General features: G+C 57.6%; 63 protein-coding genes, 2 tRNA genes and 1 pseudogene (1 of these 66 cut by a window edge). 38 read left to right on the top strand and 28 right to left on the bottom strand.

Annotated elements, in window-relative coordinates; genetic code table 11:
* Positions 1-251, bottom strand: partial view of a DUF2306 domain-containing protein gene (locus tag ACJ5NV_RS16025; RefSeq protein WP_411645312.1) — the beginning only. Its footprint begins 370 nt before the window's first position; only the first 251 of its 621 coding nucleotides appear in the window; the start codon lies at positions 249-251; the stop codon falls past the left edge of the window.
* A gap of 96 nt (positions 252-347) precedes the next feature.
* Between ACJ5NV_RS16025 and ACJ5NV_RS16020 the strand changes: the two genes are divergently transcribed.
* The 3 genes from ACJ5NV_RS16020 (at position 348) to ACJ5NV_RS16010 (ending at position 2304) form a co-directional block, all read left to right on the top strand.
* Positions 348-947, top strand: a complete 600-nt coding sequence (locus tag ACJ5NV_RS16020) for a TetR/AcrR family transcriptional regulator (protein WP_411645310.1) — start codon at positions 348-350, stop codon at positions 945-947.
* A 63-nt stretch (positions 948-1010) separates the two neighbouring features.
* A complete protein-coding gene (gene hisH / locus ACJ5NV_RS16015; protein WP_411645308.1) occupies positions 1011-1649 on the top strand; it encodes an imidazole glycerol phosphate synthase subunit HisH in 639 nt (212 codons plus the stop codon).
* A gap of 187 nt (positions 1650-1836) precedes the next feature.
* Entirely contained in the window at positions 1837-2304 is a 468-nt protein-coding gene (locus tag ACJ5NV_RS16010; RefSeq protein WP_411645306.1) for a transglycosylase SLT domain-containing protein, read from the top strand.
* A 424-nt stretch (positions 2305-2728) separates the two neighbouring features.
* Here ACJ5NV_RS16010 and ACJ5NV_RS16005 read toward each other — a convergent pair whose 3' ends face one another.
* Positions 2729-3787, bottom strand: a complete 1059-nt coding sequence (locus tag ACJ5NV_RS16005) for an alpha/beta hydrolase family protein (protein WP_411645304.1) — start codon at positions 3785-3787, stop codon at positions 2729-2731.
* A gap of 144 nt (positions 3788-3931) precedes the next feature.
* Here ACJ5NV_RS16005 and ACJ5NV_RS16000 point away from each other — a divergent pair, with 144 nt between their 5' ends.
* Positions 3932-4936 carry a helix-turn-helix domain-containing protein gene (locus ACJ5NV_RS16000; RefSeq protein ID WP_411645303.1) on the top strand — a complete coding sequence of 335 codons (1005 nt, stop codon included), beginning with the start codon at positions 3932-3934 and terminating at the stop codon, positions 4934-4936.
* 148 nt (positions 4937-5084) lie between these two features.
* Here ACJ5NV_RS16000 and ACJ5NV_RS15995 read toward each other — a convergent pair whose 3' ends face one another.
* On the bottom strand, positions 5085-5834 hold the full coding sequence (locus ACJ5NV_RS15995) for an SDR family oxidoreductase (protein WP_411645301.1): 750 nt from the start codon (positions 5832-5834) through the stop codon (positions 5085-5087).
* Positions 5835-6004: 170 nt separating this feature from the next.
* Here ACJ5NV_RS15995 and ACJ5NV_RS15990 point away from each other — a divergent pair, with 170 nt between their 5' ends.
* The 4 genes from ACJ5NV_RS15990 to ACJ5NV_RS15975 all read left to right on the top strand — a co-directional run bounded on the left by ACJ5NV_RS15990 (position 6005) and on the right by ACJ5NV_RS15975 (position 10565).
* On the top strand, positions 6005-9448 hold the full coding sequence (locus ACJ5NV_RS15990; protein ID WP_411645299.1) for a pyruvate carboxylase: 3444 nt from the start codon (positions 6005-6007) through the stop codon (positions 9446-9448).
* Positions 9417-9932: a hypothetical protein gene (locus ACJ5NV_RS15985; RefSeq protein ID WP_411645298.1), complete on the top strand. Its 516-nt coding sequence runs from the start codon at positions 9417-9419 to the stop codon at positions 9930-9932. The genes ACJ5NV_RS15990 and ACJ5NV_RS15985 overlap by 32 nt, the downstream gene beginning before the upstream one ends.
* Before the next feature lie 73 nt (positions 9933-10005).
* Positions 10006-10392 (top strand): MAPEG family protein, encoded by a 387-nt coding sequence (locus tag ACJ5NV_RS15980; protein ID WP_411645296.1) that lies wholly within the window; start codon positions 10006-10008, stop codon positions 10390-10392.
* A gap of 98 nt (positions 10393-10490) precedes the next feature.
* Positions 10491-10565, top strand: a tRNA-Gly gene (locus ACJ5NV_RS15975).
* A gap of 315 nt (positions 10566-10880) precedes the next feature.
* Here ACJ5NV_RS15975 and ACJ5NV_RS15970 read toward each other — a convergent pair.
* Both ACJ5NV_RS15970 and ACJ5NV_RS15965 read right to left on the bottom strand, forming a co-directional pair.
* Positions 10881-11165, bottom strand: coding sequence for an SH3 domain-containing protein (locus ACJ5NV_RS15970; RefSeq protein WP_411645294.1), 285 nt, complete (start codon positions 11163-11165; stop codon positions 10881-10883).
* Positions 11166-11281: 116 nt separating this feature from the next.
* A complete protein-coding gene (locus ACJ5NV_RS15965; RefSeq protein ID WP_411645374.1) occupies positions 11282-12151 on the bottom strand; it encodes a LysR family transcriptional regulator in 870 nt (289 codons plus the stop codon).
* A 183-nt stretch (positions 12152-12334) separates the two neighbouring features.
* On the opposite strand from ACJ5NV_RS15965, the gene bla reads away from it, so the two are divergent.
* Positions 12335-13240 carry a class A beta-lactamase gene (gene bla / locus ACJ5NV_RS15960; RefSeq protein ID WP_411645293.1) on the top strand — a complete coding sequence of 302 codons (906 nt, stop codon included), beginning with the start codon at positions 12335-12337 and terminating at the stop codon, positions 13238-13240.
* Between the two features lie 28 nt (positions 13241-13268).
* Here the strand turns inward: bla and ACJ5NV_RS15955 are convergent, their stop codons facing one another.
* The 3 genes from ACJ5NV_RS15955 to ACJ5NV_RS15945 all read right to left on the bottom strand — a co-directional run bounded on the left by ACJ5NV_RS15955 (position 13269) and on the right by ACJ5NV_RS15945 (position 15727).
* Positions 13269-14222, bottom strand: a complete 954-nt coding sequence (locus tag ACJ5NV_RS15955) for a DNA topoisomerase IB (protein WP_411645291.1) — start codon at positions 14220-14222, stop codon at positions 13269-13271.
* Between the two features lie 3 nt (positions 14223-14225).
* Positions 14226-14438 (bottom strand): hypervirulence associated TUDOR domain-containing protein, encoded by a 213-nt coding sequence (locus ACJ5NV_RS15950; RefSeq protein ID WP_411645289.1) that lies wholly within the window; start codon positions 14436-14438, stop codon positions 14226-14228.
* A gap of 62 nt (positions 14439-14500) precedes the next feature.
* Complete coding sequence (locus ACJ5NV_RS15945) at positions 14501-15727, bottom strand: DUF2254 domain-containing protein (protein WP_411645288.1); 1227 nt, start codon at positions 15725-15727, stop codon at positions 14501-14503.
* A gap of 142 nt (positions 15728-15869) precedes the next feature.
* Here ACJ5NV_RS15945 and ACJ5NV_RS15940 point away from each other — a divergent pair, with 142 nt between their 5' ends.
* Both ACJ5NV_RS15940 and ACJ5NV_RS15935 read left to right on the top strand, forming a co-directional pair.
* A complete protein-coding gene (locus ACJ5NV_RS15940; RefSeq protein ID WP_411645287.1) occupies positions 15870-16676 on the top strand; it encodes a formate/nitrite transporter family protein in 807 nt (268 codons plus the stop codon).
* 70 nt (positions 16677-16746) lie between these two features.
* The gene (locus ACJ5NV_RS15935) at positions 16747-16935 is read left to right on the top strand and encodes a PLDc N-terminal domain-containing protein (protein WP_411645286.1); all 189 of its coding nucleotides are present in this window, start codon (positions 16747-16749) and stop codon (positions 16933-16935) included.
* A gap of 270 nt (positions 16936-17205) precedes the next feature.
* Here ACJ5NV_RS15935 and ACJ5NV_RS15930 read toward each other — a convergent pair whose 3' ends face one another.
* Together ACJ5NV_RS15930 and map are read right to left on the bottom strand one after the other, a co-directional pair.
* Positions 17206-17757 (bottom strand): GNAT family N-acetyltransferase, encoded by a 552-nt coding sequence (locus ACJ5NV_RS15930; protein ID WP_411645284.1) that lies wholly within the window; start codon positions 17755-17757, stop codon positions 17206-17208.
* Positions 17758-18023: 266 nt separating this feature from the next.
* A complete protein-coding gene (gene map, locus ACJ5NV_RS15925; RefSeq protein ID WP_411645282.1) occupies positions 18024-18878 on the bottom strand; it encodes a type I methionyl aminopeptidase in 855 nt (284 codons plus the stop codon).
* Between the two features lie 118 nt (positions 18879-18996).
* Between map and ACJ5NV_RS15920 the strand changes: the two genes are divergently transcribed.
* A complete protein-coding gene (locus ACJ5NV_RS15920) occupies positions 18997-19203 on the top strand; it encodes a ParD-like family protein (RefSeq protein ID WP_411645280.1) in 207 nt (68 codons plus the stop codon).
* Positions 19204-19306: 103 nt separating this feature from the next.
* Here the strand turns inward: ACJ5NV_RS15920 and ACJ5NV_RS15915 are convergent, their stop codons facing one another.
* Positions 19307-19495 carry a hypothetical protein gene (locus ACJ5NV_RS15915; RefSeq protein ID WP_411645278.1) on the bottom strand — a complete coding sequence of 63 codons (189 nt, stop codon included), beginning with the start codon at positions 19493-19495 and terminating at the stop codon, positions 19307-19309.
* 109 nt (positions 19496-19604) lie between these two features.
* Here ACJ5NV_RS15915 and ACJ5NV_RS15910 point away from each other — a divergent pair, with 109 nt between their 5' ends.
* Positions 19605-20675 carry an AI-2E family transporter gene (locus tag ACJ5NV_RS15910; RefSeq protein ID WP_411645276.1) on the top strand — a complete coding sequence of 357 codons (1071 nt, stop codon included), beginning with the start codon at positions 19605-19607 and terminating at the stop codon, positions 20673-20675.
* Here the strand turns inward: ACJ5NV_RS15910 and ACJ5NV_RS15905 are convergent.
* From ACJ5NV_RS15905 to ACJ5NV_RS15890, 4 genes are read right to left on the bottom strand one after another with little or no spacing between them, the layout of a single operon-like run.
* Positions 20609-22147: a phospholipase D-like domain-containing protein gene (locus tag ACJ5NV_RS15905; protein ID WP_411645274.1), complete on the bottom strand. Its 1539-nt coding sequence runs from the start codon at positions 22145-22147 to the stop codon at positions 20609-20611. The genes ACJ5NV_RS15910 and ACJ5NV_RS15905 overlap by 67 nt on opposite strands.
* Positions 22147-23847, bottom strand: a complete 1701-nt coding sequence (locus tag ACJ5NV_RS15900; protein ID WP_411645272.1) for a sensor histidine kinase — start codon at positions 23845-23847, stop codon at positions 22147-22149. Before ACJ5NV_RS15900 ends, ACJ5NV_RS15905 begins: the two co-directional genes overlap by 1 nt.
* On the bottom strand, positions 23847-24401 hold the full coding sequence (locus ACJ5NV_RS15895; protein WP_411645271.1) for an RNA polymerase sigma factor: 555 nt from the start codon (positions 24399-24401) through the stop codon (positions 23847-23849). Before ACJ5NV_RS15895 ends, ACJ5NV_RS15900 begins: the two co-directional genes overlap by 1 nt.
* Positions 24398-24562 carry a NepR family anti-sigma factor gene (locus ACJ5NV_RS15890; RefSeq protein WP_411645270.1) on the bottom strand — a complete coding sequence of 55 codons (165 nt, stop codon included), beginning with the start codon at positions 24560-24562 and terminating at the stop codon, positions 24398-24400. Before ACJ5NV_RS15890 ends, ACJ5NV_RS15895 begins: the two co-directional genes overlap by 4 nt.
* 106 nt (positions 24563-24668) lie before the next feature.
* On the opposite strand from ACJ5NV_RS15890, the gene ACJ5NV_RS15885 reads away from it, so the two are divergent.
* Positions 24669-25478: a response regulator gene (locus ACJ5NV_RS15885; protein WP_411645268.1), complete on the top strand. Its 810-nt coding sequence runs from the start codon at positions 24669-24671 to the stop codon at positions 25476-25478.
* 125 nt (positions 25479-25603) lie between these two features.
* Here ACJ5NV_RS15885 and ACJ5NV_RS15880 read toward each other — a convergent pair whose 3' ends face one another.
* Entirely contained in the window at positions 25604-25804 is a 201-nt protein-coding gene (locus ACJ5NV_RS15880; RefSeq protein ID WP_411645267.1) for a DUF1328 domain-containing protein, read from the bottom strand.
* A gap of 182 nt (positions 25805-25986) precedes the next feature.
* Here ACJ5NV_RS15880 and ACJ5NV_RS15875 point away from each other — a divergent pair, with 182 nt between their 5' ends.
* From ACJ5NV_RS15875 to ACJ5NV_RS15855, 5 genes are all read left to right on the top strand, one after another.
* Positions 25987-26355, top strand: coding sequence for an ElaB/YgaM/YqjD family protein (locus ACJ5NV_RS15875; protein ID WP_411645265.1), 369 nt, complete (start codon positions 25987-25989; stop codon positions 26353-26355).
* A gap of 3 nt (positions 26356-26358) precedes the next feature.
* Positions 26359-26697 (top strand): hypothetical protein, encoded by a 339-nt coding sequence (locus ACJ5NV_RS15870; protein WP_411645263.1) that lies wholly within the window; start codon positions 26359-26361, stop codon positions 26695-26697.
* A gap of 406 nt (positions 26698-27103) precedes the next feature.
* A complete protein-coding gene (locus ACJ5NV_RS15865) occupies positions 27104-27832 on the top strand; it encodes a Crp/Fnr family transcriptional regulator (protein WP_411645262.1) in 729 nt (242 codons plus the stop codon).
* A gap of 64 nt (positions 27833-27896) precedes the next feature.
* Positions 27897-28682, top strand: coding sequence for an HAD-IIB family hydrolase (locus ACJ5NV_RS15860; RefSeq protein ID WP_411645260.1), 786 nt, complete (start codon positions 27897-27899; stop codon positions 28680-28682).
* Between the two features lie 12 nt (positions 28683-28694).
* Positions 28695-29915, top strand: coding sequence for a glycosyltransferase family protein (locus tag ACJ5NV_RS15855; protein WP_411645258.1), 1221 nt, complete (start codon positions 28695-28697; stop codon positions 29913-29915).
* 24 nt (positions 29916-29939) lie between these two features.
* Here ACJ5NV_RS15855 and ACJ5NV_RS15850 read toward each other — a convergent pair whose 3' ends face one another.
* On the bottom strand, positions 29940-30836 hold the full coding sequence (locus ACJ5NV_RS15850) for a DUF6492 family protein (protein WP_411645257.1): 897 nt from the start codon (positions 30834-30836) through the stop codon (positions 29940-29942).
* 297 nt (positions 30837-31133) lie between these two features.
* Between ACJ5NV_RS15850 and ACJ5NV_RS15845 the strand changes: the two genes are divergently transcribed.
* The 5 genes and pseudogenes from ACJ5NV_RS15845 (at position 31134) to ACJ5NV_RS15825 (ending at position 34897) form a co-directional block, all read left to right on the top strand.
* Positions 31134-31526, top strand: a complete 393-nt coding sequence (locus tag ACJ5NV_RS15845; RefSeq protein WP_411645255.1) for a YbaN family protein — start codon at positions 31134-31136, stop codon at positions 31524-31526.
* Positions 31527-31565: 39 nt separating this feature from the next.
* Positions 31566-32963 carry a 30S ribosomal protein S12 methylthiotransferase RimO gene (gene rimO, locus ACJ5NV_RS15840; RefSeq protein ID WP_411645254.1) on the top strand — a complete coding sequence of 466 codons (1398 nt, stop codon included), beginning with the start codon at positions 31566-31568 and terminating at the stop codon, positions 32961-32963.
* A complete protein-coding gene (locus ACJ5NV_RS15835) occupies positions 32956-34092 on the top strand; it encodes a hypothetical protein (RefSeq protein WP_411645253.1) in 1137 nt (378 codons plus the stop codon). The genes rimO and ACJ5NV_RS15835 overlap by 8 nt, the downstream gene beginning before the upstream one ends.
* A 23-nt stretch (positions 34093-34115) precedes the next feature.
* Positions 34116-34271: pseudogene (locus ACJ5NV_RS15830) on the top strand (hypothetical protein); the annotation flags it as partial.
* A gap of 74 nt (positions 34272-34345) precedes the next feature.
* Positions 34346-34897 (top strand): Panacea domain-containing protein, encoded by a 552-nt coding sequence (locus ACJ5NV_RS15825; protein ID WP_411645252.1) that lies wholly within the window; start codon positions 34346-34348, stop codon positions 34895-34897.
* 836 nt (positions 34898-35733) lie between these two features.
* Here the strand turns inward: ACJ5NV_RS15825 and ACJ5NV_RS15820 are convergent.
* The 3 genes from ACJ5NV_RS15820 to ACJ5NV_RS15810 all read right to left on the bottom strand — a co-directional run bounded on the left by ACJ5NV_RS15820 (position 35734) and on the right by ACJ5NV_RS15810 (position 37170).
* Positions 35734-36081, bottom strand: coding sequence for a YigZ family protein (locus ACJ5NV_RS15820; protein WP_411645251.1), 348 nt, complete (start codon positions 36079-36081; stop codon positions 35734-35736).
* Positions 36082-36190: 109 nt separating this feature from the next.
* Positions 36191-36721 carry a tetratricopeptide repeat protein gene (locus ACJ5NV_RS15815; RefSeq protein WP_411645249.1) on the bottom strand — a complete coding sequence of 177 codons (531 nt, stop codon included), beginning with the start codon at positions 36719-36721 and terminating at the stop codon, positions 36191-36193.
* A gap of 89 nt (positions 36722-36810) precedes the next feature.
* Positions 36811-37170 (bottom strand): diacylglycerol kinase, encoded by a 360-nt coding sequence (locus ACJ5NV_RS15810; protein WP_411645247.1) that lies wholly within the window; start codon positions 37168-37170, stop codon positions 36811-36813.
* A gap of 142 nt (positions 37171-37312) precedes the next feature.
* On the opposite strand from ACJ5NV_RS15810, the gene trhA reads away from it, so the two are divergent.
* Positions 37313-37951 (top strand): PAQR family membrane homeostasis protein TrhA, encoded by a 639-nt coding sequence (gene trhA / locus ACJ5NV_RS15805; RefSeq protein ID WP_411645245.1) that lies wholly within the window; start codon positions 37313-37315, stop codon positions 37949-37951.
* 66 nt (positions 37952-38017) lie between these two features.
* Here the strand turns inward: trhA and ACJ5NV_RS15800 are convergent, their stop codons facing one another.
* The 3 genes from ACJ5NV_RS15800 to ACJ5NV_RS15790 form a co-directional block, all read right to left on the bottom strand.
* Positions 38018-38761: an alpha/beta fold hydrolase gene (locus ACJ5NV_RS15800; RefSeq protein WP_411645243.1), complete on the bottom strand. Its 744-nt coding sequence runs from the start codon at positions 38759-38761 to the stop codon at positions 38018-38020.
* Positions 38754-40028 (bottom strand): MFS transporter, encoded by a 1275-nt coding sequence (locus ACJ5NV_RS15795; RefSeq protein WP_411645241.1) that lies wholly within the window; start codon positions 40026-40028, stop codon positions 38754-38756. The genes ACJ5NV_RS15800 and ACJ5NV_RS15795 overlap by 8 nt, the downstream gene beginning before the upstream one ends.
* 160 nt (positions 40029-40188) lie before the next feature.
* Positions 40189-40434, bottom strand: coding sequence for a hypothetical protein (locus tag ACJ5NV_RS15790; protein ID WP_411645240.1), 246 nt, complete (start codon positions 40432-40434; stop codon positions 40189-40191).
* Positions 40435-40637: 203 nt separating this feature from the next.
* On the opposite strand from ACJ5NV_RS15790, the gene thrS reads away from it, so the two are divergent.
* From thrS to ACJ5NV_RS15765, 5 genes are all read left to right on the top strand, one after another.
* Complete coding sequence (gene thrS, locus ACJ5NV_RS15785) at positions 40638-42584, top strand: threonine--tRNA ligase (protein ID WP_411645239.1); 1947 nt, start codon at positions 40638-40640, stop codon at positions 42582-42584.
* 235 nt (positions 42585-42819) lie between these two features.
* Positions 42820-43122 carry a BufA1 family periplasmic bufferin-type metallophore gene (locus ACJ5NV_RS15780; RefSeq protein ID WP_411645237.1) on the top strand — a complete coding sequence of 101 codons (303 nt, stop codon included), beginning with the start codon at positions 42820-42822 and terminating at the stop codon, positions 43120-43122.
* Positions 43123-43181: 59 nt separating this feature from the next.
* A complete protein-coding gene (gene bufB / locus ACJ5NV_RS15775) occupies positions 43182-44036 on the top strand; it encodes an MNIO family bufferin maturase (protein ID WP_411645235.1) in 855 nt (284 codons plus the stop codon).
* On the top strand, positions 44027-44779 hold the full coding sequence (locus tag ACJ5NV_RS15770; protein ID WP_411645234.1) for an HvfC/BufC N-terminal domain-containing protein: 753 nt from the start codon (positions 44027-44029) through the stop codon (positions 44777-44779). Before bufB ends, ACJ5NV_RS15770 begins: the two co-directional genes overlap by 10 nt.
* Positions 44776-45330, top strand: a complete 555-nt coding sequence (locus ACJ5NV_RS15765) for a DoxX family protein (RefSeq protein WP_411645233.1) — start codon at positions 44776-44778, stop codon at positions 45328-45330. The genes ACJ5NV_RS15770 and ACJ5NV_RS15765 overlap by 4 nt, the downstream gene beginning before the upstream one ends.
* Here the strand turns inward: ACJ5NV_RS15765 and ACJ5NV_RS15760 are convergent.
* Positions 45314-45682, bottom strand: coding sequence for a hypothetical protein (locus ACJ5NV_RS15760; protein WP_411645232.1), 369 nt, complete (start codon positions 45680-45682; stop codon positions 45314-45316). The genes ACJ5NV_RS15765 and ACJ5NV_RS15760 overlap by 17 nt on opposite strands.
* 45 nt (positions 45683-45727) lie before the next feature.
* The gene (locus ACJ5NV_RS15755; RefSeq protein WP_411645231.1) at positions 45728-46057 is read right to left on the bottom strand and encodes an arsenate reductase family protein; all 330 of its coding nucleotides are present in this window, start codon (positions 46055-46057) and stop codon (positions 45728-45730) included.
* Between the two features lie 172 nt (positions 46058-46229).
* Here ACJ5NV_RS15755 and ACJ5NV_RS15750 point away from each other — a divergent pair, with 172 nt between their 5' ends.
* Positions 46230-46439, top strand: coding sequence for a cold-shock protein (locus ACJ5NV_RS15750; protein WP_411645229.1), 210 nt, complete (start codon positions 46230-46232; stop codon positions 46437-46439).
* Positions 46440-46602: 163 nt separating this feature from the next.
* Here the strand turns inward: ACJ5NV_RS15750 and ACJ5NV_RS15745 are convergent, their stop codons facing one another.
* Positions 46603-46776, bottom strand: coding sequence for a hypothetical protein (locus tag ACJ5NV_RS15745; RefSeq protein WP_411645227.1), 174 nt, complete (start codon positions 46774-46776; stop codon positions 46603-46605).
* A gap of 435 nt (positions 46777-47211) precedes the next feature.
* Positions 47212-47286, bottom strand: a tRNA-Thr gene (locus ACJ5NV_RS15740).
* A gap of 87 nt (positions 47287-47373) precedes the next feature.
* Here ACJ5NV_RS15740 and ACJ5NV_RS15735 point away from each other — a divergent pair.
* The 7 genes from ACJ5NV_RS15735 to ACJ5NV_RS15705 all read left to right on the top strand — a co-directional run bounded on the left by ACJ5NV_RS15735 (position 47374) and on the right by ACJ5NV_RS15705 (position 51835).
* Positions 47374-47520 (top strand): hypothetical protein, encoded by a 147-nt coding sequence (locus ACJ5NV_RS15735; RefSeq protein ID WP_411645226.1) that lies wholly within the window; start codon positions 47374-47376, stop codon positions 47518-47520.
* Positions 47521-47526: 6 nt separating this feature from the next.
* Entirely contained in the window at positions 47527-48792 is a 1266-nt protein-coding gene (gene murA / locus ACJ5NV_RS15730) for a UDP-N-acetylglucosamine 1-carboxyvinyltransferase (protein WP_411645225.1), read from the top strand.
* Positions 48789-49268, top strand: coding sequence for a DUF2948 family protein (locus ACJ5NV_RS15725; protein ID WP_411645224.1), 480 nt, complete (start codon positions 48789-48791; stop codon positions 49266-49268). The genes murA and ACJ5NV_RS15725 overlap by 4 nt, the downstream gene beginning before the upstream one ends.
* Positions 49269-49325: 57 nt before the next feature.
* Positions 49326-50636, top strand: coding sequence for a histidinol dehydrogenase (gene hisD / locus ACJ5NV_RS15720; protein ID WP_411645222.1), 1311 nt, complete (start codon positions 49326-49328; stop codon positions 50634-50636).
* A complete protein-coding gene (locus ACJ5NV_RS15715; protein WP_411645221.1) occupies positions 50633-51112 on the top strand; it encodes a UPF0262 family protein in 480 nt (159 codons plus the stop codon). The genes hisD and ACJ5NV_RS15715 overlap by 4 nt, the downstream gene beginning before the upstream one ends.
* 1 nt (position 51113) lies before the next feature.
* Positions 51114-51593 carry an arsenate-mycothiol transferase ArsC gene (locus ACJ5NV_RS15710; RefSeq protein WP_411645220.1) on the top strand — a complete coding sequence of 160 codons (480 nt, stop codon included), beginning with the start codon at positions 51114-51116 and terminating at the stop codon, positions 51591-51593.
* Between the two features lie 98 nt (positions 51594-51691).
* The gene (locus tag ACJ5NV_RS15705; RefSeq protein WP_411645218.1) at positions 51692-51835 is read left to right on the top strand and encodes an entericidin A/B family lipoprotein; all 144 of its coding nucleotides are present in this window, start codon (positions 51692-51694) and stop codon (positions 51833-51835) included.
* Positions 51836-52102: 267 nt separating this feature from the next.
* On the opposite strand, the gene ACJ5NV_RS15700 is transcribed toward ACJ5NV_RS15705, so the two are convergent.
* Positions 52103-52516, bottom strand: coding sequence for a hypothetical protein (locus ACJ5NV_RS15700; protein ID WP_411645216.1), 414 nt, complete (start codon positions 52514-52516; stop codon positions 52103-52105).
* Positions 52517-52741: the final 225 nt, after the last annotated feature.

The raw sequence follows: 52741 nt of genomic DNA, 5'->3' as shown, positions 1-52741 counted from the left end.
ATCAGCCGGTGCAGGCCGGGGCGTGCTGCCCGCAGCCGCGTGCTGAACTGGAACGGCATCACCGCCAGCGCGATCACAGCAAAGGCGATATGGCCGTAAAGGGCAAGGAAACGCGCCTCGTAATGATAGTGCAGGTGGCCAGCTGTCCGTGCCAATTCCGGGATCAGCAGCCGCGCCGACATCGCCGCAATCAACAGGCAGAGCAACGCGAATAGGGCAAAACGCAAGCGTGCGAAAGTGAGAGACATCATCTTATTCCTTCGTCAGATATGAATCGCAAAATATGAACTTTACACTGTCAGGATGGTTAACTTGACAACGTCAAAATGCAAGGTTTATTTTGCGCCATGTCTGATCTTCCCCCCGCAACGAAACCGCATCACCATGGTAATCTGCGCGCAGCGCTGGTGCAGGCGGGGCTGTCGATCCTTGCCTCTGAAGGGTTGCAGGCATTGACCCTGCGCCGATGCGCCCAGCGCGCGGGCGTGTCCCATGCCGCTCCGGCCCATCACTTTGACGGGCTGGTCGGGCTGAAAGGGGCGATTGCCCAACAGGGGCTTGTCCAGCTACGCAATACAATGCTGGCAGCGTCCGGCGATGCGGGGGGTGATCTGGCGCGGTTACGCGCGATCTGTCGGGGCTATCTGGATTTCGCCACCGCCCACCCGGCCCTGTTTCGGCTGATGTTCGGGTTCGAAGCGCACGAGCGCCAGCACATGTTGTCCGATGGGAACGCCGCCGCCTATGACGTCCTGCGCACCGCGTGTCGCCCTTTCGTCACGCCGGACCGCCCTGCCTCTGTGCTGGAAACGCAGGTCTGGTCACTGATCCACGGGTACAGCACGCTGTATCTTGCGGGCAATCTGATCGCTGAAATACAGGCGGTGCCTGATGGCGGCCCGTTTGCTGATGTGATGGCCGCGCTGGATCGGATCGTGGGCGGCTGACGCTTGGCAAGCAGGGCAAAAGCCCCTAGTCACGCAGGATGTGAGAACGACAAAGGACGGGACATGCTGACGGCTCTGGTCGATTACGACAGTGGCAACCTGCATTCGGCGCAGAAAGCCTTTGAAAAGATGGCGTCAGAGACGGACGCGGGTCAGGTCGTCGTAACGGCTGACCCCGACACTGTGGCCCGTGCCGACCGGATCGTGCTGCCGGGCGACGGTGCCTTTCCCCATTGCCGGGGAGAGCTGTTCAGCCGCAGCTCGCTGGCTGAGGCGATCATCGAAGCGGTCACGGTCAAGGCCCGCCCGTTCTTTGGCATCTGTGTGGGAATGCAGATGCTGGCGACGACCGGCCATGAATATGAAAAGACCGCGGGCTTTGGCTGGATCGCGGGGGATATACGTCGGATTGCGCCTGCGGACCCGGCGCTGAAGGTACCGCATATGGGCTGGAATGATCTGGTGATCGACCATCCGCATCCGGTGTTGGAAGGCATCAGCACGGGCGCACATGCTTATTTCGTGCACTCCTACGCGATGGATGTCGCCAACACTGTTGAGCGGTTGGCCCATGTGGATTACGGCGGCGATGTCACCGCAATTGTCGGCCGAGACAATGTCATCGGCGCGCAGTTTCACCCTGAGAAAAGCCAGGCCGCTGGATTGCGGATGATCGCGAATTTTTTACGTTGGGCACCCTGACCGCTGCAAGGTATTGTTATTGAATAACAAATCCCGATTTCCGATTGTCGGAAAGGGATCGGACTTGCGTCGGACTTCTATCGGACCCTGATGCGCGGACGTGCAAGGCTTTGTTAAGGCTTATTCTGCGCATAGAAACGTTAACAAAATGCGGCCTCTTCGGTCGCATCATCAGGAGCAGTGCCCCATGATCACCCGCCGCCATCTTATGCTGTGCAGCGCCGCAGCGCTTGCCGGGTGCGGTCGCAGAGAAAGCCGCCAACCGGCCGCCCGCGCGATCCCGTTACACCCGAATGAGACGCCGCAGCTGCGCCGTCTGATCAACAAATATGCGGATGTGCATGATATTCCGGTCACACTGCTGCACCGTGTCATCATCCGCGAAAGCACACATAACCCTGCCGCGCGCAATGGTCCTTATTACGGGCTGATGCAGATCCTGCCCCAGACAGCCCGCACGATGGGCTATCGCGGCGCGCCAGAGGGGCTGTTGGATGCGGAAACCAATCTGATTTACGCCGGACGCTATCTGCGCGGGGCATGGCTGCTGTCTGATGGTGACGAGGCGACGGCGGTCAGCTGGTATGCGCGCGGTTATTATTACGAAGCAAAGCGGCGCGGGATGTTAGTGGAAACGGGGCTGCGGCCCGGCTGAGCAATGGACCACCTGCCAACGCATGACGGATTACCGACAATAAAAACACCATGCTGGACGGCGGCGCGGCCAACTGCTGCGATGCCAGAACATGCCAAACAAAGGCGTTTCCAGCGTGGCAAAGAAAGCGACACGTATTTCGTTGTTTGTGGCGGCGGTAGAAGATTAGCCTGTTGTTGTCGGGCTTGATGTTCTCAGGAACGCCTACTCAGTTGCGCTGTTTTTGAAAGAAGACGGATTGGCAGTGAGCTAAACCTGTCCGGCCGGTGAAGAAGCAGTGGCACACCAACGAGCTAAGTTGGGCGTCAAGATTGCGCATAGCCTGGAACGCGACAGAGACCTGCGCCGACGCGCCGATAAATAATATTGTGGTTGCGGGGATAAACCAGCCATCGGAGATCTTTTATCCAATGGCAGATTGGAGCTAAGTCTCGCGTTGCAAGTAGCCAATGATTAAACTGACTAAAGTGGCATGAATTTCAGCACGCGATTGCGCGCCTGCGTCGTCACATAGGGGGTCCAGCTCGCCCTCGTTTTCCAATATCCGTGCTCCAGCAGGTTTGCATTGTGCCAAAAAACTGAAGTGGCTGGTATCAGGAACCCGCGTGTAATGCGCCCGCGGGATCAGACTTGCGGCATCAGCAGCGTCTACACCTGCCGGTATCGTACCCTCGTCACCCAGATTGATCACCTGCATGGGTATGGCAATCTTTGCCAGACTTTCAGCGGTCAGCGTGCTGACAATGCCGGGATCAACAATGACCGCATCGGTGATCCGGGGATCACGCAAATCCTGGCCTGCCGGCGACAAATCAAAGCTGTGCAGATCAACGTCAAAATGCGCCAGGAAAGAACAATCCGACATCCCGTGATCCGTATCATCGCAAAACCGTTGCAAACGCTCAGGATCAACCCGCGCGCCTGTCAGTGCCAAGGCCGTGTAGCCGCCCGCCGAAAACCCAAGAACTGATATATGGTCAGGGTCGATATAGGGATAGGCTTTGGCGTTGTCTGTCAGCTCGTCCAACACTGCGGTCACATCGGCCGGTCGTTCCCATACTCGCACTGCTGCCTCAGCCGAGGCGTTTCCAGTTGTGGTGCCGGGATGGTTGGGCAGAACAACAACAAAGCCCTGTTGGGCCAGTTGCGCCGCGATCCACCCAAATTGCCCGGCGTTGCCACCCGCCCCATGCGAGATGATGACAACCGGAAAGCGGCCTGCCTGATGTGGCGCGCCGCGACCAGCGGGCGTGCCGTAGAACACACCATTGCCGCCCACGGTTACGGCCCTGCCGCCGGGGCTGGCCGGATACCAAATGGTGAAATCAACGTCGCTGCCGCGAATAGGCGCATAGGCCGTGCCATAGGTGATACCGGCATTGCCGTCATAGGGCGGGCGGGTCAGTTCATATGCCGCCCAGACAGAGAGACCCAAAACGCCACCGAAAGCAGCGATTTTTGTGAATGATTTGAATTTTGACATCGGTTTTTCCGTTTGCTGGATAGTAGATGTCAGTGGATATGCCCCAGCCTTGGAAGCCAGGCGTCCTAAAACACGTTTAAGGTCGTCCCATATCGCGATCGAGGTTATCGTCGGCGTGGTTCACCCTGAAAGAATGCTCTAAATATGCTGTTTGTCCCGCTTCCCTTGTTTGCAACGCTGTTTCTGGGTCTGCTGTTCATTCGCTTTGTCCTGACCCGCGACATGCGGTTACGCGCGCACCAATTATTCGCATTGCTGGTGGCGCTTTATGCAGTGCAATCATTGCTGTCGTCCTTGCGGTGGGGTTACGAAATTGAGGGGGCAGCGCTTTTTGCAATACTGATGGCGCCCATTTTGCCTGCGGTCGCCTATCTTGCCTACAAAACACTCTCGGGTCCGCAATTGCTTTGGCCTTTGCCTGTTGTCTTGGTCAATTGGCTGGTCTTTGCTGTTGCACCTGATGCGTCTGATGCAATGATCCTGATGACCTATATCGGCTTTGGCATTTTACTGTTGAGGCAGGCGCGTCGTGGCGTGGACCATCTGTCGCTGTCACCGATCAATGATACCCGCGAAATACTGATCGCAATGTATTTGACCGGAACAGCCCTGATCGCTTCGGGCCTGACGGATGTATATTTGATTTACGATTTCGTACGAAATGAAGGGCAGAATGCGGGGCTGGTATTAACGTTTGTTCAAACGGTGTTTGCGCTCGCAATTGGGGTGTCAGGGGTGTTCGGCAAGGCCGCACCACAAACGACCGAAATGACCAGACCGTCAACCCCTGCCAGCCCGGGCACGCAGGTTGACGATGATATCATTGCAAAGCTTGAGGATCTTTTCACAAACCAGAAACTGCATCGCAACGAAGATCTTAGCCTGCGCAGTCTGTCCCGTCGTCTTGGGCTGCCGGATCGTCAGGTCTCCAACGCGATCAATCGGCAGCGCCAGATGAGCGTTTCACAATTTGTGAACACGTTTCGCATTCAGGATGCGTGCCAGATGCTAAAGAGTACTGATCGTTCTGTTCTTGACGTTTCCTTGGCCGCTGGCTTTGCGACAAAATCCAATTTCAACCGTGAATTCCTGCGCATCACCGGTCAAAGCCCATCGCAATGGCGCAGCAATTTCCGTCGGCCAGAATGAGCGATCCCGTTGGCGCGCCAACAAAAACCGACGTTTGATAAAAGTGCAGTATTCGTCACTTGGGGTTCGCAGCATTGCTGGTTGCGCCTCACAGGCTTCCACACAAGTAAGACCGGGCACATAAAAAAGTGCCCGGTCTTTGTGTCGCTTAGCGCAGCGTCATACCGCCGTCGCACATATATTCAGAGCCAGTCACATAGGCGGCGTCATCCGAGAGCAGGAAGGTTGTGACGGCGGCGACCTCTTCGGGTTTACCCATCCGTCCGAGCGGCACGTTGTCTGAGATCTGTTTTTTCATCTGCGCGGCTTTGTCGCCGCCTTCGCCCAGATCCTCAAAGAAGTTGGTTTCGATCGGGCCGGGGGCCACGGCGTTCACGCGGATGTTGCGCGGGGCAAGGTCACGTGCCCAGCTGCGCGCCATGGCCAGACAGGCGGCCTTGGTTGCGGCATAGATCGCACCTTTTGGCCCGCCCAGATAGGGCGCGACGGATGAGGTGACCAGCACCGCGCCGCCATCTTTCATCAGCGGTTTCAGGGCGGCCATCTGCAAGGCGACGCCCCGCACGTTGACGTCCATCATGGCGTCAAAGCCTGTCGCGTCCACGTCCTCGGTGGCCATATTCTTGCCAAAGCCCGCGTTCAGATAGGCCGCGTCGAGTTGGCCGACGCGCTCTTTCACCTCTTGCGCCAATTGCTGTGCGGCCGCTGGATCAGAGGCGTCGTTTTTGAGCACATGGCTGTTGGTGGGCAGCTGGTTGGCTGCGTCCTGCAAATGTTCTTCTGTGGTGCCTGTGACGATGATTTCGCCGCCCTCTGCCGCGATCCGTTTTGCGGTCGCAAGGCCGATCCCGCTGGTGCCGCCGGTGATCAGGACAGTTCTGCCGATAAATCTGGTCATGATGTTTCCTCTTTTTTCATTCTCATCCCTAACAGTCGCTCTATTGTTTCGTTCCGAATTGCGCAGCGTCATGCGACACAATGTACGGTTAGCGCTAACGGGATTTTACGAGAGGGCTGGACATCTGCCCTGCGCGCGCCAACAATGCTGCAAGTGCGAAAGGGAGCGATATGGCCGAGTTCAACAAGATTCTGATTGCCAACCGTGGCGAAATTGCGATCCGTATCATGCGGGCCGCCAATGAGATGGGTAAGAAAACCGTCGCTGTCTTTGCCGAAGAAGACAAGCTGGGCCTGCATCGTTTCAAGGCTGATGAAGCCTATCGCATCGGTGAGGGCATGGGCCCGGTTGCGGCCTATCTTTCGATTGATGAAATCATTCGCGTCGCCAAGATGTCTGGCGCGGATGCGATCCACCCCGGTTACGGTCTGCTGTCCGAAAACCCTGATTTTGTGGATGCCTGTGCTGCAAACGGGATCACCTTTATCGGCCCAAAGGCCGCCACGATGCGCAAGCTGGGTGACAAGGCCAGCGCCCGCAAGGTCGCGATAGAGGCTGGCGTGCCGGTCATCCCTGCGACCGAGGTGTTGGGCGATGATATGGATGCGATCCGCGCACAGGCGGCAGAGGTTGGCTATCCCCTGATGCTCAAGGCGTCATGGGGCGGCGGCGGTCGCGGCATGCGTCCGATCATGAATGAAGCTGAGCTGGAAGAAAAAGTGCTGGAGGGCCGCCGCGAGGCCGAAGCCGCCTTTGGCAATGGCGAAGGCTATCTGGAAAAGATGATCATGCGCGCCCGCCACGTCGAGGTGCAGATCCTTGGCGACAGCCATGGTGCGATCTATCACCTGTGGGAACGTGATTGTTCCGTCCAGCGCCGCAACCAGAAAGTTGTGGAACGCGCCCCTGCCCCCTATCTGTCCGGCACCCAGCGCGAGCAGCTGTGTAATCTGGGCAAGAAAATCTGCGCCCATGTGAATTACGAATGCGCCGGTACCGTCGAATTCCTGATGGATATGGACAGCGGTGAGTTCTACTTTATCGAGGTAAACCCCCGCGTGCAGGTGGAACATACGGTCACCGAAGAGGTCACCGGCATTGATATTGTCCGCGCCCAGATCCTGATTGCCGAGGGCAAATCACTGGTTGAGGCCACGGGCTGCGCCAGCCAGTATGATGTGAAACTCGATGGCCACGCGCTGCAATGTCGTGTGACCACAGAAGACCCGACCAATAACTTCATCCCCGATTATGGCCGCATCCAGATGTATCGCAGCGCCACGGGCCCCGGTATCCGCCTGGATGGTGGCACCGCCTATTCTGGTGCGGTGATCACCCGTTACTATGACAGCCTGCTGACCAAAGTGACTGCTCGCGCCCCCACCCCGGAAATGGCGATTGCCCGGATGGACCGTGCCTTGCGCGAATTCCGTATTCGCGGGGTCAGCACCAATATCGCCTTTGTCGAAAACCTGCTCAAGCATCCGACCTTCCTGAACAATGAATACCACACGAAGTTCATTGATGAGACGCCCGCGCTGTTTGATTTTCAGGCACGCCGTGACCGGGCTACGAAAATCCTGACCTATATCGCTGATATCACCGTGAACGGGCACCCTGAAACCGCTGGGCGCAATCGCCCTGCCGCAGATGTGAAGCCGCCCAAGCCGCCGGTGCGTCCGTCCACCGATGTCACCCCCGGCACCCGCAATATTCTGGATCAGTTTGGCCCCGAAGCGGTGGCCGATTGGATGCGCGAGCAGAAACAGCTGCTGGTCACTGACACCACGATGCGCGACGGCCACCAATCGCTGCTGGCGACGCGGATGCGCTCTATTGATATGATCAACGCGGCCCCCGCCTATGCCCAGAAGATGAGCCCACTTTTCAGCGTCGAATGCTGGGGTGGTGCGACTTTTGACGTGGCCTATCGGTTCTTGCAGGAATGCCCGTGGCAGCGGCTGCGCGATATCCGCGCGGTGATGCCCAATATCATGACACAAATGCTGCTGCGTGCCTCGAACGGGGTGGGCTATACCAATTACCCGGATAACGTGGTGCAAAGCTTTGTCGCGCAGGCGGCCGCGTCAGGTGTTGACGTGTTCCGCGTGTTTGACAGCCTGAACTGGGTTGAAAACATGCGCGTCGCGATGGATGCGGTGATTAACGCCAACAAGGTCTGCGAAGGCACGATCTGTTACACCGGCGATATGCTGGACCCGGACCGGGCCAAGTACGACCTGAAATACTATGTCGGCATGGCCAAGGAACTGGAAGCCGCAGGCGCCCATGTGCTGGGCCTGAAGGACATGGCCGGCCTGCTGAAAGCCCCCGCCGCCAGCAAGCTGGTCAAGGCGCTGAAGGAAGAGGTCGGGCTGCCGATCCATTTCCACACGCATGATACCTCTGGTGCTGCGATTTCCACCGTGCTGGCGGCTTCTGCCGCTGGGGTAGATTGTGTGGATGCGGCGATGGATGCGCTGTCTGGCAACACCTCGCAGCCGACGCTGGGGTCGATTGTCGAGGCGCTGCGCGGCACGGACCGCGATACCGGCCTTGATATCGGCGCGATCCGCGAGATCAGCAATTATTTCGAACAGGTCCGCGCCCATTATGCACCGTTTGAATCCGGCCTGCAGGCCCCTGCGTCCGAGGTGTACCTGCACGAAATGCCCGGCGGGCAGTTTACCAACCTCAAGGCGCAGGCCCGCTCGCTGGGCTTGGAAGAACGCTGGCACGAGGTCGCGCAGACCTATGCCGATGTGAACCGCATGTTCGGCGATATCGTGAAAGTCACCCCATCGTCGAAGGTGGTGGGTGATATGGCGCTGATGATGGTCAGCCAGGGCTTGACCCGCGCGCAGGTCGAAGATCCGGCGGTTGATGTGGTCTTCCCCGATAGCGTGGTCGACATGATGCGCGGCAGCCTGGGTCAGCCCCCCGGCGGTTGGCCTGCTGCCATTCAGAAGAAAATCCTGAAAGGCGAAAAGCCAAACACCGAACGCCCCGGCAAATCCCTGCCCCCCGTCGATCTGGAAGCCACCCGCAAGGAACTATCTGAAAAGCTGGGCGGTCGCGCTGTCGATGACGAAGACCTGAACGGCTATCTGATGTATCCCAAGGTCTTTACCGATTACATGGCCCGCCATGAAACCTATGGCCCGGTGCGCACCCTGCCCACGCAGACGTTCTTTTACGGCATGGAACCGGGGGATGAGATCGCGGCAGAGATCGACCCCGGCAAGACCCTTGAAATCCGCCTGCAAGCCGTGTCCGAGATCAATGAGGATGGCGAGGTCAAAGTGTTCTTTGAACTCAACGGTCAGCCGCGCACGATCCGGGTCCTGAACCGGCTTGCGGCGTCGGATAAGGTATCGCGCGCCAAGGCTGAGCCGGGCAATGCCAACCACATCGGCGCCCCCATGCCCGGCGTCGTTGCGACCGTTGCGGCTGTTGCAGGCAAGGCGGTGAAAACCGGTGATCTGCTACTGACCATCGAAGCGATGAAGATGGAAACCGGCATTCACGCGGAACGTGACGCGGTCGTGAAAGCCGTGCATGTGCAGGCCGGGGGACAGATTGATGCCAAGGACCTCTTGGTGGAACTGGAATAGAGCTGCCGCACTGGCGGTCGGGCTGATCGCGGCAGGTATGGCGCAGGCTGACAGCGCCCTGCCGCGCTGTATGGCGATCCGGCCTGTCGACACACTGCCCGCCGCGCAGGACAGTTGGCCTCTGGTGGCCCGCAACGCTTTTGCGGCTGATGGTACGGCGGGATATCTGAGCCTGACGCTTTTGATCCCGGTGGTGCGGGGCGATCAGCCGCCCTGCCTTGCCGCATACATCGTTGAAAGCCTTACGCAGGACGCGGATGGCGGGATCAGTGGCAAGATTGTCCCGACCAGCATGGATAACCCGGTCTTTTTCTACGATCCCGTTGCGGTTGATCCTAAGATGATCGTGGATTGGAGCTATGCTGATGCAAGCGACGCGCCTATCTACGGTCGTTTTGCATGGCGGCAGAGCATCGGGGATGATGTGCAGGCGCTGCAAGAGAGCGGCTTCGCCCCGGTCCCTGTGCCGCCTGCTTGGCAATAGACGCGGCCACACGCGGCTTGCATTGCCATGTGTTCCAATCAATCCTGCGCGAAACCCTTAGCCCGGAGGCATCATGCTGATTATCACGGCCCCCTATGCGGCGATTGTCGCGCTGCTTTACCTGATCCTGACGATCCGCGTGATCGCCTATCGCCGCGCCAAACGGATTTCGCTGGGCGACAAGGATGACCCGGCGATGCGCCAACGCATCCGCGCCCATGCCAATTGCGCGGAATATGCACCCATCGGGATCATCATGTTGGCGCTGGTCGAGCTGAACGGCGGCGCAGCTTGGGCCGTGCATCTGCTGGGGGCAATGCTGTTGCTGGGGCGGATCGCCCATGCGGCCGCCTTTTGGCGACACCCGATGAATTTCAAACTGCGTGTAGCGGGCATGTTGCTCTCTATGATCATGATCGCGCTGTCGGCGTTCTGGTTGCTCTTTGCGGCACTGTTTTGATGGGCGGATCGGGGTGTCACGAAAAAACTCTGCCGATTGGTGATTTTGGTCTTGCAGAGCGCGCTGACTCTTTATAGATCAGCGCTCACGACACGGATGCGGGCGTAGCTCAGGGGTAGAGCATAACCTTGCCAAGGTTAGGGTCGGGCGTTCGAATCGCCTCGCCCGCTCCAAATAAACTGGCCAACCCAGCCAGTTACGATAAGGGTCACCTTCGGGTGGCCTTTCGTCGTTTCAGGAGGCTGGATGTGACAAACCTGTTCAGCTTTTGCACCTGTAACGATTGACGAAATGCCTGAAATATTGCGTATAGTCTAAAGCTTTGAAATCTATGATTTCAGCCTCTATTGACCTACATCCCGCGAGATCGCTCATCATAATGTAAAACCTGCTCCAACATTAAAGGTGCAGGGGCATACGAAAAGTCTTTCGTGCGACCCAGCGGACACGCTGAAATTCAGGTGTCGTCTGGGTTTTGCGTCGCCCCCTCAGTCCGAAAGATAATCAGCAGAGACGAAGCCCGAAACCCTTGGCGCATCGTTCAGAGAAACCCGGCACCAGCGCTGGCCGACTTCTGTCACGCAGTGGTGCCGGTTCAGCGTGGTTCCGTCGGGCAGCCCGAGGATCACCCGATAACCAAGCCCCGGCCCGGCCCGCAGTTTCAGCAGTTGATCTGCCCCGGTCCGTTCGACCACGGTCCGGTCACCGCCGACGCCGCTGCACCCTGCGAGAAGGACGGCGGTAATAAGGATGGGAAGGGTGCGTTTGCGCATGCTCTGACCTCTTTCGTTTTTCCCTGCATAGACCGGGTACGGGTGAAATCCTAGCCTGCGCCTGAGCTCCGCCATGGCTGGCGTGCGGATTGCCGCCGTTCCGGGTATGACATGTCCTACCCCAGCTCCTGCCGTATCCAGTGCAGGAAGTCGCCCGTTGCTGCGTCAAGTTTGCGTCCGGTCGGATAGGTCAGCCAGTAGCCCCCGGCGGGCAGCAGCGTCTGGAAGGGCTGAACCAGCTGCCCCGCCGCGATCTGCCGCTGAAACATCGCCACCGGCAGCAGGGCAATGCCCTGTCCCAGCGTCGCAAGCTCTGCAATCGCGACAGAGGAATCAAGCACCGGACCGTCAAGCGCAGGACAATCGACCCCGGCGGCGGCGCACCAGAGTTTCCATTCATTCGCGCGGTAGCTGCGCAGCAGCGTCCGCCCCGCCAGATCCGCGGGCCCGCGCAGTTCAGCGGCAAGCGCAGGGGTGCAGAGTGGCGTGATCGGTGCCTCCATCAACTGCACGGCCTCATGCTCAGGCCAAGGCCCCTTGCCGAACCGGATGGCAATATCCAGCCCCTCGCGGGCGATCTCGACCCGGTTGTTATTGGTGAAGAGCCGCAGATCCACATGCGGATGGCTGTCGTGGAACCGGGGCAGCCGGGGCATCAGCCAGCCCAGCGCAAATGTGCTGACAACACCGACCCGGATCACAGTGACATGTCGCCGCCCGTCTACCATGTCCAGCGCCCTGCCGATCGTGTCAAAGCATCGTTCCAGCATCGGGAAGAGCGCCTTGCCCTCTTCCGAGAGCAGCAGCCCGCCCGAACTGCGGGTGAAAAGCGTCACGCCTAGCAGGTCCTCCAGCCGGGCAACCTGGTGGCTGACCGCGGCCTGCGTGACCCGGAGTTCCACCGCGGCGCGGGTGAAACTACCTTGCCGCGCGGCGACTTCAAAGGTGCGCAAGGCGTTCAGCGGGATGTCCGGTCTGTCCATCAGCATGACTCCATCTTATGGCGCGCGATAGGATTTGTCGTTTGTGATGGGAAATACGGACATTGTATTGAAAATGCACGACATGAAGTCGTGTCGTATTCTTTTAACCCCATACCGGCACCTGCCTGTTCCCGCGCCTGCGCGTGTGGGGAAGGTACCTGCACGGCCCTAGAATGAGCACCCGAAATGCATATCCCATCCTCTCTATTTCATGCGCTTGCCGCCTTGGCCCTGTGCCTGCCCTGGCCCGCCGGCCAAGCAGCGGCACAGACCGCCGAACAACAGGCGCTTACAGCTACGGTCGCCCGGCTTGAATCCACTATGCACGCCCGTATCGGCGTTTTCATCAAACACGCAGGAACGGACTGGCAATGGGGTCACCGCGAGACTGAGCGGTTTCTAATGGCGAGTACCTTCAAATCCCTGCTGTGCGGAGCCGTCCTTGACCGTGTCGACCACGGCACCCTGTCGCTTGATGAGTCGCTTCTGGTCAGGCCCGAGGAAATTCACGGCCACGCACCCGTTACACGCGACCAGACTGGCGAGCCCCTGTCCATCGGCACACTTTGCCGTGCGACGCTTGATATGAGCGACAATGGTGCGGCCAATCTGCTGATCGACCGACTGGGCGGCACGGCTGAGGTAACGGCTTATATGCGCCGGATCGGGGACACGGTCACGCGGCTGGACCGCAAGGAGCCGGACCTGAACAGTTTTGTGCCCGGCGACCCGCGCGACACGACGAGCCCAGTGGCGATGGCTACAAGCTGGGAAACAATGCTGACGGGGGATGTACTGTCACATGAATCGCGGGCGCATCTTGCCAATTGGATGGGTGATGGCGGTGTGACCGCTGCACTGATCCGGCCCCATGTACCGGCGGGCTGGCATGTGTCCGACAAGTCAGGTGGCGGCGATAACACACGTAGCCTCGTCGCGATGCTGACGTCAGAGAACGGATCGCGCTATTTTGTTGCGCTCTATGTCTCCGACACACTGGTAGACTGGGACACACGGAATGCGGCGATCTCTGAGCTGGGGGCCGCGGCTGTGGCTTATATCCAGGCGCATCACGCCGTCACACTGCGCTGAGCAGATTGTGGGCACGGTTGCGCCGGCCTCAGCGTTCCAGATAGGCCAGCAAGCGCCGCTCAGCTTGCCGCAGATCGGCGGTCTTGGGTCCTTCGGCCAGCGTCACATCGCCTTCTGACAGCGCGATCACATCAGGGTGGATGTAGCTGTTGCGCGCGATTGTGGGCGTGTTGTGCAGCCGTGCGGCGGCGGCGTCTGACATGGCTTTGATCGTGACCGGCCCTTCTGCCGCCACTTCGAAGGCCGCGAGGGTGCCGGCCCATGTCCGAAAGGTTTTGGCCGTGAAGGCGCCGCCCGCGCTGTCGGCGATATAGCTGTTGAGCGCCTCAGAGCTGAGCGTTTGCGGCGCGCCCTGATCGTCCAACCAGCTGAGCAGGGTCGCGCCGGGCAGGTCGCCGATTTTGTTCAGGATCCGCGACAGGGTCCGGTCCGCCAGTTGCCGCCGCACCCGCTTGCCGCCTTTGGCCACATAGTTGAGCGCGATTTTTCCTTCCGCCAGTTTCACATGCCGCCTGCGCAGGGTCAGCGCGCCGTAGCTGCCGTTTTCGCGGGTGTAGCTATCGTGCCCCACCCGCAGCGACAGCCGGTCAATCATCGCGACGGCGCTGGCGAGCGCAAAGGTCTTTTCCCCCGCATCTTCGGACAGATGCCGCCTGACAGTGCGCCGGATGCGCGGCAGGGCGTGGCCGAAATCAATGAGCTTTTCGAATTTCACCTGTGCCTGCGCGGCGGTCCAGTCGGGGTGGTAGCGGTATTGCTTACGCTGCCGGTCGTCGCGCCCCGTGGCTTGCAGATGCCCATGCGCCAGCGGGCACATCCAAACATCCACATAGGCGGGTGGCACTGCCATTGCAGCGAGCCGCGTCCGCTCTGCCTTATCGTCTATCGTCGTCCCGTCGGGCGCGAGGTAGCTGAACCCCCTGCCCCGTTTCTGCCGTCGGATCCCCGGCTGATCATCAGGGTAATAGACCAGCGGCGCCACGGGTCAGCCTTCGGACACTTCGGATTCAAGCTTGAGCACGGCATCACCGTCATCCTGCTTGATATAAAGCGCCTTATTGTCATCGCTGCCGTTGCGCGTGATCTCTGACCCTTTGATGGTGCGGGTGACGGACGTGGTATAGGTTTTTTCCACCGTCCCGCTGGCGCTGCCGTTGCCCCATTCCCAAGTGACCGTGTCGCCGGTGCTGATTGCCATGATCTTGTCCTGTCGGTTTGTCTGATCGCAAACGCAGGACAGGTACATTCGGTTCCGTGATGTCAGATCGCCGTGCTGTCGGGGGTCAGCGCCGCAAGCTCGCTGGTGATCAGGTGCCGATCCGCCGGGCGTGCGACCTCTGCCAGATTTTCCAACAAGTGTTGTGTGTGCTGGCGGGTGACATCATCGGGGCGCACATATTGCCGACACAGCGGGAAGCTGACGGCGAACAGCCCCGCAAAGTTAAGCTTGGGGTAGCGAAAGCGCGTGCCCTCTTCTGCGCTGAGCCCGTCTTTGTAGACGGAGGCCACGGTCAGCGCCCCGCTCAGACGGTTCAGGCAATCCATCGCGGTATAGGGGTCGTTCACACCGGGTGACAGGGCGCGCGCGATCATCTCGACTAGTTGTTCGGCCATGAAGGCGGGGTTCTGGTTTTCGGTCTTGGCAGAGCCGACAGCATAGCAGCCCATCAGCGCATTACGCTGGTCATCTGTGACAGGCTCGGTCGACCAGATGCCAAAGATTTCGGTCGCGCATGTGACAAATTCCCCAATGGCCGGGGACATGCGGATGTGCCAATTATTCTCTGCCGCCAGTGTGTGGATACGGTCGATATTGCAAGTCTGGATATAGCCCGAAAGCGTGCCTGTCAGCCGAGCTGTCGGTGGTCCGTCGGGCCAGTCGTTGCCGTCTTCTTCGTCCGCCCGCCCATCAATCAAAACGCGAATTTGGTTTTCCAGCCGGGTCCCCAGCCCAGAGGAAATCCGGCTGACGTTGATCGTTTCCGGGACGTGATGCACGAAATAGATCATCGTGAAAACGCTCACGAGGGTCAGCAGCAGCGCCAAGATCAGCGAATATTGCGGCACATATTGATCGACGCCTTCTGTCGCGTCCTGCACCGATGACAGCACGACCAGCGCATAGACGAACGTGGCGATCAGGATGCCAAGGCTCCATTGATTGCCCCGGTCACGCATGAAGTTCCCGATCAGCCGCGGCCCGAAATTGCCCGATGCAAAAGAGACCGCCACGATGGTCATCGAGAACATCACCCCGGCCACGCCGATGATTGATTGCGCTATGACCGACAGGGTCGCGCGGGCACCATCGGCCTGCGTGTCAATCAGCGTATCTGGCAGGTTCATCGGCAACAGGTCGGCATTGCGGTCGATCCATTCGCTGCCTGCCGCAAGGATCAGCCCCACGATCACAAGGATGGAGGGCAGGAACCAATAGCTGGCCCGGACATCCTGCAAGAATTTAAAAAGGCGCGCGCGCTTGCCCATTGATCTGTCGCCTTTCTGCGGTCTCATACCGCTGTTTTTTGTTTGTAACCTGAACGAACGCGCTGAAACATCATCTGTTCCACCTGACCGGGAACAAAACCCGCTGACATTGCGTTGACCGGGGAATAGGCGAGGCAGGATCATGGACGAAAAAGAAGAAGAGGCCGCCGTCAAGCAGGCTGAAAACCTGTCCCCCAAGATCATTTTTGAGGTGATCCGGCAGGACGGGCTGGAAGAGCTCGCCCGCCCGAATAAATCCTTGTTCTGGTCCGGCATTGCTGCCGGCATCATGATTTCACTGTCTGTGCTGGGCGAGGCGATCTTTCGCACCTATCTACCCGACGCAGACTGGCGCTATCTGGTCGAAAATCTGGGCTATAGTCTGGGCTTTCTGGCGGTGATCCTTGGCCGGATGCAGCTGTTCACCGAAAATACGATCAGCACGGTGCTGCCGGTGATGCATCGGCCGAGCATGACGATCTTTTCGCGTATGCTGGCACTGTGGTCGATTGTACTGGTGGCCAATGTGATTGGCGGTTTCATGGTCGCTGGTGTCTTTGCCCTTACAGCCGCCATCCCGCCGGATTTGCTGCCTGCGATGAACGAGCTTTCGATGCACGCCACAGGATTCCCTGCCAAAGAGGCGTTTCAGCGGGCCATTCCCGCCGGTGTGCTGATCGCGGCGATTGTCTGGATGATGCCGGAATCCGAAGGGTTTGGCTTTTTTGTCATCCTCATTTTCACATGGTTGATTGCGGCGGGTGATTTTTCCCATGTGGTGGCAGGCACGGTGGAAATGGCGTTCCTTGTCCTGCAAGGCACCCTGCCCCCGGCCGAGGCCCTGTTTCGGTTCTTTCTGCCGGTGCTTGCAGGGAACATTCTGGGCGGCACCGCGATCTTTGCACTGCTTGCGTTCGGGCAGGTCCGCAATGAGCTGAGCAAAGATTAACCGCGCCACGGAACCAATTGCGGCGTTGTGTGTTTACTTTTCAACACGCAGTAAAACGGAGTATATCGCAATGGAATATGCAGGTATTGGCGGATTTTTCATTCTGGTCCTGGACATTTGGGCCATCGTATCAATCATCAGCTCGAACGCATCGACCGGATCAAAGGTCCTGTGGACGCTGCTGGTTCTGGTTCTGCCGGTCATCGGCTTTATCATCTGGCTGATCGCCGGACCACGCGCCGCACAGCGACTGGTATAAATCGCAAACAAAAGGCCCTCGCAGAACACTGGAGCCCTTTCGTTCTGTAGGGCCTAGACCTCTGAAACCTGTCGGCTGGAAAGCTGGCAGGTTTCTGTATTTACGCCCGAGTTTCGACGAGACCCTAACTTCTACATACAGTGAGATGGGAAGTTCGCACTCCCCGTGAATGGCGTTATTTTGCACCTCAAAACCGGGGAGACCGCATATCGTGTTGGTCCGCTATGTGGGACGAAGCGGACCTCCAATTTTCTGCAATGGAATGTTGTTTCAGGCGCTGAGCGAACTGAGTTTATACCATCCATACGCTACTTCGCGCAGTGTTGTATCGGATCTCACTTCTTCACGTTCCGATACTTTTTCACCACCACTTGCCTTATAGAAGCCACGCGCTTTTCTATTTGAATCGAGAACCCAAAGCGAGGATGCGGTATGGTCGAATTTTGTCAAATGATGAAAGCCATGCCGCAAAAGCGCGCGCCCTATACCCAGTCGTTGAGCTGCTTCGAGGACATAGATAGCAGTGATTTCTGAACTGAACCCTCTTTCCAAAAGTCCCTTATCCCTTTGATTTCCAACAGAGACATATCCGACCGCTTCGTCATCAAGTTCCGCAACAAACACCGCAAGGCTTCCCGTCACCTCAGCGCTGTTGAGGATGTCGGTCCACATTCTTGACCTACCTTCTTGTGTTACACGAGAAATCACTTCCGATGGCATCAAGCCTACGTAAGTTTCTTGCCATGACGTGACATTGATTGATGCAATTGTTCCAGCGTCCGAAATGGTAGCAGGCCGTACCAAGAAAGAAGATTGTGTCATGTGAACAGCTTTTCAGTTCTGCGCCAACATCGCAATTCAGTATGTCAAAGAGGGTTCAAACCTGCCATTTGACTTCAGCATGCTGCGCGAATGATAGCATTTCGTCAACGTTTCGAAACGACTCATATGCCATGTAAGCACCCTCACACGAATAACGGGCGATGAGAAAACGCAGCGCCCGTATCTTGTAGCGCGGAATGTATCCTATACTACTGCGGGGGCCTATTTATGGGAACCTTAGGTGTCGTGACACCCACGGCGCACCGCTATGCAGGCACGGTTTTCAGCGCGATCCCCGGCGCGTGCAGGCCGGTCGGCGACAGCGTGAAAATCTCAACCCCGTCGGCGGTCACACCTATCGAATGCTCAAACTGTGCTGAAAGGGACCTGTCCCGCGTCACGGCGGTCCAATTGTCCGCGAGCATTTTCACATCCGCCCGTCCCAGATTGATCATCGGTTCCACCGTAAAAATCATGCCCTCGCGCAGTTCGGGGCCAGTCCCGGCTTTGCCGAAGTTCAGGATATTGGGGGAATCGTGGAAAACCTGACCGATGCCATGGCCGCAAAAATCGCGCACCACAGAGCAGCGTTCAGACTGTGCGTAGCGCTGGATCGCGTTGCCAATATCACCGAGGCGCGCCCCCGGTCGCACAGCTTTGATGCCCTGCATCATCGCCTCATGCGTGATCTGGATCAGCCGTTCAGCCGCGCGTTTCGGTTTTCCCACCACATACATCCGGCTTGAATCACCGTGCCAGCCGTCATGGATCAGCGTCACATCGATATTCACGATATCGCCGTCGCGCAGCTTTTTGTCGGTTGGAAAGCCGTGGCAGACCACGTGATTAACCGATGTGCAGCAGGCGTATTGGTAACCTTTGTAGCCCAGCGTCGCGGGCGTGGCATCATGGGAGGCCGCGAAGTCGAGAACGAAACGATTGATCTGCGCCAAAGCAATGCCATCGCGGATCAGATCGGCCACGCCATCCAAACATCTGGCGGTCAAGGCACCGGCGCGGCGCATCCCCGCAAAGGCGTCTGGCCCATAGAGCTTGATACTTTCGGTTCTGCGCGCCTCCTGTGCCTTTGGCGCGACAGGAACGTCGATATAGCTGACCATTATGCGTCCTTTCGGCATATTTCACGGCGTCGCAACAAAGCTCCGGTTGACCGGTTACCTGCTACGCGTGTATACGAATCATATACAAAACGTATATTCACATGCAGGAGTCACGTCTATGGGTATTGTGAAAATTGGGGATGATCTGCACGAAGAGTTGCGCAAGGCGAGTTCGGTCATGTGCCGTTCCATCAATGCGCAGGCGGAGTTCTGGATAAAGGTTGGTATGCTGGCCGAAGCAAACCCAACCATACCCTTTACTGAGATCATGGCGCAGCAGCTTAAAAACGCCGAGATTCAGGCGCCGAAGGTCGCAGCCGCCTGAAACCTGAAAGATGTGCAGGCGCACGGCATTCCCGCAAAACAAAACCCCGACGCAGCGCGCCGGGGCCTTTGCAACCCGTTAAAGCCAAATACGCGGTGCGGTGTTATTCGGATGCCGGGGCGCTGGCGGGTGCGGTGCCTTGATCTTCGTAGGGCGCGTCACCTTCTTCGGCGATCCAGAGCAGATAACCCAGAAGCAACAGTCCAGCGACGGCAACAGCCGTCAGCATGCCCCAAAGCGGGCCTTTGTGACGTTTGGCTTGCCGGTCAATATTTGTGTCAGGTGCTGACATTGTCATTCTCCTTTTGATGTTGCGGGGTAAACGCCTATGAAGATGCAACGTTCCGCAAATGCGGGAACGTTTTCGTGTATGCGGCGTTAAGTCGCGAAGGAGAATTCATATGGCGCAACGGTCCCTGCCCACCATCTGTCTGACAATATTGACAATCGTGGTGGTTTTCGCCGTTTTGCGCGAAGCCCGGAATGTCTTTGCCCCCATCGTGGCGGCGCTGCTGCTGGGGGTGGTTCTGACCCCCCTGTCCGATTTCTGGGACAAGCTGCGCCTGCCGTCCGCGCTTGCTGCATTTCTGTCCGTGATGCTGGCCCTGCTGACGATCCTCGTGCTGCTCTTGCTGATCGAACCCTATGTGACACAAGTGATCAACAGGGCCCCGGTGATCTGGGACGAGCTGCGCGGCACCATTGATGAATTCAAACGCATCCTGCGCGGGCTGGAGCAGATGTCCGAGGACATGGCCGACGCCATTGATACCGGCGGTGATGCGGGGGAGGCGTCAGATGATGATGAGCCGGTCAGTATTCCAACCCTGACCGATGCGCTGTTCTACGCGCCGCAATTTGCCGCCCAGCTGATGATTTTCACCGGCACGCTGTATTTCTTCCTGATGGCCCGTAACAGCCTGTATGACTGGGCCGGCGAGACCTTTCGCCGTCTGGGTGAGGAAGAGCTGCGCGAGGCTGGCAAGCAGGTGTCGCGCTATGTGCTGACGATCAGCGCCATCAACCTGAGCTTCGGCGTGCTGATTGTCATCGTGATGAAAGCACTCGGCATGCCCTCCCCCATCCTGTGGGGCATCTTGGCCTTTGCTCTGAACTATGTACTGTATCTTGGCCCGATTGTGCTGCTTGGTATGCTGACCGTCACCGGAATCGTGATGTTTGATGGCGCGCTCAGCTTTGCGCCGCCGTTAATCTATCTGATGATGAACGCGATCGAGGCACAATTTGTAACCCCGACAATGGTCGGGCGCAGCCTGTCGGTGAACCCGCTGCTGATCTTTCTGTCACTGGTATTCTGGCTGTGGTTGTGGGGGCCCATCGGGGGGATTATCGCCATCCCGTTGCTGGTTTGGTGCATTACCGTCTACAAAAGCACGGTTGTGCCTCAGACCATCTCTTCCGGGACGGCGGGCACATTATATCCAACCTCTTCGGCGGGCGCGACAGAATAAGGCAGTAAAAAGCCCTGCCGCTGATCAGGCGGCAGCTGCGCATTGCGTGCCGCACGCCCCGCCCAGGCTTCGCGGGCGGTTGCGTCATCATAGCAGGCCGGATCCGCATCCGCGCCTAGCCAGTGGTCAAAGCAGCGTTTTTTCAGCGCCTTCACTTCCTCGGTATTGCCGGTTGGAATCCCGGCTTCGGTATCCCAGCCAAAACTGCGCCCGTTCAGATTGGCGGAAGAAATGATCCCATGCGCATCGTCAAAGATCGACACTTTGGCATGCACATAGACGATGGGCGCGCCATAATGCGCCGCCCGTTTGTCGGCGCTGCCGGTGCGCGGCTGGGCCGGGCAGCCGATGAACAGCCGGTCGCCAAACGCCTTGCGAACGATCTTGATGCATTCGGTCTGCAAATGCTCGCCATAGGCTACATCGGTACCAGTGCTATTGTTAAACGCGGCCTCTTCCGGGGCGGCGGGCAGGATCAGGATCATTTGCAGATCAGGGTTTTCCTGCGCCCGTTTTGCTAATTGCCGGGCGAGCTTGCGATAACGAAAGAACTGGGTTTCCAGATAGATCAGCCGCTTCGCCTTGGCGATCTGGGCGCTATGCGCGTCAGCCATTTCGCTGAGCACCGCTTTGGGTGACAGGCGCGGCAAGGGAAAGCTGCGCCGGGCTGACATGGTCCGCAGCAGATGTGCGCAATGGCCGGGCGCCTGCCCTGCGGCAATGGCCCGGAAATTCCGGATATGCGCTGCGGCCTCGGCCACGATTGGACCATCGACGATCACCTGCACGTCATGCCATGTCTGTTCGGCAGATTGGCGATGTTCAGGTGTGTCATAGCGCCGGTCGTCCAGATCAAGCCCGCCGATATAGAGGGTTTCATTGTCGAACACGGCCAGTTTCTGGTGATGGCTGACAGGGACAAGCGGTGGTGGCTTTCCCCGTTTGGGAACCAGCTTGTCACCTTTCCATTCGACCAAGGCGCGCAGGCCGGGGACCTCGCGCAGGCGATCCTGCGCCTCTGCTTTTGGCAGGGCGTTATAGGCCTCCAGGTTTTGGCTGAGCTCCTTGATGGACCGACGCCAAAGCACCGTGCGCGGCAGCAGCCCGACGCGGGCTGGATGCATGGCGGCGCTGACCGTCAGGAGTTCAGGGTGTCGCGATGCTTCTGCCGCGGCGCGCAGGGCGCGCAGGCTGGACCAAGTACCGGCATGCAAATCATGACAGGCCACAGGATCGAAGTCGGTGATCACGATGGACACGGACACCTTGCGGTTCAGCGTGTCGGTGATCAGATCGAACCAGGTGGGGCCAATCTTGCGCGCCTCTGGCGAACGCAGGGTCGTCCACGGGTCAAACACCCGAAAGCTTGCAATGATTTCTTTTTGCGCGCGCAGAAACTCACGCTCGAACGCGGGAAAAGCCTCTGCTGCGGTAATCAGAATATCGAAACGCCGCCGCGCCGTGTCAGACATTAGAAATCCCGTATTTCAGGTTCGAATTCTTCAATCTCGAACGTCAGCGTCATCATGTAGGAATCGTCTGTTTTCTCTTTTTCAAGCTTGCCACCCAATTGGATCACAAACGCATTGATCAACTGGCCACCCAGCCCGGTGCTTTCGACATTGTCATGCGCACCGATGGAATTGCTGAGCGTGACAGTACATATTTTACCATCCTGCTTGAGACTGGCATTGATCCACGGACGCCCTGAGGCGGGTATCCCGATATATTTCATCGTGTTGGTCATCGCTTCGGCCATCATCAGCGACAGTGGCACCGCCTGATCGGGATAAAGCAGAACCCGCTCGATATCCGTGTGCACATCAATATCCCCTTGGAGATCCGCGCCCATTTCAAACGATTTCTGCACCACATCCGAAATCAGGCCGCCGACATCGACCATGCCGCCGTGCTGCGATTGGTACAAATCACGGTGGATCGTTGCGAGGCTGAGCACCCGATCCTGCAGGCGTGACAAAACCGATTTGGTTTCGTCATGTTCAGCCAGGCGGATCTTCATGTTCATGATGGAAGAGATCAGCTGTAGGTTATTCTTAACCCGGTGATGGACTTCTTTGATCAGCACGTTCTTTTCGCGCAGGGCGTCTTCCAATTCGGCCTCTTCGCGCAGAATGTCGTCTGTCATCTGGGTGAAGTTGACATAAAGCGCACGCATCTCTGCCGGCATGGTGCCCGGACGGCTGATTGCCTCGGCGTTGCGGGTTTCAGCGAATGTATCCATATTTTTGCGCAGCCGCGAAATGTGGCGCAGTACAAGCGTATGCAGAGCAAGCATTGCGACAACCATGCTCGCAATCCACATCAGAACCGGGAACACCGCAGGCCCAACCGTTGCCTGCCCTGCGGCAAGTCCGACATCTGTGCGCCAAACGCCGATCACAGTTGCAGGGCTGCCTTTGATGGGCACGACCGTGTAGATACGCCGCTCGCCCCGCTGGTTCACACCGCGAAAGGACAGTTTGCCTGTCGCCAAAGAGCTGGAAAAAGTGCGCAACGCAGGAAGTTCATCCGCAGCTTCTTCAATGCCGCCACGTGCGGTCAGGATATCTGTGTCATCATTGATTGTGATGAGATCGGCGAGGCCAAGCGATTCCAGATCATCTGTCGGCAGCCGCAATCCCAGATGCGGGATGGAGACAGAGACGAAGCCACCATAATTCCCATCAAGGTAATACGGCTGCGAGACGATGAATACTGATTCTTGGCTGATTGCGCCACGCGTGTTGACCAGGATCAGACGCTTTTTCGCTTCAATCGACTTTTGAAAGTTTTCCACATCGGTGAAGTCATATTCACGGCCAGAGGACGAGCATGTCATTAAACCTGAGGCCGGAATAATTCCGATAAAGCTATAGCGTTCGTATCGTGAAATATACGCCCCAAGGTCCCGCGTACATCGGTCGGGGTCTTGCAGAAACGTCGGTGCCATCGCCGCGACAAGTGATGCCGCGCCGCTGGCCCGTTCGATGATCAACTCTTCTTCCTTTGCAGCGCTTTCTGTTAACGCCAGAAGCGCAAGTTCAGCGTTGTTATTGGCTTCTGTAGCGACGCGGTTGGTCTGATAGATGGCGATCGACCCCAATGGCAAAAGGGCGAGCGTCAGCAACAGCACGATCTGCGTGCGCAGGCTACTAAAAAAGGTACGTATCATTAGGAAGGCATGGCAGGGTTGCCGACCACCGCAAGCGTCGCAGTATCAGTCAGCTCGAGCGCCTCATCAGCGTCCAGTTTCAACAATTCCGTCAACTTGCCCCGTGCCCGGTTTACACGGCTTTTCATCGTACCGGTCGCGACACCACACATGACCCCGGCGTCTTCGTAGGAAAACCCGGATGCGCCTACCAGTATCAACGCCTCGCGCTGTTCATCGGGCAGTCGGTCAAAAGCAGTTTTGAAATCACGCATCTGCAAGCGGCCGTCATGGTCTGGCTTAACCGACATCTTTTCAGAAAAGACGTTGTCGATATCCGCGACTTCACGGTTGAGCTTGCGGCGACTAGTGTAGAAATTGTTGCGCAAAATCGTGAACAGCCAGGCGCGCATGTTGGTGCCGGGCGTAAACTTGTCCATGTTCGACCAGGCTTTCAATACAGTGTCCTGCATCATATCGTCGGCGGTCGCACGATTTCGTGTCAGACTGAGCGCAAAAGCCCGCAAGGCAGGCAGGTGCGTGACCAGCTCTTCCTTAGGATCCATGTTGCTCATTTATGACTCTTATGGTCTTGATCCTGCGCTCGCAGGACCGAAAGCAAATCAATAATTTGATCGGGCATGTCGTCACGCTCCAATTCCGAGAAAACCTGTTTTAGATTTTCGTCGATATACTTCGCTATTTTTGCCTGCCTAGGGTCGTCTTCGCTTGCCATTTGCCTACTTGCGCCTCAGTTTTAACTTCAATTATCTACCACACCACGGAACTAACCGCCATGCATCGCGTTAAGTTCCATAGAAATGATAGAAAAGGCCAGAAAGATGAACCAAACTGATACGGAGGCAAATTTCTCCGATCTCATCGCAGCGGAACTCCCTTACTTGCGACGTTATACACGGGCTTTGACAGGGTCGCAGTCACGCGGAGATAAGTACACTGTTGCAACGCTTGAAATCATCCTTAAGGATCGTTCTCCCTTTGAAAACGCCGACCCGATCAAAGTCAACCTCTTCAAGTGCTTTCACGCGATTTGGGTCACTTCCGGCCAACAACTGGCAGAACCCGAAGACAGTCTGCGTGGGCGTGCCCAAGGCTTACTGGCCAAGCTGACCGCAAACTCGCGCGAGGCACTGCTTCTACGCACGATCGAAGAGTTCAGCCTGGATCACGTGGCAAAAATCATGCAGACGGACATTGACGAGGTACGGCGATTAATTGGGGCAGCCAACGAAGAACTGGCAAACAGCGTCAAGGGCCGCGTGCTGATCATCGAGGATGAGCCGATTATCGCAGCCGACCTGACCGCCATCGTCAGCAGTCTTGGCCACGAGGTTGTCGGCGTTGCCCGAACCCACAAGGAAGCCGTCGCATTGGGTGCGGAATCAAATGCCGATCTGATCCTTGCCGACATTCAGCTGGCCGATAACTCGTCCGGTATTGATGCTGTGAATGATCTGCTGGAGATGATGGATGTGCCGGTGATTTTCATCACGGCCTTCCCGGAACGCCTGCTGACCGGCGACCGGCCCGAACCAGCCTTCCTGATCTCCAAGCCCTTCCACGAGGCGCAGGTGCAGTCAGCTGTCAGCCAAGCAATGTTCTTTGCATCAACGGCGACGCTGAAAAGCTAAGCCAAACAGTCTCAGTTAAAACAAAAACCCCGCCTCTGAACGATGGCGGGGTTTTTATTGCTTCGTGATTGCGTTGGGCGTCCAACTGGCCCTGCTGGCAGGGCAAATTGCGGCGACCGGTCTCATTACTGCGTACTCTCTGACCTGCGACGATCATTGCTATTCGTCGCCCGCATTGCGTGCAGGAAAAGCGATCCAATGAACAGTAGCAGGAAGATCACAAAGATAAACTGCGCGATGCCTGCGGAGGCCGTGGCGATACCGCCATACCCGAAGAGAGCCGCAATCAAAGCGATAGCTAAAAACGTCAGTGCATAATTTAACATTGCTTGCTCCTTTTCTTGTTTCGTTTCTGAATTTATGCGGCACGATCCACCGCGTTTGATACCGATACAAGTTGAACTGCGGCGATCTGGTTCCACCATATTTTTTTGCGAATTAGAGGAACCGCAGCACGGCGGGTGTGTTGGGTTTGCGAAGACATGAAGACAACATGAGGAGTTAGATTATGGCTACTGCAACAAAAACACCGAACGGCAACATCTCCGGTCCGGCCAGCGCACCCTCTGCTTTGAAAAGTGAGGCCAAAAGCGAAGATCTTCGCTCAGAGATCGACACACTGCGAGCCGACCTCGCATCGCTGACAAGCACGATCAGCTCGCTGGGACGTGCAAAAGGTGACGAAGCGCTGAGCGCCGCGAAAGCGAAAGCCGCCGAAGTCCGCAGCAAGGCCGCCGATCATGCTGAAACCGCGAAACTGCAAGCCACCGAATTGCAGCATCAGGCAACAGATTATGTGCGCACCAACCCCGGTACCGCACTGGGCATCGCAGCTGGCGCAGGCTTCCTGCTGGGCTATCTGGGCAGCCGGAAATAAGTGATGTTTGGCATACGAACAAGAATGGCCCTCGCGGCCAAGCGCGCAGGCTTCCTTACCGGGGGCCTGCTGCTTTGTGGTGTGGGGCTGGCGTTTCTGACCGTTTCGGCATGGTTCGCCCTCGCGCCGACAATCGGGATCACCGGCACCGCCGCAATCATCGCGGGGTTCTATTTCGGGTTAGGGCTAATCCTGATCGGAATGGGGTCGCGCGCGCGTATGGTTGCACCGGTCGCCGCTGCACCCGCAGCCGCAGCAGCCCCCTTCGCCGGGCCACCTATGATGCAGGCGTTCCTGTATGGCCTGCAGGCGGGGGCGGCATCGCACCTGGCAAAGCGCTGATAATCGCCTCGGTGATCATCTCTGTTGAATATGGAAGATCGACGGTCAAAACAGGAAACTCTGTCGGGACCGTCGATCCAATAATAATGACCCTGCCACCTCGGGCAACCAAACCGGTCAGCGCTGGCTGTATGTCAGATGTCATAGCCCCGCTCCCAACTAAAACACACGAATGGGCTGCGTTTTCGAAATCGAGGTTCTGGCCAGACTGAAACGAATCGCGGGTCATCACCTCACAGCCTGGGAAGGCAGCCGTGATAATGCCCTGCAAATCCAACAAGATAATGGGATCCGGCTCGACAATGAGAAAACGTTTGTTCATAGCTTGCCCCACCTAAAAGTTAACCCTCGATTAACGTAGTGTGCCATTCTTTGAATTAATATATGACGTAGCGAGGCTGGGAAAGTGCCAACACAGTGCAAAAACTGTCCTTTGCGGCGGCGCGATCTGTTCGAAGATCTGACCGCAGACGAAGTCGCATATATGCAGCGCTTTAAAGCTGGCGAACTGATTGTGGAGCCCGGCACGCAAATTTTGATGCAGGGATCGAACAGCCCGCAGCTTTTCACAGTACTCAGCGGCATGGGGCTGCGCTACAAGCTTCTGTCCAATGGCAAAAGACAAGTGCTGAACCTGATCATGCCCGGCGATTTTATCGGGCTGCAGGCGGGATTGCTTAGCGAAATGGGCCATTCGGTTGAGGCAACGACGCGCATGACGCTCTGCGTATTTGACCGGGCCTCTGTCTGGTCGCTGTTCAAAGACCAACCGCATCGCGCCTTTGACGTGACATGGCTCGCCGCAATCGAAGAACATTTTCTAGGGGATGCCCTGTCTGCGGTGGGGCAACGCAGTGCGCTACAGGCCATGGCCTGGGCGTTCACCCGCATTTTCCTGCGCGGCGAGGCGTTGGGCTTGGTTGAAAACCGGCGCATGCGCTTCCCCTACAAACAACAAGACATCGCCGACGCGCTGGGGCTGTCGCTGGTCCATACAAACAAAACGCTGGCCACCCTGCGCGGGCGCCAATTGGCGCAATGGTCCGATGGCGTCCTGCAAGTGACTGATATCGAAGAACTGGCCGAGGTCGGCCTAGTCGATGATCTGGACGTCCGCAAGCGGCCGATCATCTGATGGCCCGCGCTGCGGATCGGGCCGGGGCTTGTCGCCCCTTCGACGGAAAGGCATTGTTCCTGTTATGACTGCTAAACCTCCGCTGCTTGTTTTTACCGATCTCGACGGCACATTGATTGATCACGACAGCTATCAATGGGATGCGGCGCAGCCAGCGCTGAGGCGCTTACATGATATCGGTGCCGGGGTTGTGCTGGCGAGCAGTAAAACCGCCGTGGAAATAGGCACATTGCGGGATGAAATGGGGCTGCGCCACTGGCCCGCGATTGTCGAAAACGGCGCGGGGTTATTGCCTGCAAATAGCGCACCGACCGGATCTGCCAGCAGCTATGATGCGCTGCGCGATGTGCTGGCAAAACTGCCCGGCGCTCTGCGGGACGGCTTTCATGGCTTCGGCGATATGAGCGTTACAGGCGTCGCAGATATCACCGGACTGCCTATCGAAGCGGCAAAGCGCGCAAAAATGCGGCAATTCTCTGAACCGGGGCTATGGCAGGGCGATGCCGAAGCGCGGCGCGACTTTCTGGCGGCGCTGGCGGACCACGGGGTCACCGGGCGCGAAGGCGGGCGCTTTCTGACCCTCTCATTCGGGAATACCAAGGCCGATCAAATCGACGCGCTGATCGCAAAATACCATCCCACACAAACGCTATCGCTGGGCGATGCGCCCAATGATGTGGAAATGCTGCAAGCCACCGATCACGGGGTGATCGTGGCGAACCCGCACCGCCCCCCACTGCCCCCGATCAAGGGTGAGGCAGAGGGCAAGATCACCCGTACCAATCTGCCCGGCCCTACAGGCTGGAACCAGGCGGTGCTGGATCACGTTAACGCTTTGACGCTCACATAAGGACGACCGACCATGGCTGATTTCCATCAGAACGGAAACATCACAACCCTGCATAATTTGCGCACCCGGTCGGTGCCCGAAATGACACAGGAACTGGCCAGTTTCGCCCAGACGCGCAAAATTTCCCTCATCCTGCCCTGTCTCTATTCAGAGCTGGAAGGGCCCGCGATGCCCAACATCCTGCAAGAGCTGTCACAGGTCAGCTATCTGCACCGGATCATCATCGGGCTCGACCGGGCGGATGAGACGCAGTTCCTCCACGCCAAGGAATTTTTCGCCGGGCTGAACCAGAACCATATCGTGATCTGGAACGACAGCCCGCGGATGCAGGAAATGGGCGCACGGCTGGAACAGCTCGGGCTGGCCCCGGCGGAACAAGGCAAGGGCAAGAACGTCTGGTCATCGCTCGGCTATCTGATCGGCTGCGCCGACAGTGCGGTGATGGCGATCCATGATTGCGATATCGTGACCTATACGAACGAAATGCTGGCGCGGCTGGTCTACCCGGTCGCCAACCCCAATTTCCCCTATCAGGTCGCCAAAGGCTATTACCCCCGGATTGGTGAGGGCAAGCTGAACGGGCGGGTCACCCGGCTGCTGGTCAGCCCGCTGCTGATCGCGCTGAAACGGGTCGTGGGGGACCGGGATTATATCGACTACCTGCGCAGCTTTCGCTACCCGCTGTCCGGCGAATTCGCCATGCGCACGGCGATCCTGCCCGACCTGCGTATCCCGTCAGACTGGGGTCTGGAAATCGGGGTCCTGTCCGAAGCATGGCGGAACCTCGCGCCCAAGGCGGTCTGCCAGGTGGAAATCTCGGACGCTTACGACCACAAACATCAGGACCTGAGCGAAGGCGACACCGATGCCGGGCTCAGCCGCATGTCCACCGATATCTGCAAGGCGATCTTCCGCAAGCTGGCGGCGGATGGGACGGTGTTTACCCCCAATGTCTTTCGCACGCTCAAGGCCACCTATTACCGGATCGCACTGGACCTGATGGACGCCTATTACAACGACGCCAAAATGAACGGGCTGGCCATCGACCGGCACAAAGAAGAACGCGCAATCGAACTTTTCGCCGAGAACCTGATGCGGGCCGGCCAGATCTTCCTCGAAAACCCCCACGAAACACCGTTCATCCCCACCTGGAACCGGGTGCATTCCGCCGACCCGGATTTCCTGAGCGACCTGCGGGCCGCCGCTGCGGCGGATGAGAAGGAATTCAGTTAGCGGATTTCGCGCTTACCTGAACGGTCAGATTTGCGCAAGGCGATTGGTAATTTCCTTCGCCTCTTGCGTGTCATCCACAATCCCGGCGCTGCACCAAAGATCGATGATCTTCTGGCGTTGCGCTTCGCTCAGACCCGCGAAACGGGCACGGTGCAAAGCAAAGGTTTGCACATCGCCGGAAAGTGCGCGATTCAGCAAATCATTGAGGTCATCCTCGGACGTTCCACGAAAAGCAGTTGCAGGTTTCTGCATCCCATCTTGGAAATACCTGTCCCAGCCCCCCTTCATTTCAGCATAAGCAAAAAGAAGCATAAACTCTGTCGCATGCCACCGAAGGCACACAAAAAACCATTCCAACGGCCCAAGACGCCGCGTCAGGTAGGAAACAGCATCCTGCAGAAAGGCACGCGTTACCGGGTATGGCGTCACCGTGGGCGGCAACCTGTCCTGATCCGGCGGCACCATCCCCAGCACCTTGAACGATTGTGTGGCCCATCTTTGGTAAAGTTCGCTCGCTTCCGACAAGTAGCTTTTTGCCCGCCCATCTTCCGTGAAGAAATCATCGAAAGTGACCGGGCTCAGGAACATGTTTTTGGCGTCAAGAATGCAGATATATGGGCTATTTCCAAGATGAACAGACAGCAGTTTGAATGCCTGCTGCAGCTTCCAGCCCGGGTTCTTGCGCCAGCCGGTGTGCCGGTCACTTCCATAATAGCGCCGGACATAGAATTGGTTTATGCGTCCCATCAGCGTCGGGTGCCGGAGGATGATTTCGTCAGGGCAGACGATTCTGACACGACTGGCATGCGGACCGAAAGAAGAGAGATTAGCCTCCACTTGCTGAGCAACCTCAGTTTCATGCGCATCGTTGACGATTAGAAAAATCTGCCCCACCAGTTCCGGTGGCACGAAACGCGCCATCGTGCGTGCCTGCAACAACAACAGGTCGACTTCCTGATGGAAAAAAACGGTTACGAAATCGCAGCGCCGATCATACCCTTCGGCGTCGTGCTGATCAGTAGGATCGGACATCAGTATACTTTCTGCTCAGGCTCTGCGCGCGCTAAATCTTCTCCTATATGACGCGCTTAATCACTGTTGCCAACAGCGTTGGCAGCGTGACCATGCCATCAAGAGGTCGCTAGTTTTCCCCGATCCCCTTCCATCGGGCAAGCTTTGGCTTATCTTGGCACCAGTAACCGCACGACAGGACCGCCCTTGCCCTTCACGCCCACCTCTCGCGCCGCCATGAAACGGGGGCTCTGGTTTCTCTTGGGCTGGTGCGCGCTGGCGCTGGGGGCCATCGGGGTGCTGTTGCCGGTCCTGCCCACCACCCCTTTTATCATTCTGGCCGCCTTTGCCTTCAGCAACGGCTCCCCCCGGATGCACCGCTATCTGGAAGACCACCGCATCTTTGGCCCGATGATCGCCGACTGGCGCGCGCATGGGGCGATTGCGCCACGGTATAAAATGATCGCCGTGATCATGATGGGGGCCGCGCTGACGGGCAGCATCCTCGCCGGGTTGCGCCCCTCAGCGCTGGCGATCCAGGCGCTTTGCATGGCGGGGGCGGCGACTTACGTGCTGTCACGCCCCAACGGCCCGCGCTGACCCATTCCCAAGCCGCCGGACCCGCGCTATAGGCAGCCCATGACACAAAACCCGCCCAGCCTTCGCCCCGACCTTGCGCCCAAGCCGCAAATCTCTGACGCCATCCGCCCCGGACAGCCCACCATCGGCATGGTCTCGCTCGGCTGTCCCAAGGCGCTGGTAGATAGTGAACGCATCCTGACCCGTCTGCGGGCCGAAGGCTATGCGATCTCCCCCGATTACGCGGGGGCTGAGGCGGTGATCGTGAACACCTGCGGTTTCCTTGATTCAGCCAAGGCCGAAAGCCTTGATGCGATTGGTGAGGCATTGCAGGAAAACGGCAAGGTCATCGTAACGGGGTGTCTGGGGGCAGAGCCGGAGTATATCCGCGAACACCACCCGCAGATCCTCGCCGTGACTGGGCCGCATCAATATGAGCAGGTGCTGGACGCGGTGCACGCCAATGTGCCCCCCGCACCGGACCCGTTTATTGATCTGCTGCCCAGCTCTGGCGTCAGCCTGACGCCGCGCCATTACAGCTATCTGAAGATTTCCGAAGGCTGTAACCACAAATGCAAATTCTGCATCATCCCCGATATGCGCGGGCGGCTGGCGTCGCGCCCGGCCCATGCAGTGCTGCGCGAGGCGGAAAAGCTGGTGCAAGCCGGGGTGAAGGAACTGCTGGTGATCAGTCAGGACACCAGCGCCTATGGGCTGGATCGCAAATACGATCTGAACCCGTGGAAAGAAGGTGAGGTCCGCAGCCACATCCTTGATCTGACGCGCGAGCTGGGCAGCCTCGGCGCATGGGTGCGCCTGCATTACGTCTACCCCTACCCGCATGTGCGCGACCTGATCCCGCTGATGGCGGACCCAACCAATGGCGTGCTGCCCTATCTGGATATCCCGTTCCAGCACAGTCATCCCGACGTGCTGCGCCGCATGGCCCGCCCCGCCGCAGGGGCGAAAACGCTGGACGAGATCCGCGCATGGCGCGCGATCTGCCCCGATATCACTCTGCGCTCCACCTTTATCGTCGGCTACCCCGGCGAGACAGAGGCAGAGTTCCAGCACCTGCTGGATTGGCTGGACGAGGCGAAATTGGACCGGGTCGGCTGCTTTCAATACGAAAACGTCGCAGGCGCACGGTCAAACGCCCTGCCCGACCATGTCCCGGAAGAGATCAAGCAGAGCCGCTGGGACCGGTTCATGGCCAAGGCACAGGCGATCTCTGAGGCCAAGCTCGCCTCCAAGGTCGGCCGCGTGCTAGAGGTCATCGTGGACGACATCGACGCAGACGGCATCGCGACCTGTCGGACTTGGGCCGATGCGCCAGAGATTGACGGGAACCTGTTTATTGATGAAGGGGTGGAGGGGCTGGCCGTGGGGGATATCCTTCATGTAGAAATCGAAGAGGCCGGAGAATACGATTTATGGGGGCGCAAAACAGATGACTGAAACCAAACATAAGGCGCGCAGCCTGATCCTACACATCGGACACCCAAAAACCGGAACAACCACGCTACAGTATACGCTGCGCGATTCTGCGCCACTTTTATTGCAGCAAGGGGTACTTTACCCGCGCACACCGTTTTTCAACAATCACAAACCAATTATGCCGCATTTTTTCGGCGATCCTGGTGAAGGGGATCGGCTGCGCCAGACGATGGGCGCTTCCGAAGAAAAGGTCTTGTCGGCAAGTAAAGACGCGTGGGACAGTATCGTCAGCGAAGTTTACACCAAAAAACCGGAACTGATTATTTTGAGCGCTGAAGCGTTTTTTTCATGCGGCACACGGTCTGGGTTTGACACCTTCATTTCCGCGTTGCTTGGGCTCGCTGATCATATCACGGTCGTCGCCTATCTGCGGGATCCTGCGTCATTATACCTGTCCGGCCGCCAGCAAAGCGCTAAGAACAGCGCCCGCTACAATCCACCAGCGGCCGGCTGGTTCAGGACCGCGCTTGAACCCTATCTGACCCATCCGGAAATCGAACTGAAAGTACACAAGTTCGATAGGAAGGAGTTGATTGGCGAGGACATTATTGCTGATTTTTCATCTCGCTACATGCCGTCCGGCGTGAACGATCTGCTGATTAGACCTGCCGAGGATTCCAATACAAGCATCTCGGCAGAAGCGATGGCCCTGCTCGAACTCGTCCGATTTCAAAACATGCCACTATCAAGCGTAGGTGCAGACCATATGAAAATAAAGGATTTTGTCAAACTCGTGCGGCGCATTGATGACGCGCTTCCTGGCAAAACCCGCATGCGATTCAAGCCTAACTGCGCGGCGGCAATTTATGATTCTCGGACTGACCTAGAATGGGTAGAACAGGTTTTTGGAATACATTTCACCCGGCCTAACACGGATGAAAGAACCTATATTCCGAATTTCGATCAGTTTCAGGACACCCGAGATTTCTGCGAAGTAGACGAACAACGCTACGCAATACTTGTCCACGCTGTCAGCACTGAGATCAGGCGGGAACGCAGCGTTGCAGGATATTACGGCGAATTCATTCGCAACATTGGCCGCTGGAGAACGCGTTGGGATAAGCAGCGCCGTGTGAAGCAGAAAATGTGAGGAGATGAGTCACGCGCTTCCCGACCTGGGCAGATGCACCAGAGGTTGATGGGAACCTGTTGATTGATGAGGGGGCAGAGGGGCTGGCCGTGGGGGATGTTGTCCGTGTGGAGGTTGAGGAGGCGGGGGAGTATGATTTGTGGGGGTCGACACCTACATTAGGCAACAAAACACCATGATAAAATACAGGGCACTGGAGAAATGTTAACAAATGCGCTATATGTGAACTTAATAACGAAAGGCGAAGACCAGCATGTACGGTTACAAAGAACGTAAGGCGGCGCAAGTTGCCGCTTACTTCGCTATAAAAGAGCAAGGCAGCATCAACGTGTTGAAGCTGGCAAAACTGTTGTATCTGGCGGAACGTGAGTCAATGAATCGGTTCGACGAACCGATGTTCTTTGACCGGCTGGTATCAATGGATCATGGCCCAGTAACATCTATCGCACTTAATCAAGTGAACGGCTTGACGCAAAGCACCGATTGGGATGCTTACATTGCTGGCCGGACTGGGTATGAGATCAAAGCTGCGGAAGGTCTGACATTGGAAAGCTTAAATGAGCTTTCAAAAGCTGATTTGCGAATTCTCGAGGATCTTTGGGATTCATTTGGCGAGATGTCTCAGTACCAACTGCGTGACTGGACCCATACAAACTGCCGCGAGTGGGAAAACCCCCACGGCTCATCTAAACCAATACCCCACGATAGAGTGTTTAAATTTCTCGGCAAAGAACACGCAGAGCTGCTATCCGAAGCAGTACATGCTTATCGAGAAAAGGCTCAAATGCTTGAAGCTAGCTGTTGAGCATTGCTAAAGACTGGAACATCTTTTCTTATACCGTCCGGTCCAAGCGATTTCCTGCATCTTTTTATTGTCTGCTCCGAGAAAAAGGCGGAGCCAGACATGCGTATCTTGGTTCCAATTTCGTCCAAGAAACCGGGTGTGTACTTTGATCCGACTTGTGAAATTTCCGCTGGAGAGCATGAGTTCGTCAAGAAGGACAGCTTTGCGCACTATAGACACATCCAGCAGCGCAGCTCTTCCAAGATAATATCCTGCATGGAAAACGGCTCATACATTCGGAAACCTGACGTGTCAAAGGAGCTACTTGAACGCATAGTCGTTGGCATCCAACGCTCAGACTTCGTAGAGCCATGGGTCATGGATTTCATTGTCTATAGCGTTTGACGAAATGCCTGAGACATGACGTATCAGCTAACGCGTTGAAATCTATGATTTCAGGCAGCCTTAGCTGATTCAGGTTTTTTGCATAACGCTTTAAAGCAGTTTGCCTTTGACCTGAAGCAGAGAAAATTCAGCATTTCAATATCCGCCGGGCAGCGCCCGGACCTCCCCCATGGTGAGGGCGCTTCGCACCCACCCCGAGGTCCAGACGCTCCCCTGATGTTATGCAAAAAACGCCCATCGGTCTTTGCTCTCGCTCAGAGAATACCTTGTGTTCCACGCCGCATGTGACGGGGCTCCGCACCCCCTGCGCTCCGCGCGTTCACCGCTGAAAAGCTCCACTGGACCTTTTCCAAGACGCAGCTCACCTCACAGTGCCACGCAGCCCCGGACCTGATCCGGGGCCTCTACATTTCATACAAGTCCGACGAAAGTCCGATGCAATTCCGATAGGCTCAGAGCGCGTCAAGATACACGCGCACGCAATCCTGTACATGGCGGAACCGATCACCGCCCAGGTGCTTGCCGCCATACCAGCGCGTCACCACGATGATATGATTTTGCAACTCTGCGCGCTCCAGCATCCGCACAATCACCATCCCCGCGCCACTTTCGCCATCGTCATTTTTCAGCGGCCCCAACGGCAAAAGCAGACCCCAAGTATTATGGGTGGCCTTTGCAAATTTCTTATTGCGGCAGAGCACCTTAATGAAATCACGCGCCGCGTCAGCCGACCCGCAAGGCCCGCCCGACACCGCGTATTTCGAACCGCGATCTATGACAGCATTGGTGATAATCTTCATGGGCTGCCCGTAACATCAGCACGCATATCCCAACAAGGCGCAAAGAAAAGGGGAGCAACATTGCTCCCCGATGCCTTCATTTCCTGCAAGTGTCCTACGACACGCCGGATCAGTAGGTCGCGCCCTGCCCGGTCGCAATCGCATTGGCCAGCGACATCTCTGCCCAGCCATCACGCCCGCCGCGCATTCTGATTTCGGTCAGCTCTGCCTGGGCCTGCACCATATCCCCGGCTTGCACATGTGCCTGACCTTTATAGGATCGCGCCAGCAGATTATCCGGATCAGCGCTCAGCGCCGCCGCATAATAGGCCATCCCCAAATCAACCTGACCTGCCTTGCGGTGGGCAAAACCGTAATAAACCAATGCCATAGGCGCATCGGGATCATCAAGGCTGTCCAGCACGTCCAGCGCCGCTCGATATTGCCCCGCATAGGCCAACTCGCGGATATCCTTCAGCCGGGCGTTGTCATCATTGGTGCTGTCTTCCGGCGTCATGCAGCTTTGCGTGGCCAGATCCCATACCAGCCCCTCGGCACAGTTTTGGGTCGTCTCCGAAGGTTTCGGCGGCTCCGGGTCGCTACTTCCGGCGGCAAAGGCCGTCACGGGGACAAAGGCAAGGGCAAACAAGGTCAATCGCATGGTTTTACTCCATCAATTCAGATTTCAAATGATAGGCCGCGCCAGAACAAAAGAAAGGGCGATCACACAACGTAGCCTGTCGCAGCGTATTATCGCCATAGTCCAACAATCACACAGAGCCATGCAGCCCCCACGGCCATAGCCGTAACCGCCACAGCGGCAGAGCCGCTATCCTTCGCCTGTTTGGCCGCATCGCGCCGCTCTGTGCCAACGTCGTCCACCACCCGCTCAATCGCCGTATTCAGGCATTCCGCAGCAAGTACCAAAATCCCGCCCATGATCAACATCCCCCGTTCACCCGCCGTGATCGGTAGCACCCATGCAAAGACTGCAAAAACCACATTCGCCACCAGCCACTGGCGCAACGACCCTTCGGTGCGGGCCACATGCATAAACCCCTCCCACGACCAAATCGCCCGCTGTTTCACGCGCATCACCTGCTGCCACATATTTTATTATCCTTTATCGAATAGGTGCTTTGGCGAAGAGTGACCCAGATTTTGCGATCTTCCAAGATGCCCGTGACCCAACGGCAGAATTGACCGGGTGCCGCAGCAGACTATCCTTGTCATCGCGAAAAGGAGAATGCCCATGTATCCCGACTATTCCGTGCCAGAGCGTATTGCCGACGGGATCATGCATGCGATTGGCGTGATCGGGGCAATCACCGGCGCGATCATCCTGATGGTCTGGGCCGGGGGCCTGACAAGCCCCGGGCAAATGGCCGGGGTCGCGATTTACGGGGCGACGCTGATCGCCACATTCGTCGCCTCGGCCATGTATCACATGACCCCATGGGAAGCCGCCCGCCCGATCCTGCGCCGCTTTGACCACGCGGCGATCTATCTGAAAATTGCAGGCACTTATACACCGCTTGTGGTCATGATCGGCAGCGCCTTTGCCTACACGATCCTTGGCGTTGTTTGGGGGCTGGCAGTAATCGGTATGGTGCTGAAGCTATTTTTCTGGCGTACGCCAGGGCAGTTCGGCCCCGCGCTTTATCTGATCATGGGCTGGCTCAGCGTCGCGCTGATCTGGTCGCTCTGGCCCATTGTGCCGCGCGCCGCCATGATCCTGATGGGCGCGGGCGGGTTGCTTTACACAACAGGGGTGATTTTTTATGCGGCGGAAAAGATGCGGTTTTCCAACGCAATCTGGCATGGGTTCGTCGTTGCTGCCTCGGCTTGTTTCTTCGCGGCCATCGCGCTTGGGACGGGACATATAGCCTGACAACGGGTGTCTGATAGACGTCCTGCCAGCCTCTGCACACTACAGCGCCGCGTCGTAAGGTGGGTTTTAACCCACCCGCCCCAGAACCTCTTCGACCGAATTTGTGATCAGGCTCAGGCAGGTCTCGTCTGAAAACCGATGATCCGCACCGTCAACCAGTGTCAGACGCATATCCGGTCCCTCCGCGTGTTCCAACAAACGTAGCGCGACGGACATATCCACATCCGCATCCGCCGTCCCTTGCAGGAAGCGCACCGGAAAGGGCAGCGGCAGCGGATCGCGCAGCACCAACCGGTCACGCCCTTCTTCGATCAGCTTCTTCGTGATGATGTAGGGTTCACCATACTCAGAGGGCAGCGCTACCTGCCCCGCACTGTGAATTTCGGCCTTTTGCGCATCGGAAAACCCGGCCCACATGCTGTCTTCGGTAAAGTCCGGGGCGGCGGCGATGGTCACCAGACCGGCCATACGTTCCGGCATCGCGCGCGCCACTTGCAAGGAAATCCAGCCACCCATGGACGAACCGACCAATACAAGTTTGCCCGCCAGCAAGCCCAGCGCCGCACAGCAATCCTCAAACCAATCACCTATGCAGCCGTCGGTGAAGGCTCCATCGCTTTCGCCGTGACCGGAATAGTCAAACCGTAGAAAGGCGCGGCCCGATTTGCGCGCCCAATCTTCCAGATATACGGCCTTGGTCCCCTGCATGTCCGATTTGAAGCCGCCGCAAAACACCACTGCGGGCCCGGTGCCATCGGTCAGATGATAGGCGATGCGCCTGCCCTGTGGTGTGTTCAGATAGTCAGTCATTCTGTACGTCGTCCAAGCCCGTTGCCATTGCAGCCGCACCAAAACACATGGCGGCGAAAAGACCAAGAACCAGCGGCACGCTGAGCGCGGCCAGCCCGGCAAAACCTGCCCCTGCCCCCATCAGTACAAGGCCGACGATGGTGTTGGACAGGGCGGTAAAACTGGCCCGCTCATCCGGGCCCGCCATATCGACCAGATGGGTTGACCGTCCTTGCCGTACGCCGTGATAGGCGGTCATCAGACCGAACAGCATTACCGGGATCACGCCGGGGACATCTGAAAACCCAAGCCAGTGTGTCATCACAAGTGCCGCCAGTACCACGCCGCCTGCCAGTCCGGACAATTGCAGCACCCGCCGCGATGAACGGTCAGACAGCCGCCCCCAAACATAAGATGACAGCAGCGACGCAATGGCCGAGGCCAGCACCAGCGCCCCTAGTGCGGCAAAGGCCCCATCTGGTTGCAACATCACCAGATAGGGCGGTGCCAGCGCCGTGCCGACAAGCAATGCACGGGTAACAATAAACCGTGTCAGCTGCGGATGCTCGCGCAGCAGCGAAAAAGGGGCCAAACCGCCTGTGTCTTTGGTGTCTTCTGAGGGCACCTCTTTTAAGGTCGAAAACACAACCGCCGCCAATACCCAGAGCCCCGCCGCCAGCAAGATCGCGGCTTCGACAATAACATAGCGGTTACCCAGCCCAGTCATTAGCAACAGCGCGAAGCCGATCACCCCGACCGCTGCGGCAGAACTGGCAAATCCCGTCGCGGTGCCCCGGCGCGTCTTGTCGACGGTTTTGCCCAAAATGTCCTTGTAACTTGCCGAACAGACGGACCGGGCCAGCGCCAATACGGCCAGCAGCGCCACGATAACCGCCCCGGCAATCCCGCCTTCCAGCGTCAGTGCTGCCAGCGCGATCCCTGCGGCGCTTAACCCCTGCACAAACGCGCCCCCGGCCCAGAACCATTTGCGGATCGTGGCGCGGCTGATGAAGGGTGTGATGAAAAGTTGCGGCAATAGCGCGCCCGCCTCGCGCACTGGCACCAAGAGGCCGGCCCAAAACGTGCCCGCGCCCAAATGGGTCAGAAGCCAGCTGAGTACCAGTTTGGGATCAATCAGACCGTCTGCGATCTTGCTGGCGCCGAGCGACAGGGCATGGCGCAGAAAGCTGCCCGGTTCGGCGTTCTGCGCTTTTTGCGGCAGGTCGCTTTCCCCATCCCGCGCTTCGGTCACCGCATCAAAAATCTGTTCTGTCGTGCTGTCATTCATCGGGCGTCTCCTGCCCGTTGTTATTTAGGGCGGGATGCGCGTGGTCAATGATGGCCGTTGTACGTGCTGCGTATGAACATTTCGCAAAAGCAGCGTCCCAGCGTGTCCGACGGAATTCCGACGCTTGTCCGACCCAAATCTGACCGCCGTTTTGCCGCGTTCAGCCGCCGACGTAACCTGCTGCCTTGGGCCGGTAAAAAATCTTCTGATCGTGCAAACGGCCCAGCAACGCTTCACCAGCGCGCTGGTCACGCTCGATCACGCGGATCGATTCCATATGGGCGGGGTTCTCTGCGGATAGGGACAGGCGCGTCTGAGAAAGTTCGCGGCCACGGGCGCGCAGTGCCTCTTCGATCAGATCCAGATCGTCAGTGTTCAGGTCGAACTGGCGATTGTAGCGCGGCATATGGCATCCCCCGTAGATAGGTTTCCCATCGGAAACGTATGTCGGATTTAGCAGCCTGAGCGTCGCAGTCAACGCAATTGGGTTCATATAAAACATGAGCCAGAGACAGTATCTTGACCAACGGATCGCATCCCGGCATGTACGGCGCACATATAACCCGCAACCGGGCGTTCCGTGGGCGCCAAACTGACGAGGAGCCGAAAATGGCCCAGATTTCCCTGACTTTTCCTGATGGTAACAGCCGCGACTATGCAGCCGGGATCACCGCTGCCGAAGTTGCTGCCGATATTTCATCCAGCCTGCGCAAAAAGGCGATCAGCGCGACCGTGAACGGACAGCACTGGGATCTGCAATGGCCGATTGATGCGGATTCGTCGATTGCAATCAATACGATGAAAGATGACGCACCAGCGCTGGAACTGGTCCGCCACGATCTGGCCCACATCATGGCCCGCGCCGTGCAGGAAATCTGGCCAGACACACAGGTCACAATCGGTCCGGTGATCAAGGACGGCTGGTATTATGATTTTGATCGGAAAGAACCTTTTGTTCCCGAAGACCTCGCCCTGATCGAAAAGAAGATGAAAGAAATCATCAACGCCCGTGACGACGTCCGCACCGAAATCTGGGACCGGCCCAAGGCGATCCAATATTACAAGGACCGGGGCGAGCCCTATAAAGTAGAGCTGATCGAAAGCATCCCCGGCGATGAGCCGCTGCGCATGTATTGGCATGGCGACTGGCAGGATCTGTGCCGTGGGCCGCATCTACAGAACACCGGGCAGGTGCCTGCGGATGGTTTCAAACTGATGTCCATCGCGGGTGCCTATTGGCGCGGCGATAGCAACCGCGCCATGTTGCAGCGGATCTATGGCGTGGCCTTCCGCAACAAGGAAGACCTGCGCAAGCATCTGAATATGCTGGAAGAAGCCGCCAAGCGTGACCACCGGAAACTGGGCCGCGAGATGGACCTGTATCACATGCAGGAAGAGGCCCCCGGTCAGATTTTCTGGCACCCGAACGGCTGGACGATCTACACGCAATTGCAAGATTATGTGCGCCGCAAGCAGCGCGCTGACGGCTATGTAGAGGTGAACACGCCGCAGGTGGTCAACCGCGTGCTCTGGGAAAAATCAGGCCATTGGGACAATTATCAGGATCATATGTTCATCGTCGAAGTTGACGAAGAACACGCCCGCGAAAAGACGGTCAACGCGCTGAAACCGATGAACTGCCCGTGCCATGTACAGATTTTTAACCAAGGTTTGAAATCATACCGGGACTTGCCATTGCGGATGGCGGAATTCGGGTCGTGTAACCGCTACGAACCATCGGGTGCTTTGCACGGCATCATGCGGGTGCGTGGCTTTACGCAGGATGACGGCCATATCTTCTGTACCGACGATCAGATCGTCGCGGAGACAGAGAAATTTATTAAGCTTCTTGCCTCGGTCTATGATGATCTTGGCTTTCATAACTGGACGATCAAACTGTCCACCCGCCCTGAAAAGCGGATCGGGTCAGAAGAAAGCTGGGATCGGGTCGAAGCGGCACTGGGCGATGCGTGCAATGCCGCGGGCTATGAATTTGAAACCCTGCCCGGTGAAGGCGCGTTTTATGGTCCGAAACTGGAATTCACCCTGACCGATGCCATCGGGCGGGAATGGCAGTGTGGGACGTTGCAGGTGGACCCCAACCTGCCGGACCGTCTGGACGCAAGCTATATTGCCAAGGACGGTGAAAAACACCAACCCGTCATGTTGCACCGCGCCGTTCTGGGCAGCTTCGAACGGTTTGTTGGTATCTTGATCGAAGAACACGCAGGCAAGCTGCCGTTCTGGCTGGCCCCACGGCAGGTGGTTGTCGCGACAATTATTTCTGACGCGGATGACTATGCCAGCGAAGTCGTCGCCGCGCTTCGTGCGCAGGGGATCCGGGCCGAGGCGGATCTGCGGAATGAAAAGATAAACTACAAGGTCCGTGAACACTCTGTCGGCAAAGTGCCGGTCATTCTCGCCCTTGGCGCGCGCGAGGTCGAAGAGCGTACGGCCACCGTCCGGCGGCTTGGCGAAAAGCAGACAGCCGTCATGTCGCTGGATGAAATTGTTACAACGCTGGCCCGCGACGCGACGCCACCCGATCTTTTGTAACAAAGACGCTCTGCAAGTTGTAACAAAACCCGTCACGCAGCCGCGTGGCGGGTTCTTTTTTTGCCAGCACGACAGCTGCGGCGGCCTGTCGCAACCCCTTCGCTGCTCACACGACCTCACGGAATCGCGATGCACGGGCCTGTGAGTGGCGACAGCGCGCAATTGGCATCTATGGTTTTGTCATCGCCGGAGACGGTGAAAAAACATTTCTGAACCTCAATGGAAGGAAGTTCTCATGTCCAACACTGCCAAATCGCTCGCCCTTGCAAGCGCCGTCGCCACAGCCATCACCGGTCTGACAGCCACAACCGCCGCTGCCGCTGATGTGAAATGCTATGGCGTGTCTCTGGCCGGTGAAAATGACTGCGCTGCCGGTGCTGGCACCACTTGTGCAGGTACGTCCACCGTCGACTATCAAGGCAACGCCTGGTCGCTTGTCCCTGAAGGCACCTGCGAAAGCATGGAACTGCCCGCGATGGCTGACGGGACAGAGCGTATGGGCTCTTTGGAAGCTTTGGAGCGCGACCTGCCCGCGTAAGCAAAACTCTGGTAAGGTGGGTCAAGACCCACCTTACGACCAATCAAATGGGGTGCCGCATGTTTGACGAAACGCGTTCCACATCTTTGCCACCACGCCCCGGCGTCGGATATAAACCGCAGCATTACAGTGACATCATGGATGATCCGGGCCCGGTGGCCTGGCTGGAAATCCATGCCGAAAATTACATGGGCGATGGTGGTCGCCCCATCGCGCAGTTGCGTCATCTGGCCGAACGTTTTCCGATTTCAGTGCATGGCGTTGGCCTGTCGATTGGCGGAGAGGCCGATCTGGATGCAGATCACCTTGCCCGACTGAAACATCTGCTGGGCTGGCTGAACCCCGCCAGCTTTTCCGAACATCTGGCCTGGTCGACCCACGACAGTCATTTCTTTAATGATCTGCTGCCCATGCCCTACACCGCCGCCACGCTGGACCGTGTCGCCACGCATATTGATCAGGTGCAAGAGGTAGTGGGCCGACAGGTGCTGTTGGAAAACCCGTCCAGCTATCTTGCCTTTGTGGAATCGACGATGTCCGAGACTGATTTCCTGCGCGCACTGACCCGGCGTACCGGCTGCGGTCTGCTGCTGGATGTGAATAATGTCTTTGTCAGCGCGACCAATCTCAAGACCTCTCCCCATGCATATATCGCTGATTTCCCGCTGGACTCGGTCTTCGAGATCCATCTGGGCGGTCATGATGAGGATGAAGACGAAACCGGCGCGCCTCTGTTGATCGACAGTCACGGCAAGCCCGTCGTCGATCCGGTTTGGGCGTTGCTGGATGAGACGCTGGCCCGATCCGGCCCGAAGCCGATCCTGATCGAATGGGATAATGACGTGCCCGACTGGTCGGAACTGCGCAAAGAGGCGACCCGCGCCCATACGGCGTTGGAGACGACATGCGGGTAACGGCCGCCGCCTTTACCGCCAGTATGCTTGATCCAGAGGCGCAGGTGCCACAGGGGTTGGTCAACCCGGATGGGGTGCAGGCGGACAAGCGGTTCAACGTCTATCGCAACAATGTAGCTGTGGGACTGTCGGATGCGCTGGAGACTGGCTTTCCGGTTTTGCGCAAGCTTGTAGGCGACCGGTTTTTCCGCGCGATGGCAGGGGTTTACCTGCGCCAGCATCCGCCGAAATCGCCGTTGATGATGTTCTATGGCGAAGCGATGCCGGAGTTCCTGCGCGGTTTTGCCCCAGCCCAATCCCTGCCCTATTTGTCTGATATCGCCCGATTAGAGCTCGCGTTGCGGACCGCCTATCATGCGGCGGATGCAACAGCCGCAGATGCAGCTGTTCTGGCCGCGCTGACGCCGGAGGCGTTGAACAATACCTGCCTGCGCCTTGCACCGTCCGTGCGGCTGCTGCGGTCAGATTATCCAATACATGGCATCTACCGTGCGAACACCCACAGTGACGCGCCGAAGCCTGTGATGCAGGCCGAAACGGTGCTGATCACACGGTTGCAATTTGATCCTGAAATTCACCTGATCAACGCAAGCGCTACCGCTTTCATCGCCGCTTTGTTGCAAGGGCATACATTGGAGCAGGCCATCGGCACCGCAGGCGACACGCTTGATCTGAGCGCAACACTGGGCCTGCTTCTGACCAACGGTGCCGTGACTGGCATTCATCAAAAGGCTTCATCATGACATTATTCGTTTCCCCGCTTGCGCCCGTCGCCGCGCGCCTGAACCGCGCTGGTGACCAATTGCTGCCATTACTGGCCCGGTTTGTATTTGCGGCGGTGCTGCTGCTTTATTTCTGGAATTCCGGGCTGACCAAGCTGGACGATGGCATCTTTGGCATTCTGACACCATCCTCCGGAGCCTATGTGCAGATCTTTCCCAAGACGATGGAAGCCGCCGGGTATGACACGTCGCAGCTGAACATGTTTCATTGGGCCGTGGTGGTCGGTGGCACGGTTGCGGAATTTGTGCTGCCTTTGCTGATCGTCATCGGGCTGCTGACGCGACTTGCCGCACTGGGCATGATCGGGTTTGTCACAGTACAGTCCCTGACCGATCTGTATGGCCATGGCGGCATCGCACATGAAGCCACGCTGGGGGCGTGGTTCGACCGGATGCCGGATGCGCTGATTTTGGATCAACGCGCGTTCTGGGTGCTTTGCCTTCTGATCCTTTTGTTCAAAGGGCCGGGCCTTTTGTCGCTGGACCGGGCGCTTTTCAAAAATGCGCCATAGGTTCATCCGGCTTGCCCGCGGCGAGGGCCAGCAGCCCCGCCAGCCCGGCAAAGCCGATGGGGAACATGGTCCACACATTGAACCCAAAGGCCGTGTAGAAAAGCCCCGCGGCCCCAAGCAATAAGATCCCGCCCCAGAGCGCACGGGCTTTCGCCATAGCACCCCCGGCTATGGCCAGAAGCGGCGCGACGAAACTGGCAAAGCGGATATAGCCGGGGTTTTCGAACAGATCGAAAAGACCCGCCAATTCGGTGTGCTGCGCGGACAATTGGGTAAACCCATAGCCGAACAGGCCAACGATAATCCCGATCAACCCGCCAATAATACCAAGTAAAGATGCCGCGTTGCGCATGATGGTGGTCCTCCTGAACTGGTTACAGACATAGGAAGCCCAAGCTCAATCGCCAAGATAACGGGCCTGCACGTCAGGTTTCCAGCCGATGGTCCATGTGCCGTCGCGATCAATCACCGGGCGTTTCATCAGGGTTGGGTGCGCGGCAAGCAGTGTGGCAGAATCGGCTTCTTTTTCAGCCTCTGACAGGCCGCGCCACGTTGTCGATGCCTTGTTCAGCGCCTTATCACCAAATTGTGAAATGATCTGCGCGCGGTCCGTATCGGTCAAACCGTCTGCACGTACATCGATGATCTGCGGCGCGTAACCTGCCGCGCCAAGTGCCTTAAGGGCTTTGCGACAAGTGTCGCAGGATTTGAGTCCGAAAAAGCGCATGATACCTCTTGATTGAGTTGTGGTAAATATTTTCAACTTTTACGCATATATTTCATTTGCTTTTTGCATAGAATTGCTAAGCTAGAAATTCAAGGAGAAGGGAAGACCGCTTTGTCGCGGGGCCCATAACCTGCCCTGCCCCGCCGTGGGCACGACAAAAGGAGAGCGGACAATGCCAAGCGGCACCGTGAAATGGTTCAACACCACAAAAGGATATGGATTTATCGCACCTGACGACGGAGGTTCAGATGTGTTTGTGCATATTTCAGCTGTCGAACAATCGGGAATGACCGGGCTGGCCGACGATCAGAAAGTGACTTTTGATCTGATCGAAGGACGCGATGGGCGCAAGATGGCTGGAAAGCTGTCGAAGCCTGAATAAAGCATTTCGATTTTAACTTAAGGCATCACCCATTGCATTTGCGCTGATGGCGAAAACCCATGATGGGTGATGCCGGATTAAATCGAAATGCTTGGGCAGGTCGCAGCGTCTTTGCCATGAGCTGACCAAGTGATTGCCGATCATGCCCGCTGTGGCCGCCGGTTCAAGCAGCCAGTCTATTGCTATCAGCTTTTGAATGATGGCTTGCCGGATGCCCCCCACCAGCGAGGTGTTCACATTCGCGCGTCAGCCGATCGAGGAGGTCTGTCTTGATCGGTAGAAAGGCGCGGCGTTTCATATCTTTGGAAGCAAGCGGTTTTGTCTTTTTATTGGTCATTGCAGTCCCCAGAAAAGATTTCTCAACACGTTTTATCGATCCACCCGGATAAGTTGAGGTGGAACATTACGTCATTTCACTCGTTGACATTGGGTCATGAAGATATTTGCATTTCTTTCATGGATGAAAGCGCTGATCGTTCGGAGCTGAGTGGTTAGTCGCGCCTTGCAGCCATGCCGTAAAATGACATTGCACAAGTATGGTTGACGAATCGTTAAAGGAAAAGTTGTCCAAAAGCGGTATGCGCAAAACCTGAATCAGCTAGTGCTGCCTGAAATAATAGATTTGGGCGCGTTATCTGATACGTCATTTCCCAGCTATGTCGTCAAACGCCATAGGGAAAACACGCGAAATTCACGTAGCGCTGGCGTTCACTTAGATACGCAGGCTGCATGCCCGTGCATCATATCGTGACCCTAATATTTAATGGATAACTGGTGCTGCTGGAGAGAATCGAACTCTCGACCTCTCCCTTACCAAGGGAGTGCTCTACCTCTGAGCTACAGCAGCAACTGTGTGGCGGGGAATTAGACTTAAACGTCTATCGGCGCAAGCCCTCTCTGGACGGTTTTTGCGTGTCTTGTTAACACCCCTTATATGAACAACAGCCAAGACAAGCAGAACAAGGTGCCGGCAGCGAAACCGCGCGATGATCGGCTGAAGGCCGCGTTGAAGGCCAATATGGCCAAACGCAAGGCGCAGGCCCGCGCCCGCGCGTCTAATACCAAAGAAAAGAAAGAGTAGGCAGGCATGGATTCTATCGTAGTCAAGGGCGGCACGCCCGTGCATGGCAAGGTACAGATCGCAGGGGCCAAGAATGCCGCCCTGGCGCTGATGCCCGTAACATTGCTATCAGACGAGCCGCTGACGCTGACAAACGCCCCTCGCCTATCAGATATCAAGACGATGACCGCCTTGCTGCAATCGCTGGGCGTGGAGGTCACGTCGATACAGGATGGCAAGGTGCAGGTCCTGTCGTCGCATGATTTGACCTCGACCACGGCGGATTATGAGATCGTGCGCAAGATGCGCGCCTCGAACCTTGTGCTGGGTCCGCTGTTGGCACGCTATCACAAGGCGGTTGTCTCTCTGCCCGGCGGTTGCGCGATTGGTGCCCGTCCGATGGATATTCACGTGACCGCGCTTGAAGCACTTGGCGCGCAGATCGAATTGAAGGACGGCTATCTGCATGCAGAGGCCAAAGGCGGCCTGAAAGGTGGCCATGTGCCGCTGCGGTTTGCCAGTGTTGGCGCGACCGAGAACGTGCTGATGGCGGCCACGCTGGCCAAAGGTACTACCGTCATTGAAAACGCGGCCCGCGAGCCAGAGATCGTAGACCTTGCCCGTTGTCTGCGCAGCATGGGCGCGCAGATCGACGGCGAAGGCACTGATACGATCACCATCGACGGTGTTGACAGGCTGGGTGCTGCGACCCACCCGGTTGTCACCGACCGGATTGAGCTGGGCACCTATATGCTGGCCCCGGTCTTTGCGGGTGGTGAAATCGAATGCATTGGCGGGCGGCTCGACCTTGTGGGGTCCTTCGTTGAAAAGCTGCAAGCGACAGGTGTCGAGGTTACGGAAACCGATGCAGGCATCAAAGTCAGCCGCAAAAATGGTCGCGCGCAGGCAGTGGATGTAACCACGGCCGTATTTCCCGGCTTTCCCACCGATCTGCAAGCGCAGATGATGGCGATGCTTTGCACTGCTGAGGGCACATCGGTGCTGGAGGAAAAGATTTTCGAAAACCGCTTTATGCATGCGCCGGAACTGACCCGGATGGGCGCGAATATCGAGGTACATGGCGGCACGGCCACCGTGCACGGCGTTGATCGCCTGAAGGGTGCGCGCGTCATGGCGACCGATCTGCGCGCCTCTGTCTCGTTGATCTTGGCCGGTTTGGCTGCCGAAGGCGAAACCGTAGTCAGCCGCGTCTATCACCTGGATCGCGGTTACGAGCATGTGGAAGAGAAACTTGCCGCCATCGGTGCCCAGGTCGAACGGGTCAGCGAATGACCGAAGACGCACGATTCGAGGATGGCCGCGAGGCCCCGCTGCGGCTTAAGGCGCTGGATGCCGATGATCTGGCGGTGATCGCGGCGCTGGTGCAGGATGCGGTGTTTCCAACCGTTGAAATGCGCTGGGACCGGAGCGCCCGCCGGTTTGCGCTGTTGCTGAACCGTTTCCGCTGGGAAGATGCACCCAACGCAACCCTGCGCAAACGCGGGGTGGAGCGGGTGCAGGCGGTATTGGCGTTCGAAGACGTGCTGAAGGTGCAAAGCCTTGGGGTGGATAGATCCGACCCAGATATGGTGTTCTCCCTGCTGTCCATCGCGTTCCACCCCGGCTCGGATGGCACGGGCCGGGTGGAGCTGACATTGGCTGGAGATGGCGTCGTTGCGCTGGAGGTCGAAGCGCTGGAAGTCATCCTGCGCGATGTCACGCGTCCCTATGTCGCCCCGTCTGGCAAGACACCTTCGCATCCGGACTGAGCCGCCCATTGATGCCGCCCCCCGGCCCGGCTATGTGATCGCCAGAAGGAGTGATCCATGCCGCAATTTATGTCCACCGCCGATGCTGATTTCGAAAACCGCTTTACCACCCTTCTGGGTGCCAAGCGCGAGGATAGCCCCGATGTGGATCATGTGGTGGCTGAGATCATCGCCGATGTGCGGGCCCGTGGCGATGCGGCAGTGCTGGAACTGACCGCGAAATTCGACCGCCTGACGCTGACACCCGCCACCATGCGCTTTTCAACCGCAGAGATTGACGCAGCATGTGCAAAGGTCAGCGCGGAAGACAAAGACGCGCTGGAATTGGCCGCCGCGCGTATCCGCGCCTATCACGCCCGCCAGATGCCCGAGGATGCGCAATGGACGGATGAGGTCGGGGCAACCCTTGGCTGGCGCTGGACGCCGGTATCTGCGGCGGGGCTTTATGTACCGGGCGGGTTGGCGTCTTACCCCTCGTCGGTGCTGATGAACGCGATCCCGGCCAAAGTGGCAGGTGTAGATCGGCTCGCCATCGTTGTGCCCACCCCGGATGGCGTCGTGAACCCGCTGGTGTTGCTGGCCGCGCGGATTGCAGGTGTGGATGAAATTTACCGCATCGGCGGTGCGCAGGCGGTTGCCGCGCTGGCCTATGGGACCGAAACAATTGCACCGGTGGACAAGATCACCGGCCCCGGCAATGCCTTTGTCGCAGCTGCCAAGCGTCGTGTTTTTGGCAAGGTGGGGATCGACATGATCGCCGGTCCGTCCGAAATTCTTGTGATTGCGGACAAGGACAATAACCCGGATTGGATAGCCCTTGATCTGCTGAGCCAGGCGGAACATGATGAAAGCGCGCAGTCGATCCTGATCACTGATGACGCGGCATTTGGGCAGGCTGTGGCGCAGGCCGTGGACAAGCGGTTGGAAACGCTGGAGCGGCGGGCCATTGCCGGGGTCAGCTGGCGGAATTTCGGTGCGGTGATCACGGTGCAAGACATGGATCAGGCGGTGGACCTGTCTGATCGGATCGCCCCGGAACACCTGGAGCTTTGCACGGCGGATGCGGACACGCTTGCGTCCCGGATCACCCATGCTGGCGCGATCTTTATCGGGGGTTGGACTCCGGAAGCGATTGGCGACTACATTGGCGGACCAAACCACGTGCTGCCCACTGCGCGGTCGGCACGGTTTTCAAGCGGGCTGTCAGTGATGGATTTTGTCAAACGCACCACCCTGTCCCGAATGACGCCAGAGGCGCTGGCGGCCATCGGACCTGCCGCCGAACGGCTGGCGCAATCGGAAAGCCTGCAAGCGCACGGGCTGTCGGTGCGCGCCAGACTGGATCGGTTGAACCGGGGGGGCACATGAGCAAGATCACCCATATCGAAATCGACGACCGCAACCTGCCCCCGCCCACGCCAGAGATCGAGCAAGAGCGCAAGGTCGCCATGTTCGACCTGCTGGAAGACAACCACTTTGCCCTGCCTGTGCGCGAGGACCGCAGCGTCGCCAACGGCCCTTACCGGCTGGCCCTGTCGATCCGTGAACGGCGGCTGGTCTTTGACATCACGCAAGAGGATGAAACCCCGGCGGGAGAGTTCCACCTGTCGCTCGGCCCGTTCCGGCAGGTGGTGAAGGACTATTTCCAGATATGCGAAAGCTATTTCGACGCGGTCAAGACATTGCCCCCCAGCCAGATCGAAACGATCGACATGGCGCGGCGCGGTATCCACAACGAAGGTGCACGCGTGCTACGGGAGCGGTTGGAGGGTAAGGCGGAGGTCGACAGCGACACGGCCCGCCGCCTGTTCACCCTGATCTGCGTGCTGCATTTCGGGGGCTGAGTTGGCGGACGGCAGCACATATCAGCCTCTTCCACAATCGGTCCTGTTCTGCTGCGACCATAACTCTGTCCGGTCCCCGATGGCCGAGGCGATCATGAAAAAGCTTTACGGGACGAAATGTTATATTCAGTCCGTGGGCGTAAAGAACGATCTGGAAATCGACGGTTTCTCTATCGCTGTCTGCGAGGAAATCGGGGTGGAGCTGTCGCGGCACCGCTCGCGGTCTTTCGATGAAATGGAGCAATGGGGCGATGACCTGTCGTCCTTTGATCTGGTGCTGGCCCTGTCCCCGGCGAGCCAGCGCCGCGCGCTTGATCTGACCCAGTTCTATCATCTGGACGTGGAATACTGGCCGATCCTTGACCCGACGGGATTGGGCGATGACCGCGAGGCGCGTCTGGCGCTTTATCGGCAGGCCCGCGATCAGATCATGGCGCGGCTGCTTGAACGCTGGGGCCCGGCAACCGGGGGCAAGAGCTGACGCCTTTTGTGCTGCGGCGCTTTGTTTAAAAGAATCTTGGAACCCATCGTCCAGTCGCGTGTTGACCCGCCAGCAACGAGACTATGAAAGGAACTACCATGCGTATCGCATCAATCTTTGTTTTGGTTATTTCAGCATTCAGCATCACAGCCTGTGAAACGGTTCAGGGCGCGGGTCAGGATATCTCTAACGCCGGCGACGCCGTCACCGAAGGCAGCCAAGAAGTTCAAAACGACCTTTAATATACTCATGGGTGGGGACTAGGGAAAGACGGGCCGGGAGGTCCGTCTTTTTTGTTGGGGTCAAGCGCTCCGCTCAGAATCTACGCCGCGCCAGAACCGAGGGGGTGAAGGTCGATCGTGCCTTTGGCACGAGAAACGATCCGGGGGATCGTTTCAGACCGGAGCGGGCGAAGCCCCGGGCGAGAAGCGCCCGCCCCGTGGGGGCGGTTCGGGCGCTGCCAAATGCGGAGCATTTGGCAATTGATCCGCTAAACATGGCAACTAGAATCACTTGAATGACCACTGCCAATTGGACCGATAAATCGTCATATCGCCCATCGCGGTCCAAGGTCGCTTTTCCCACATATGTCGCCGTGGATTGCCACCAAATTTAGCTTCATCGGCCATTTTTTCATATACTCGATGAGTTATCCATGTCGGATATTCACTGGGGAGAGTATTAAGCTTGGCTGCAATATTTGCAGCATTTCCTATCCAAGCAAGATCATTGCTATCGCGGACACCTCCACGTACCACCAAAACCTCAGAACAATCTATCCCTACCGTGTATCTCATTTTATACTTGGAATTAGGGTACTGCGCTGTGAGCTTGGGAGACACAATATTATTGACGGCCCACTTTAATTTCAAAGCGGCTTTGACCGCCGAGGTGTTAGGGCGATCCCCTCGAAAAACCCCCATGACGCTGTCGCCATCAAATGAGCGAATCGAGCCGCCATGATCGGTTATTAGTCGAGAAGCGCAATACAGAAATATCTTGTATATCTAGCGGAAAACTCGCGCCTGTAATTCCTGACTATGCTCTGAAACCCGGTTTTTCTGCCGTTTGTAGTTAGAGTTTTCCGCTCGTATTTTCCTTTGGCTGGAAAGGAGCGAAGACGATGAAAGCATCGAAGTTCACGGACG

This window comes from Loktanella agnita (assembly GCF_046640325.1).
GTDB classification, from domain to species: domain Bacteria; phylum Pseudomonadota; class Alphaproteobacteria; order Rhodobacterales; family Rhodobacteraceae; genus Yoonia; species Yoonia agnita.
The sequence above is the reverse complement of the archived record's forward strand: the minus strand, read 5'-3'. Positions and strand labels throughout refer to the sequence as shown.

What these genes read in the sequence shown, in the direction of transcription:
- ACJ5NV_RS16005 (WP_411645304.1), bottom strand. Translation starts at nt 3,787, where the DNA reads ATGTCAAAATTCAAATCATTCACAAAAATCGCTGCTTTCGGTGGCGTT.
- ACJ5NV_RS15935 (WP_411645286.1), top strand. Translation starts at nt 16,747, where the DNA reads ATGGAATATGCAGGTATTGGCGGATTTTTCATTCTGGTCCTGGACATT.
- bla (WP_411645293.1), top strand. Translation starts at nt 12,335, where the DNA reads ATGCATATCCCATCCTCTCTATTTCATGCGCTTGCCGCCTTGGCCCTG.
- ACJ5NV_RS15705 (WP_411645218.1), top strand. Translation starts at nt 51,692, where the DNA reads ATGCGTATCGCATCAATCTTTGTTTTGGTTATTTCAGCATTCAGCATC.
- ACJ5NV_RS15910 (WP_411645276.1), top strand. Translation starts at nt 19,605, where the DNA reads ATGGCGCAACGGTCCCTGCCCACCATCTGTCTGACAATATTGACAATC.
- ACJ5NV_RS15745 (WP_411645227.1), bottom strand. Translation starts at nt 46,776, where the DNA reads ATGACCAATAAAAAGACAAAACCGCTTGCTTCCAAAGATATGAAACGC.
- ACJ5NV_RS15825 (WP_411645252.1), top strand. Translation starts at nt 34,346, where the DNA reads ATGTACGGTTACAAAGAACGTAAGGCGGCGCAAGTTGCCGCTTACTTC.
- murA (WP_411645225.1), top strand. Translation starts at nt 47,527, where the DNA reads ATGGATTCTATCGTAGTCAAGGGCGGCACGCCCGTGCATGGCAAGGTA.
- ACJ5NV_RS15940 (WP_411645287.1), top strand. Translation starts at nt 15,870, where the DNA reads ATGGACGAAAAAGAAGAAGAGGCCGCCGTCAAGCAGGCTGAAAACCTG.
- ACJ5NV_RS15735 (WP_411645226.1), top strand. Translation starts at nt 47,374, where the DNA reads ATGAACAACAGCCAAGACAAGCAGAACAAGGTGCCGGCAGCGAAACCG.
- ACJ5NV_RS15790 (WP_411645240.1), bottom strand. Translation starts at nt 40,434, where the DNA reads ATGCCGCGCTACAATCGCCAGTTCGACCTGAACACTGACGATCTGGAT.
- ACJ5NV_RS15950 (WP_411645289.1), bottom strand. Translation starts at nt 14,438, where the DNA reads ATGGCAATCAGCACCGGCGACACGGTCACTTGGGAATGGGGCAACGGC.
- ACJ5NV_RS15765 (WP_411645233.1), top strand. Translation starts at nt 44,776, where the DNA reads ATGACATTATTCGTTTCCCCGCTTGCGCCCGTCGCCGCGCGCCTGAAC.
- ACJ5NV_RS15900 (WP_411645272.1), bottom strand. Translation starts at nt 23,847, where the DNA reads ATGATACGTACCTTTTTTAGTAGCCTGCGCACGCAGATCGTGCTGTTG.
- rimO (WP_411645254.1), top strand. Translation starts at nt 31,566, where the DNA reads ATGACACAAAACCCGCCCAGCCTTCGCCCCGACCTTGCGCCCAAGCCG.
- ACJ5NV_RS15700 (WP_411645216.1), bottom strand. Translation starts at nt 52,516, where the DNA reads ATGGGGGTTTTTCGAGGGGATCGCCCTAACACCTCGGCGGTCAAAGCC.
- ACJ5NV_RS15815 (WP_411645249.1), bottom strand. Translation starts at nt 36,721, where the DNA reads ATGCGATTGACCTTGTTTGCCCTTGCCTTTGTCCCCGTGACGGCCTTT.
- hisD (WP_411645222.1), top strand. Translation starts at nt 49,326, where the DNA reads ATGCCGCAATTTATGTCCACCGCCGATGCTGATTTCGAAAACCGCTTT.
- ACJ5NV_RS15780 (WP_411645237.1), top strand. Translation starts at nt 42,820, where the DNA reads ATGTCCAACACTGCCAAATCGCTCGCCCTTGCAAGCGCCGTCGCCACA.
- ACJ5NV_RS15770 (WP_411645234.1), top strand. Translation starts at nt 44,027, where the DNA reads ATGCGGGTAACGGCCGCCGCCTTTACCGCCAGTATGCTTGATCCAGAG.
- ACJ5NV_RS15895 (WP_411645271.1), bottom strand. Translation starts at nt 24,401, where the DNA reads ATGAGCAACATGGATCCTAAGGAAGAGCTGGTCACGCACCTGCCTGCC.
- ACJ5NV_RS15905 (WP_411645274.1), bottom strand. Translation starts at nt 22,147, where the DNA reads ATGTCTGACACGGCGCGGCGGCGTTTCGATATTCTGATTACCGCAGCA.
- map (WP_411645282.1), bottom strand. Translation starts at nt 18,878, where the DNA reads ATGGTCAGCTATATCGACGTTCCTGTCGCGCCAAAGGCACAGGAGGCG.
- ACJ5NV_RS15870 (WP_411645263.1), top strand. Translation starts at nt 26,359, where the DNA reads ATGTTTGGCATACGAACAAGAATGGCCCTCGCGGCCAAGCGCGCAGGC.
- trhA (WP_411645245.1), top strand. Translation starts at nt 37,313, where the DNA reads ATGTATCCCGACTATTCCGTGCCAGAGCGTATTGCCGACGGGATCATG.
- ACJ5NV_RS15850 (WP_411645257.1), bottom strand. Translation starts at nt 30,836, where the DNA reads ATGGCGCGTTTCGTGCCACCGGAACTGGTGGGGCAGATTTTTCTAATC.
- ACJ5NV_RS15990 (WP_411645299.1), top strand. Translation starts at nt 6,005, where the DNA reads ATGGCCGAGTTCAACAAGATTCTGATTGCCAACCGTGGCGAAATTGCG.
- ACJ5NV_RS16020 (WP_411645310.1), top strand. Translation starts at nt 348, where the DNA reads ATGTCTGATCTTCCCCCCGCAACGAAACCGCATCACCATGGTAATCTG.
- ACJ5NV_RS15985 (WP_411645298.1), top strand. Translation starts at nt 9,417, where the DNA reads ATGCCAAGGACCTCTTGGTGGAACTGGAATAGAGCTGCCGCACTGGCG.
- ACJ5NV_RS15820 (WP_411645251.1), bottom strand. Translation starts at nt 36,081, where the DNA reads ATGAAGATTATCACCAATGCTGTCATAGATCGCGGTTCGAAATACGCG.
- ACJ5NV_RS15880 (WP_411645267.1), bottom strand. Translation starts at nt 25,804, where the DNA reads ATGTTAAATTATGCACTGACGTTTTTAGCTATCGCTTTGATTGCGGCT.
- ACJ5NV_RS15980 (WP_411645296.1), top strand. Translation starts at nt 10,006, where the DNA reads ATGCTGATTATCACGGCCCCCTATGCGGCGATTGTCGCGCTGCTTTAC.
- ACJ5NV_RS15855 (WP_411645258.1), top strand. Translation starts at nt 28,695, where the DNA reads ATGGCTGATTTCCATCAGAACGGAAACATCACAACCCTGCATAATTTG.
- ACJ5NV_RS15875 (WP_411645265.1), top strand. Translation starts at nt 25,987, where the DNA reads ATGGCTACTGCAACAAAAACACCGAACGGCAACATCTCCGGTCCGGCC.
- ACJ5NV_RS15920 (WP_411645280.1), top strand. Translation starts at nt 18,997, where the DNA reads ATGGGTATTGTGAAAATTGGGGATGATCTGCACGAAGAGTTGCGCAAG.
- ACJ5NV_RS15800 (WP_411645243.1), bottom strand. Translation starts at nt 38,761, where the DNA reads ATGACTGACTATCTGAACACACCACAGGGCAGGCGCATCGCCTATCAT.
- ACJ5NV_RS15835 (WP_411645253.1), top strand. Translation starts at nt 32,956, where the DNA reads ATGACTGAAACCAAACATAAGGCGCGCAGCCTGATCCTACACATCGGA.
- ACJ5NV_RS15760 (WP_411645232.1), bottom strand. Translation starts at nt 45,682, where the DNA reads ATGCGCAACGCGGCATCTTTACTTGGTATTATTGGCGGGTTGATCGGG.
- ACJ5NV_RS15715 (WP_411645221.1), top strand. Translation starts at nt 50,633, where the DNA reads ATGAGCAAGATCACCCATATCGAAATCGACGACCGCAACCTGCCCCCG.
- ACJ5NV_RS15795 (WP_411645241.1), bottom strand. Translation starts at nt 40,028, where the DNA reads ATGAATGACAGCACGACAGAACAGATTTTTGATGCGGTGACCGAAGCG.
- ACJ5NV_RS16000 (WP_411645303.1), top strand. Translation starts at nt 3,932, where the DNA reads ATGCTGTTTGTCCCGCTTCCCTTGTTTGCAACGCTGTTTCTGGGTCTG.
- ACJ5NV_RS16010 (WP_411645306.1), top strand. Translation starts at nt 1,837, where the DNA reads ATGATCACCCGCCGCCATCTTATGCTGTGCAGCGCCGCAGCGCTTGCC.
- ACJ5NV_RS15860 (WP_411645260.1), top strand. Translation starts at nt 27,897, where the DNA reads ATGACTGCTAAACCTCCGCTGCTTGTTTTTACCGATCTCGACGGCACA.
- ACJ5NV_RS15970 (WP_411645294.1), bottom strand. Translation starts at nt 11,165, where the DNA reads ATGCGCAAACGCACCCTTCCCATCCTTATTACCGCCGTCCTTCTCGCA.
- ACJ5NV_RS15755 (WP_411645231.1), bottom strand. Translation starts at nt 46,057, where the DNA reads ATGCGCTTTTTCGGACTCAAATCCTGCGACACTTGTCGCAAAGCCCTT.
- ACJ5NV_RS15725 (WP_411645224.1), top strand. Translation starts at nt 48,789, where the DNA reads ATGACCGAAGACGCACGATTCGAGGATGGCCGCGAGGCCCCGCTGCGG.
- ACJ5NV_RS15750 (WP_411645229.1), top strand. Translation starts at nt 46,230, where the DNA reads ATGCCAAGCGGCACCGTGAAATGGTTCAACACCACAAAAGGATATGGA.
- ACJ5NV_RS15930 (WP_411645284.1), bottom strand. Translation starts at nt 17,757, where the DNA reads ATGACACAATCTTCTTTCTTGGTACGGCCTGCTACCATTTCGGACGCT.
- ACJ5NV_RS15945 (WP_411645288.1), bottom strand. Translation starts at nt 15,727, where the DNA reads ATGGGCAAGCGCGCGCGCCTTTTTAAATTCTTGCAGGATGTCCGGGCC.
- ACJ5NV_RS15995 (WP_411645301.1), bottom strand. Translation starts at nt 5,834, where the DNA reads ATGACCAGATTTATCGGCAGAACTGTCCTGATCACCGGCGGCACCAGC.
- bufB (WP_411645235.1), top strand. Translation starts at nt 43,182, where the DNA reads ATGTTTGACGAAACGCGTTCCACATCTTTGCCACCACGCCCCGGCGTC.
- ACJ5NV_RS15810 (WP_411645247.1), bottom strand. Translation starts at nt 37,170, where the DNA reads ATGTGGCAGCAGGTGATGCGCGTGAAACAGCGGGCGATTTGGTCGTGG.
- ACJ5NV_RS15890 (WP_411645270.1), bottom strand. Translation starts at nt 24,562, where the DNA reads ATGGCAAGCGAAGACGACCCTAGGCAGGCAAAAATAGCGAAGTATATC.
- hisH (WP_411645308.1), top strand. Translation starts at nt 1,011, where the DNA reads ATGCTGACGGCTCTGGTCGATTACGACAGTGGCAACCTGCATTCGGCG.
- ACJ5NV_RS15915 (WP_411645278.1), bottom strand. Translation starts at nt 19,495, where the DNA reads ATGTCAGCACCTGACACAAATATTGACCGGCAAGCCAAACGTCACAAA.
- thrS (WP_411645239.1), top strand. Translation starts at nt 40,638, where the DNA reads ATGGCCCAGATTTCCCTGACTTTTCCTGATGGTAACAGCCGCGACTAT.
- ACJ5NV_RS15885 (WP_411645268.1), top strand. Translation starts at nt 24,669, where the DNA reads ATGAACCAAACTGATACGGAGGCAAATTTCTCCGATCTCATCGCAGCG.